Source organism: Eubacteriaceae bacterium ES3 (assembly GCA_030586155.1).
GTDB lineage: Bacteria > Bacillota > Clostridia > Eubacteriales > Eubacteriaceae > Acetobacterium.
In genome coordinates this window covers 1,439,882-1,497,552 of sequence record CP130741.1, presented here as the reverse complement: position 1 = coordinate 1,497,552, position 57,671 = coordinate 1,439,882, and the positions used below count along the sequence as shown (strand labels likewise).

The 57,671-nt window shown below is 42.0% G+C and carries 37 protein-coding genes and 1 riboswitch (2 of these 38 running past the window's edge); of the genes, 25 read left to right on the top strand and 12 right to left on the bottom strand.

Annotated features, from left to right (window positions below):
• Positions 1-335: the 5' portion of a uroporphyrinogen decarboxylase family protein gene (locus Q5O24_06745; protein WKY49010.1), read on the bottom strand. The gene continues 238 nt to the left of window position 1, outside the view; 335 of the gene's 573 nt are visible here — the first part of the coding sequence; it begins with the start codon at positions 333-335; the stop codon falls past the left edge of the window.
• A 90-nt stretch (positions 336-425) separates the two neighbouring features.
• The gene (locus Q5O24_06740; protein WKY49009.1) at positions 426-830 is read right to left on the bottom strand and encodes a hypothetical protein; all 405 of its coding nucleotides are present in this window, start codon (positions 828-830) and stop codon (positions 426-428) included.
• Between the two features lie 155 nt (positions 831-985).
• Between Q5O24_06740 and Q5O24_06735 the strand changes: the two genes are divergently transcribed.
• The 7 genes from Q5O24_06735 (at position 986) to Q5O24_06705 (ending at position 11,416) form a co-directional block, all read left to right on the top strand.
• Positions 986-2,530, top strand: coding sequence for a helix-turn-helix domain-containing protein (locus Q5O24_06735; GenBank protein WKY49008.1), 1,545 nt, complete (start codon positions 986-988; stop codon positions 2,528-2,530).
• 237 nt (positions 2,531-2,767) lie between these two features.
• Positions 2,768-4,243, top strand: coding sequence for a YdiU family protein (locus Q5O24_06730; protein ID WKY49007.1), 1,476 nt, complete (start codon positions 2,768-2,770; stop codon positions 4,241-4,243).
• Between the two features lie 282 nt (positions 4,244-4,525).
• The gene (locus Q5O24_06725) at positions 4,526-7,228 is read left to right on the top strand and encodes a calcium-translocating P-type ATPase, PMCA-type (protein ID WKY49006.1); all 2,703 of its coding nucleotides are present in this window, start codon (positions 4,526-4,528) and stop codon (positions 7,226-7,228) included.
• Positions 7,229-7,407: 179 nt separating this feature from the next.
• Positions 7,408-7,959: a DJ-1/PfpI family protein gene (locus tag Q5O24_06720; protein ID WKY49005.1), complete on the top strand. Its 552-nt coding sequence runs from the start codon at positions 7,408-7,410 to the stop codon at positions 7,957-7,959.
• Positions 7,960-8,067: 108 nt separating this feature from the next.
• On the top strand, positions 8,068-8,496 hold the full coding sequence (locus tag Q5O24_06715; GenBank protein WKY49004.1) for a SoxR reducing system RseC family protein: 429 nt from the start codon (positions 8,068-8,070) through the stop codon (positions 8,494-8,496).
• A 417-nt stretch (positions 8,497-8,913) separates the two neighbouring features.
• On the top strand, positions 8,914-10,578 hold the full coding sequence (locus tag Q5O24_06710; protein ID WKY49003.1) for a 2-oxoacid:acceptor oxidoreductase subunit alpha: 1,665 nt from the start codon (positions 8,914-8,916) through the stop codon (positions 10,576-10,578).
• Positions 10,571-11,416 carry a 2-oxoacid:ferredoxin oxidoreductase subunit beta gene (locus Q5O24_06705; protein ID WKY49002.1) on the top strand — a complete coding sequence of 282 codons (846 nt, stop codon included), beginning with the start codon at positions 10,571-10,573 and terminating at the stop codon, positions 11,414-11,416. Before Q5O24_06710 ends, Q5O24_06705 begins: the two co-directional genes overlap by 8 nt.
• A 71-nt stretch (positions 11,417-11,487) precedes the next feature.
• Here the strand turns inward: Q5O24_06705 and Q5O24_06700 are convergent, their stop codons facing one another.
• A complete protein-coding gene (locus tag Q5O24_06700) occupies positions 11,488-12,927 on the bottom strand; it encodes a hypothetical protein (GenBank protein ID WKY49001.1) in 1,440 nt (479 codons plus the stop codon).
• 549 nt (positions 12,928-13,476) lie between these two features.
• Here Q5O24_06700 and Q5O24_06695 point away from each other — a divergent pair.
• The 5 genes from Q5O24_06695 to Q5O24_06675 all read left to right on the top strand — a co-directional run bounded on the left by Q5O24_06695 (position 13,477) and on the right by Q5O24_06675 (position 24,239).
• Entirely contained in the window at positions 13,477-15,957 is a 2,481-nt protein-coding gene (locus Q5O24_06695) for a LuxR C-terminal-related transcriptional regulator (GenBank protein ID WKY49000.1), read from the top strand.
• A gap of 188 nt (positions 15,958-16,145) precedes the next feature.
• Positions 16,146-16,376: a DUF2442 domain-containing protein gene (locus Q5O24_06690; GenBank protein ID WKY48999.1), complete on the top strand. Its 231-nt coding sequence runs from the start codon at positions 16,146-16,148 to the stop codon at positions 16,374-16,376.
• Positions 16,376-19,531 carry a cadherin-like beta sandwich domain-containing protein gene (locus Q5O24_06685; GenBank protein ID WKY48998.1) on the top strand — a complete coding sequence of 1,052 codons (3,156 nt, stop codon included), beginning with the start codon at positions 16,376-16,378 and terminating at the stop codon, positions 19,529-19,531. Before Q5O24_06690 ends, Q5O24_06685 begins: the two co-directional genes overlap by 1 nt.
• 127 nt (positions 19,532-19,658) lie before the next feature.
• Positions 19,659-22,871: a cadherin-like beta sandwich domain-containing protein gene (locus tag Q5O24_06680; GenBank protein ID WKY48997.1), complete on the top strand. Its 3,213-nt coding sequence runs from the start codon at positions 19,659-19,661 to the stop codon at positions 22,869-22,871.
• A gap of 21 nt (positions 22,872-22,892) precedes the next feature.
• Positions 22,893-24,239, top strand: a complete 1,347-nt coding sequence (locus Q5O24_06675) for a hypothetical protein (GenBank protein WKY48996.1) — start codon at positions 22,893-22,895, stop codon at positions 24,237-24,239.
• Positions 24,240-24,342: 103 nt separating this feature from the next.
• On the opposite strand, the gene Q5O24_06670 is transcribed toward Q5O24_06675, so the two are convergent.
• Positions 24,343-24,519, bottom strand: a complete 177-nt coding sequence (locus Q5O24_06670) for a hypothetical protein (GenBank protein WKY48995.1) — start codon at positions 24,517-24,519, stop codon at positions 24,343-24,345.
• Positions 24,520-24,677: 158 nt separating this feature from the next.
• Here Q5O24_06670 and Q5O24_06665 point away from each other — a divergent pair, with 158 nt between their 5' ends.
• From Q5O24_06665 to Q5O24_06640, 6 genes are all read left to right on the top strand, one after another.
• Positions 24,678-24,908 (top strand): DUF2442 domain-containing protein, encoded by a 231-nt coding sequence (locus Q5O24_06665; protein ID WKY48994.1) that lies wholly within the window; start codon positions 24,678-24,680, stop codon positions 24,906-24,908.
• 15 nt (positions 24,909-24,923) lie between these two features.
• Positions 24,924-27,293 carry a cadherin-like beta sandwich domain-containing protein gene (locus Q5O24_06660; protein ID WKY48993.1) on the top strand — a complete coding sequence of 790 codons (2,370 nt, stop codon included), beginning with the start codon at positions 24,924-24,926 and terminating at the stop codon, positions 27,291-27,293.
• Entirely contained in the window at positions 27,278-27,769 is a 492-nt protein-coding gene (locus Q5O24_06655) for an Ig domain-containing protein (protein WKY48992.1), read from the top strand. The genes Q5O24_06660 and Q5O24_06655 overlap by 16 nt, the downstream gene beginning before the upstream one ends.
• 3 nt (positions 27,770-27,772) lie before the next feature.
• Positions 27,773-28,111: a hypothetical protein gene (locus tag Q5O24_06650; protein WKY48991.1), complete on the top strand. Its 339-nt coding sequence runs from the start codon at positions 27,773-27,775 to the stop codon at positions 28,109-28,111.
• Between the two features lie 209 nt (positions 28,112-28,320).
• On the top strand, positions 28,321-30,774 hold the full coding sequence (locus Q5O24_06645) for a pyruvate formate lyase family protein (GenBank protein ID WKY48990.1): 2,454 nt from the start codon (positions 28,321-28,323) through the stop codon (positions 30,772-30,774).
• A 536-nt stretch (positions 30,775-31,310) separates the two neighbouring features.
• On the top strand, positions 31,311-32,204 hold the full coding sequence (locus Q5O24_06640; GenBank protein ID WKY48989.1) for a diacylglycerol kinase family lipid kinase: 894 nt from the start codon (positions 31,311-31,313) through the stop codon (positions 32,202-32,204).
• A gap of 30 nt (positions 32,205-32,234) precedes the next feature.
• On the opposite strand, the gene Q5O24_06635 is transcribed toward Q5O24_06640, so the two are convergent.
• A complete protein-coding gene (locus Q5O24_06635) occupies positions 32,235-33,149 on the bottom strand; it encodes a carotenoid biosynthesis protein (protein ID WKY48988.1) in 915 nt (304 codons plus the stop codon).
• Positions 33,150-33,347: 198 nt separating this feature from the next.
• Here Q5O24_06635 and Q5O24_06630 point away from each other — a divergent pair, with 198 nt between their 5' ends.
• Positions 33,348-33,857: a TetR/AcrR family transcriptional regulator gene (locus Q5O24_06630; GenBank protein WKY48987.1), complete on the top strand. Its 510-nt coding sequence runs from the start codon at positions 33,348-33,350 to the stop codon at positions 33,855-33,857.
• 32 nt (positions 33,858-33,889) lie between these two features.
• Here Q5O24_06630 and Q5O24_06625 read toward each other — a convergent pair whose 3' ends face one another.
• From Q5O24_06625 to Q5O24_06605, 5 genes are all read right to left on the bottom strand, one after another.
• A complete protein-coding gene (locus Q5O24_06625) occupies positions 33,890-34,507 on the bottom strand; it encodes a DUF374 domain-containing protein (protein ID WKY48986.1) in 618 nt (205 codons plus the stop codon).
• Positions 34,494-36,680 (bottom strand): glycosyltransferase, encoded by a 2,187-nt coding sequence (locus Q5O24_06620; protein WKY48985.1) that lies wholly within the window; start codon positions 36,678-36,680, stop codon positions 34,494-34,496. The genes Q5O24_06625 and Q5O24_06620 overlap by 14 nt, the downstream gene beginning before the upstream one ends.
• 143 nt (positions 36,681-36,823) lie before the next feature.
• Positions 36,824-37,423 (bottom strand): VTT domain-containing protein, encoded by a 600-nt coding sequence (locus Q5O24_06615; GenBank protein ID WKY48984.1) that lies wholly within the window; start codon positions 37,421-37,423, stop codon positions 36,824-36,826.
• Between the two features lie 222 nt (positions 37,424-37,645).
• Positions 37,646-39,466: an ATP-dependent zinc metalloprotease FtsH gene (gene ftsH, locus Q5O24_06610; protein ID WKY48983.1), complete on the bottom strand. Its 1,821-nt coding sequence runs from the start codon at positions 39,464-39,466 to the stop codon at positions 37,646-37,648.
• 179 nt (positions 39,467-39,645) lie between these two features.
• Positions 39,646-40,857 (bottom strand): IS256 family transposase, encoded by a 1,212-nt coding sequence (locus tag Q5O24_06605; protein ID WKY48982.1) that lies wholly within the window; start codon positions 40,855-40,857, stop codon positions 39,646-39,648.
• A gap of 291 nt (positions 40,858-41,148) precedes the next feature.
• Between Q5O24_06605 and Q5O24_06600 the strand changes: the two genes are divergently transcribed.
• Positions 41,149-41,916 (top strand): sulfite exporter TauE/SafE family protein, encoded by a 768-nt coding sequence (locus tag Q5O24_06600; GenBank protein ID WKY48981.1) that lies wholly within the window; start codon positions 41,149-41,151, stop codon positions 41,914-41,916.
• Between the two features lie 53 nt (positions 41,917-41,969).
• Here the strand turns inward: Q5O24_06600 and Q5O24_06595 are convergent, their stop codons facing one another.
• Complete coding sequence (locus Q5O24_06595; protein WKY48980.1) at positions 41,970-43,418, bottom strand: sodium:alanine symporter family protein; 1,449 nt, start codon at positions 43,416-43,418, stop codon at positions 41,970-41,972.
• A 41-nt stretch (positions 43,419-43,459) separates the two neighbouring features.
• A riboswitch (glycine riboswitch) is annotated at positions 43,460-43,555 on the bottom strand.
• Between the two features lie 231 nt (positions 43,556-43,786).
• Between Q5O24_06595 and Q5O24_06590 the strand changes: the two genes are divergently transcribed.
• From Q5O24_06590 to Q5O24_06570, 5 genes are all read left to right on the top strand, one after another.
• Positions 43,787-46,636 carry a hypothetical protein gene (locus Q5O24_06590; GenBank protein WKY48979.1) on the top strand — a complete coding sequence of 950 codons (2,850 nt, stop codon included), beginning with the start codon at positions 43,787-43,789 and terminating at the stop codon, positions 46,634-46,636.
• 44 nt (positions 46,637-46,680) lie between these two features.
• Complete coding sequence (locus Q5O24_06585; protein ID WKY48978.1) at positions 46,681-47,691, top strand: NAD-dependent epimerase/dehydratase family protein; 1,011 nt, start codon at positions 46,681-46,683, stop codon at positions 47,689-47,691.
• Positions 47,692-47,841: 150 nt separating this feature from the next.
• Entirely contained in the window at positions 47,842-52,083 is a 4,242-nt protein-coding gene (locus Q5O24_06580) for an acyl-CoA dehydratase activase-related protein (protein ID WKY48977.1), read from the top strand.
• Positions 52,084-52,351: 268 nt separating this feature from the next.
• Entirely contained in the window at positions 52,352-54,382 is a 2,031-nt protein-coding gene (locus tag Q5O24_06575; protein WKY48976.1) for a methyl-accepting chemotaxis protein, read from the top strand.
• A gap of 307 nt (positions 54,383-54,689) precedes the next feature.
• Positions 54,690-56,720 carry a methyl-accepting chemotaxis protein gene (locus Q5O24_06570; GenBank protein ID WKY48975.1) on the top strand — a complete coding sequence of 677 codons (2,031 nt, stop codon included), beginning with the start codon at positions 54,690-54,692 and terminating at the stop codon, positions 56,718-56,720.
• A gap of 316 nt (positions 56,721-57,036) precedes the next feature.
• Here the strand turns inward: Q5O24_06570 and Q5O24_06565 are convergent, their stop codons facing one another.
• Positions 57,037-57,671: the 3' portion of a YwaF family protein gene (locus Q5O24_06565; protein ID WKY48974.1), read on the bottom strand. Its footprint extends 160 nt past the window's final position; only the last 635 of its 795 coding nucleotides appear in the window; its start codon lies beyond the right edge, outside the window; the stop codon is at positions 57,037-57,039.

The following is a 57,671-nucleotide window of genomic DNA, read 5'->3' as shown; positions in this document are numbered from 1 at the left end:
ATATCAACACCTGCCTCAAGCATAACAGTCACATTGGACTCATTAAATCCACAGCTGTGCAGATCGAATATAATACCACGGCTATGACAGGATTCGACGATACGTTTTATATAAGGTAGTAGCATTTCCCGGGTGGTATCTGGTGAGAAAAATGGTGCTCTCTGAGTTCCCCAATCATCATGCATCAGAATAATATCCGGGTTATAGTATGTTTTGTATTTATCAATTAGTTTGTCATAGAAAGTGCATAATGCATCAAACAAGCCCTTTACACATTCTTTTTCATCATCATCAATTAATGCCATCGCGGCATTCTCGACACCAACTAGAGACATTAGTCGTTCCCAGAATCCGCAAAGCATACGGATTTCAAGCAGACGGTTATTGCGATCAAACCACGCTTCATTTCCTTTTTTACTGCCTTCCTAATCAAGGGCATCCAGATCCGGGAAAACAAGCTCTTTCTCCCAATCGCAAATATCTTCAAGTCGTCGAATTCCCGGCTTTTCCATAGCACCACCAGCCGATTCAATATACTGCCATTCAATACCGAAAAATCCAGTACCGCTGTAGTCTTCAGAAACCATTGGTGTATCACCATCCATGACAATCCCGCATACCACATTATCAACAATCAGTCGCGGGCTGAAGAACTGTACATCTGTAGTAAATGGAAGCCAATAAGGCTGTTTTCCCGCTAACATCATTTCAAAATTTTCTTTTGGGGTCACCGGTGTCTTAAACTTGGGGGCGCGTAGTTGCTGAAAAGCGGCACCAGATAGGGAACCGATCACTTCTAATTCATTTTCATTAAATGGTATTTTTGACATTTTTTACTCCTTGTTTTTAGAGGATTCAACAGTTATGGCCATGTACTGTTTGATTTAGTTGGATTGTATCATCTAGAAGCAAGACTTGTATATCCGTCAGTTGTTGACTTTTTACGATTTTTATACTACAGTTTGCAGTAAAGAGAGGTGAGGCTATGAGTATAACAATGAGCATTATTAAGCGTCAATTAACGCATACTTCGTTATATCATTTGATGCCATTAAACGGGAATAGAGAAAATTTCGAAGAGGTGCCATTAAAGGGAACTCATATTTGGACTAGTGACTCAAAAGTTCTAAAAGATTATGCAATTATTATCGATAAAGCAGTCTTGGAAAGTTTAATTGATGTGCAATCTGATTATTTTGATGGTTGCACACTCTTATGCATTGGAAAAATAGAAACAGAATGGCAAAACAAAAATATAATTTATTTTGACGAACTGATCAGCCCAATCAAGTTGTCAAACCAGTTGCAGTTAATTTTCAGTCAGTTTGGCGAATGGGAAAGGATGCTGTCAGACTTCACTAGTACAACAAAAAATCTAGATTTTCTGATAAATGCCAGTCTCGAATTTATGAATATGGAACTGTTTATTGTTGACAGTGAGTATAATTATATAGCTTATACTAAAGGATTTCTAGCACATAATGAATCGTGGACAGGCCTCGGTACCAGACCTCCGTTGGATAGTGTAAATTCGCTTCTTTTTGACAATAACTTTGCGGCAACTTTTGAGGAAACTCAGGTCTTTGTATATCCATCCTTTATCAAAGATGAAGTCTTATTATGTTATAATATTTTTTATCAGGGGAAATATACTGCAAGGCTAATGGCACAATATATTGGTCTGAATCCTTCACAGGGAGACTTTACTCTTGTACAGAGATTAGGCCAGGCGATTACATCGGTTTACAAGCGATATTTTAATTCTTTGGAAGATTATTCAGATAATATTCAATTTCGCAACACTTTAAAAAAGTTGATAAGCGGATCCGTTTCAACTGTGGAAAGACCTAAAGAGCTACTGGTTTATCGTAACTGGAAACAAGGCCATAACTTCCAGATGATAAAATTTCAATTGAGTTTAAAAAATAATACCGGAATTTCCCTCGAATATTTCTGTTCACAAATTGAAAATTCGTTCTGTGAATGCTGTGCCGTTAAATTACCTGAGGGTATTTTTTGTATCAGAAATCTGACTTTGGGGGATAACACCTCAGTGTTCCTTGGAAAACTACCGTATTTCTTACGAGAAAATGTTTGCAAGGCTGGCATCAGCAATGAGTTTGCTAATTTTTTTGATCTGCGTGCCTACAGTCTTGAAGCAGACAAAGCATTAACCATTGGAGAAAATAGAGACAATATGCTTTGGTATTATCATTTTCAAGACTATTCCTTTAATTATATTAAAGAACAGTGCACTTTGGAATTACCACTTCATCAGATTTATCATCCGGCACTAAAACTACTCATGGAATATGATGAAAAGGAACAGTCAGAGCTTTATTTGACACTTAAAACTTTTTTTGAAGAGAAATATAATGGCTCGCACACTGCGGAAATGCTTTGTATTCACCGCACCACATTTTTTTATCGCTTAAAAAAAATTGTAGCCTTAACTGGAATCGACATGGATGATTTTGACCAAAGAGCCTATCTGATGTTGTCATTTGCGTTAATAGCATCAATAGAATAGATATGTTTCGAAATATCCGGATCATATGGTTTGAACAAACGAAAATAGCACCCTTTAGGCTAATCAAAGAAGCGGTCGCCCATAACTGATTGGGGTATACGGTTTAAAATGATAAAACCGGCATCGTGTTGAAAATTCTTAGATAGGTAAGAATTAAAAGACACATTACAACATCCCAATCAATGTAGCAAATAACCCTTGGAGAGGGGATTAAATAACTACTTAATAATATAAGGAATGATTATTATGATTGAAAAAAATAACATAGGTTGGAATCTGGAAAACACTTACACGGAATTGCCTCAGTTATTCTACAGCCCGATTAAATTAAATCCTGTCAGTGATCCAAAACTGATGATCCTGAATCAGACTTTAGCTAAATCTCTCGGCTTAAATGCTAACGCCCTAAAGTCTTTAGCCGGGACCAGAATCTTAGCCGGCAATACCCTACCGGACAAGTCTAAACCCATCTCCCAAGCTTATGCCGGTCATCAATTTGGCTATTTCACGATGCTGGGTGATGGTCGTGCAATGCTAATTGGTGAACAGATTACGCCAACAGGGGAGCGATTTGATATCCAGCTGAAAGGCTCAGGCCCAACCGCTTTTTCACGAAATGGCGATGGTCGGGCAGCTCTGGGACCGATGCTACGCGAATATATCATTAGTGAAGCAATGTATTATCTGGGAATTCCGACTTCACGCAGTTTGGCGGTCGTTTCAACTGGAGATCCGGTTTATCGGGAAAAACCGCTTAAGGGGGCGATTCTAACCCGCGTGGCCGCCAGTCATATTCGGGTAGGCACTTTTGAATATGCGGCTCAATGGGGAACGCTTGCCGATGTCAAAGCTTTGGCTGATTATGCCATTAACCGGCATTTTCCATCGATTAAGGCAGAAGCAAATGTTTATCTTGCCTTTTTGGATGCCGTAATTAAAGAGCAGGCTTCACTGATTGCCAAATGGCAGCTGGTAGGCTTTATACATGGCGTGATGAATACCGATAATGTAGCCATCAGCGGTGAAACCATCGATTACGGGCCTTGTGCCTTTATGGATGCCTATGATCCGCAAACAGTTTTCAGTTCCATTGATCAGCTGGGCCGGTACGCCTATCATAATCAACCCAATATAGGCATATGGAATATAGTTCAGTTGGCTGAAACCCTCATTCCCTTAATCGATGAAAATCAGGAGCATTCGATTGAACTAGTAGAAGCATCACTACGTAGTTATGCTGCCATTTATCAGAAGAACTGGCTCATGGGAATGCGAGCAAAACTGGGAATTTCCAATAAAGAACCGGCAGACGAGCAGTTGATCACCGATTTGTTGGGATTAATGAAACAGTATCAGGCAGATTATACAAATACATTTGTTGATTTAACGCTGAAACGTACCAAGTCATCTGAATTATATGAAAGTGAAGCATTTAAAACCTGGTTTAGTCGATGGCAATCCCGGCAGATAAAACAGGCGCAGACAAAACAAGACATCTATAATTTAATGAAACGATCGAATCCGATGGTCATACCGAGAAATCATCAGGTCGAAAAAGCTTTACAGGCAGCTGACGAGCAGGATGATTTAAAGCCCTTGCAGCAGTTAGTAAAAATCCTTCAAACACCATACGGTGAGCATTTGCCTGATAAAGAATATATGAAACCACCCGAACATTCAAACCATCCCTACAAGACATTTTGTGGGACGTGATTTAAGTTAACTATCTACCAAAAGCATATTTGAAAATAAACTGTACTACGAGAAGCCATAATTTAAAGTTGCTATTGCATACTACTTGCCTTATCAATATGACTTGTGTTATAATTCATTAGAAAACTTAAAAACTCACTTGAGGGAGTAGTTTGCGCGAATTTTTGTGTGGCAAGTCAACATACTGACCATCTGGTCTGGCTTGTCTTAAAGAACGAGACTCATGTATAGCTTATTTGCCGTGCATGGTCTTTTTATTTTGACTCATGTATGGTATAGACCATGCTTGAGTCTTTTTTGTTGGAATCAATACAAGGAGCTTGTAGAATGAACGAATTTATTGAAGAAAAAGAAACCCTACTGAAACATTTAAATTCCAATTCAGTATCAGGGCTGACAGAAGAACAGGTTCAGAAAAGCCGACTCGAGTTCGGCACGAATGTGCTAACAATGCAGAAACAAGAATCACTATTGCGGCGTATCTGGAACGCTGCAACAGAACCAATGATTATAATGTTAATTATGGCTGGGATCATTGCACTAACGGTGAACATCATCAGGGGCGTCACTGGCGGTGAAGCCGATTATTTGGAGGTTGTCGGTGTTTTTGCTGCTATCTCATTGTCTGTTATTATTACTGTTGTCATGGAAGGCAGAAGTGCAAAAGCCTTTGAGGCCCTCTCCCGCATCAGCGACAACACAATTGTCAAGGCCATCCGTAACGGAAACACCATAATGCTTGGTCAGGACGAGATTGTCGTTGGGGATATTCTTCTGCTTTCTACCGGCGACAAAATTCCGGCAGACGGCAGGCTGCTGGAAAGCACGGGTCTCACCGCTGATGAATCGGCGTTGACAGGGGAAAGTGTACCGGCGAAAAAGAATGCCGAATTTGAAATAGGGGACGAAAAAACGCCCCTTGCGGAGCGGTCCAATATGCTCTACTGCGGAAATTTCATCACCAATGGCTACTGCAAAATGCTTGTTACTGCTGTGGGAGATTCCACTGAGTTTGGGAAAATCGCGCATGAGCTAACTGAAACGCAGCAATCCAGCACTCCCTTGCAGGAAAAACTTGCCCGTCTAGGTAAGACCATCACAATTCTAGGGGTGATTGCAGCCTCTATCGTATTTATCTCCCAACTCATTTTCTTTGCCACCCATGAAGGCTTGATTTTGGAAGAGGTCATGGAAGCCTTCGTCACCAGTATTGTACTAATTGTAGCCGCTGTGCCGGAAGGACTGCCCACCATAGTTGCTGTTTCCTTGTCCATAAATATCATCAAACTTTCCAAACAAAACGCCCTAGTGAAAAAGATGATTGCGTCTGAGACTGTAGGCTGTATTAACGTTATTTGCTCTGATAAGACTGGAACACTAACGGAAAACAAGATGAAAGTAGGTGCATTTTACGATACAGTATGGCATGAAAATACTAGTGAACTATCCTCTCACTGGCTGATTCATAACATCTGTCTAAATACAACAGCTGATATTGGTGAGAATGGCACATTCATTGGTAACCCTACCGAGTGTGCACTACTCAACTTTTATGAGCAATCAGTCGAACGACAAAATACTGGAAAGTCCTACCGTGAAGAGCGCGAAGATCACGATATTCTACACGCATTCCCATTTTCATCTGAACTCAAACATATGACTACCATATCCAAAGTGGACGGGAAAATTATTTCTTATGTTAAAGGAAGCCCAGAAAGCATATTCACAATGTGCGCCTTATCTAACGATACAAAGATAGAAATTGAAAATCTCATCACTAAGGTCCAGGAAAAAGCCATGCGTGTAATTGCCTTTGCCCACAAAGAATTACACTCTATGCAAGATTATGAATGCGAGGCCGCACATCATGAGATAGAAAGCAACATGGTCTTCGATGGTTTTGTAGCTATCTCCGATCCATTGCGTGCAGATGTATATGCAGCAGTGAATTCCTGCCGTGAGGCAGGGGTTACTTTGAAAATCCTTACGGGCGATAATATAGTCACAGCCACAGCCATTGCCAATGAACTGAATCTTCTGGACAATGGATCGATTGCTGTTGAAGCCAATGATATTTCCGATTTGAGTGATGAGGAGTTGACCAAAAAACTTCCCTTAATCAGCGTTATAGCTCGAAGCACACCAACGATCAAGATGCGCGTTGTGAAGCTGCTAAAGGCAGAGGGCAACGTTGTGGCTGTTACCGGTGATGGTATTAATGACGCTCCTGCATTGAAAAATGCAGATGTGGGTATTGCAATGGGTATCTCTGGAACGGAGGTTTCCAAAGAAGCCAGTGACATTGTACTGCTGGATGACTCCTTTTCTACCATCGTCAAGGCAGTAGAATGGGGACGCAATATTTATGAGAACTTTAAACGGTTTATCACCTTTCAGTTGACTGTAAACATATCTTCGGTTATTGTTGTGTTCACCTCAATCCTATTGGGACTGAAAGCACCCTTCACCGCATTACAACTACTGTGGATCAATATTATTATGGACGGACCTCCAGCGCTGACCTTGGGACTTGAACCAAACTATGACGACTTGATGAATCGTCAACCCACAAAACGCGATGAAAATATTGTGTCAAAAGCCATGCTCACACGAATTGCCATCACTGGCGGTTATATCTCCATCGTCTTTCTCTGTCAATATGTGTTCAACTTCCTTGGCGCGACAGAGTCGCAGATGCCCACAGTATTATTCACACTATTTGCGTTGTTCCAGCTATTTAACTCCTTTAACTGTCGAGAATTAAATAGCACCAGTATCTTCGTCAACTTACTGAAGAACAAGCTAATGCTTTTAGTGGTAGGAAGTACATTTGCCCTCCAAGTCATCATCATCCAGTTTGCAGGGGCGTTCTTTGGAACAATTCCGCTAGATTTAGTCATGTGGTTCAAATTATTTGGTTTATCCTCTAGTGTGCTTGTGCTGTCCGAGATTATAAAGCTGTTCTGGAGAAGTGTAAAAAGGTAAATTCATTAAGTTAAGTGACACAGTATCAGGTATTAGTAAAGTGATTTTTTCTATAGTCGATTAGTAATAATTGGCTATTTTTTATTTACTACTGTCTAGAAAATTGAGAAGATTTTTGCCAGTTCACAAGAATTTCTGTTAGAATAAAGAAAGAATTGAAATAATTAAAGAGGTGACAAGTGATGAAAGTCTTAGTTTTTTTAGCACCAGGATTTGAAGAAGTGGAAGCCTTAACGGTGGTTGATTATTTAAGAAGAGTTAATTCGATACAAGTTGAGATGGTGAGCATAGCTGACAGCCTGCAGGTTTTAGGCAGTCATCAAATCGAAGTCAAAGCGGATAAAAATATCAGTGCGTTAAAAAATCTGGAGGATTACGACGCTGCCATTATCCCCGGAGGCATGCCTGGCGCAGCAAATCTCAGGGATGATCAGCGGGTAATCAAGATTGTCCAGGAAATGAATGTTTCAAAAAAATTAGTGGCTGCAATCTGTGCTGGGCCAATTGTTCTGGAAAAAGCAAAAATAATTGATGGAAAAAATGTGACCTCTTACCCCGGTTATGATAAAGATCTACCTAATTCAATTTGTCAGGAAACCGCTGTTGTTCGCGATGGTAATGTGATCACGTCCCGAGGACCAGCAAAGGCTGTAGATTTTGCTCTTGAACTGGTGTCGGCTTTAGCAGGCGATAGTGAGGCAGAAAACCTGCGCAAAAGCATTCTCTACTAAAAAAGTGTAATGGCCTCCTATGTATTATTACCACAACCTTTCTCATGAAGATAACGGTAAAATGGGGCAATTGCATGTAATTAAGTTGATAAGAAAGAAGTGAGCTCAATGACAAAATACGGAAAAATCGTAGCGGTGAAGAATGGAAGCGCCATCCTGCAAGTCCCTAGAAGTACGGCCTGTGGGGATAAATGTGCCTCTTGCAGTAGTCATTGCAATCAGGGGATGATTGAAATCGAAGTTAAAAATAATCTTGATGCGCAAATAGGAGATCATGTGGAAGTAGAATCAGCAACCCATATGGTTTTAGGAGCTGCTTTTCTGGTCTATTTGGTTCCGCTTGTAATGATGCTTTTAGGTATATTTTTGACAAATATAATTTCGAATAGCCTTGGCATCAGTCCAAATGAATTTTTATCAGCATTTGTAGGTTTTTGCTTCCTGGCCCTTACATTTGTAGCAATAAGATTTAATGACAATAGAAGACGTAAGAAAAAGGAAGAGATTTTTACGATGAAACGATTGATCAAACATTAGAGCTGAATTAAAAATAATATTTGAGAGTTCGGATGTATTAGAAAGAATATTCTTGAAAGAACTAGTAAAGTATGAAATATTATAAATATTTTATACTAGGATTCAACGCTTTATAATCGAATAGCAGAAATATGTCAATAATTAGCCCTTTTTTCTATATGTTGCACATAGAAACATCAGGTTATATCAAAACACTAAAACCGCCTTATTATGAGGTGGTTTTTTATTGATTAAAGTTTTTCCATGAAAAAGTTATGTTTAATTCTGTTATTAAGTGGTAGTTAATGCAATATAAACATGTCAGCATTAGCGACCAATCCTAATAATACATCTGTCTATTTTGCTAATGCTTTTTCACAAAATTCTTTACATTACTTTAAGACATGCCCTAATTCTACGTTTTAGAAAGGAGACATTATGTACAACATTCTAATTGGAGGTGCAGCCGGACAAGGCTTGGATACCATGTCGGATATCCTGGAAAAACTTTTGAAAAAATCCGGCTACAACGTATTCACATCCCGGGATTTTATGTCCAGGATCCGCGGCGGTCATAATTTCATGCTGATCCGTTTTGGAGCAAAAAAAGTATATTCTCACTCTTATGAACTGGATGGAATTATTGCCCTAAACGAAGAAACTATTGATATGCATCAGAGCAAACTGAAGGAAAAAGGTTTTATTCTCTGTGACAGTAAAATCATTACTGATGATAAACGAGCCATCAAAATTTCAATGGATGAGATTGCCAAAGGATTAGGAAACTCAAGGGTAGCAGGAACTATCGGAGTTGGCGCGATTATGAAAATATTTGACTGTAGTCTGGATAAAGCTGAACCAGTTTTAATTAGTTCATTAGATGCAAAATATCTGGACATTAATATGACAGCTATCAAAGAAGGACACAAATTAGTCGAGAGCCGGTATCCAAAACTTGAAGCGTCCTTTAGCGACTGGATGATCATCAAGGGTAGTCAGGCTGTGGGCTTAGGTGCCGTTGCCGCAGGATTAAATTTTTATACCGCTTATCCAATGTCACCATCAACCCCGATCATGGTCTATGTCGCAGAAAAGAGCGAAAAAATGGGCATCGTTCTAGAACAGGCAGAAGACGAGATTGCCGCCATCAATATGGCCCTTGGTGCATCTTACGCGGGAGCCAAAGCAATGACTGCTACCTCGGGCGGCGGCTTCGCACTGATGGTCGAGGCTTTTGGTCTGGCTGGCATCGCTGAAATCCCACAAGTGCTGGTCAACGTCCAGCGACCGGGACCAGCGACAGGATTTCCAACACGAACAGAACAGGGAGATTTAAAGTTTATGATCACCGCGGCACCAGGAGAATTTCCGCGACTGATAATCGCACCACGCAATCATGAAGATGCTTTTTACCAGACTATCCGGGCTTTTGATATCGCCGATCGCTATCAGATACCGGTCGTCCTGTTGATGGATCAGTTCCTGGGAGATGCTTCGGCCACCGTTGCACCATTTGATCTTTCCAATCTCCCAGTACATAAACCAGTCGCAGAACTTTCCGGGGACTATCTTCGTTATCAGGTTACAGATAACGGGATCTCACCACGTCTAATTCCTGGTCAAACTAAAAACTTAGTCGCAATCGATAGTGACGAGCATAATGAAGCAGGAAAAATTACTGAATCTGCAGAGATGCGAAATATCATGATGAAAAAGCGAATGGGAAAACTGGAATTATTAAAAGCAGAAATTCAGGAGCCAGAGTTGTTGGGAACCGAAAATCCGCAGATTCTCTTAATCGGATGGGGGTCTATGCACGGTTCAATTGTTGATGCTCTGGAGATTCTAAATAATCAAGAAGAGAAATATGGAGCGCTGGTCTTTAGCGATGTTTTTCCACTGCCGGAAAACAAATTGAGAAATATTTCCAGGCACGCCAAAGTCATTATCAATGTTGAACAAAATTATAACGGACAACTAGGTGAACTTATTCGTGAAAAAACCGGAATCAAATGCACAACCAGTGTCTTAAAATATGATGGTCGTCAGTTCACTGGTCAGGAGATTGCCAATCAAATATTGGGAGGTGGTAGAATTGACTAAGTATCAAACATATGAAACGGCCTGGTGCCCAGGATGCGGAAATTTCAGTATACTGGATTGTTTAAAAACAGCCCTGGAAGAACTGGAACTGGAACCACATAAGGTTTTAATGGTGGCCGGAATTGGCCAGGCTGCAAAAATTCCCCAGTATATCAATGCCAATGCTTTTTGCGGTTTGCACGGACGAGCCCTTCCTCCGGCCGTCGCGGCCAAGATGGTCAATGAGGAATTAACCGTTATTGTCAGTACCGGTGATGGCGATACATATGGTGAAGGCGGTAATCACTTTATTCATAATGTCCGTCGAAACGTTGACATTGCCCATTTTGTCCATGATAATCAGGTTTACGGCCTAACTAAAGGACAGTCTTCGCCTACCTCGGGGATTGGTTTTGTTACCGGCGTACAGCCTTCCGGAAATATCAATACACCCTTGAACCCGCTACTGATGGCATTAGCCGCGGGAGCCGGTTTTGTGGCTAGGGGATTTTCCGGACATAAGCAACATCTAGTTTCCCTTATGAAGCAGGCGATTGAATACAAAGGTTACGCCATAATCGATATCTTACAACCTTGCGTAAGTTTTAATAAAATTAATACCTATCAGTGGTACAATCAGAGAGTTTATGAGCTTGATAAAAATTATGATTCAAGCGATAAAATCGGCGCTATTCAGAAAACTATGGAATTTGGTGAAACGATCCCTCTGGGAGTACTCTATAAAGAAGAGATGCCTACATTCAATGAAAAAAATGAAGTCCTGAAAAACGGTCCTTTGCCTTTGAATAAAGATGTAGAAGCTGAAAAACTGGAAAATTTAATTAATGAGTTTATTTAAAAAAATTCACTATAGATTTAAACAGAAAACCCTTCGAAATTTAAGACTCGAAGGGTTTTTCATATTATTAATTACTGTGCAATCAACTGAATAATTGAATTCGCCCGGATAACCAGATATTCAGATGTTTCAAAATCAATCTTTTTGCCTGTTTGAGCATTAACCGAATTGATGAAAGCATGAAGCTGATTAGCTGCGTCCATGTACTTGCCATTATCAATTTTTGTCTGGATATTTTCAAGTTTGCTGATCAGACTCTTACTATAATTATCGGTAATATTTGATTCGATAGTATCAATCATTTCGGCAATTTCAGTCTCGGGTGTTGGCTCAATAACGACTTCCTCATTAACTGTGATAACGGCTATTTCACTTGCGGTTGTTGCACTTAATCCAGACGACTCAGTATTGGTGACCTGGCAGAAATAATAAACGGTTCCGGCAAGACTCGTATCTGGCGAATAATTCGGGTTAGTGGCCCCTTCGATGGCTGTCGCCGGTTCATAAACTTCACTGTCAGCGACAAACCACTGATAAGTGAGTGTACCTGAAGCTACTTCTTCTGCTACAACACTCAAGATAACGGACTCATCAAGATCAACTGTCTGGCTGACCGGCTGGGTAACAATAACTGGTGAAGGGGCAGCTAGGATCAGTTTTTTTATTGTTGTGAAGTCAGAGAAATACAAATTCCCGCTGGAATCTGTTTCAATTCCAAAGACATTGGGAAAGCCGCTGGCTAAAAGTTGTGTATCTCCAGATTCATTCATTTTCATGATAGCGTAAGAAGATGAACTGGATTCATAGGTGGAAAAGTAAATAAATCCTTCTGAATCAACCGCGATAATCATTGAATCATTGGGAATGGGCGCAATTTCTGCGATGTTTTCACCGTTTATATCCATTTGATAGATGGATCTGCCCGTTAAATCAGGATTAGCTGCGGTGAAATAAATTAAGTCTTCACTGTCAATTACGAGGCCACGGGCTGCGCTATAACCGGAAGCAATAAGAGTCACATTGTTGTCAGGGTCTATTTTTTTAATCTCAGCATCGTATGATGGAAAGGATTTTGCTTCGGTAAAATAGATATTTCCGTGACTGTCGGCATCAATGGCGTATATATACTTATCTGTATCGCAAGTGTATATTTCGGTTTTGCTGCCACCGTTTTCATCGAGTTTTATCAGACTGTGTGAATAAAATGCTGTCAGGTAAATATTTCCAGTTACATCAACAGCAATATCTCGAATATCAGAAAATCCTCCAGCCAAGACAATTTTATTTTGTCCATCTGCATCCATACGACTTAAATTATAACTGTGAAAACTAAGATCACGTTCAGCATAATAAATATGATCTAAAGAATCAACAGCAATTCCTTCACATACTTCAATATCATTTTCGACCAGGGTAATTACCGCATTTTCTGCAAAAACAAAATTTCCTGTAAATGAAATAACTAGCATTAAAGCAATCATTACTGAAATTAAAGTTTTTAGACGTTTCATTTTACTTTCTCCTTTTTAATATAAAAACGTTTCATTGATTGAATCGATTTCATCTGGAACACGACCAGTACCAAAATCTGCATTATTTATATATATTATATCTTTCCTCCTTATAAATAGAACTATATTCACCTTATATTATCACAATACCCGTTTGCAATCAATACAAACCTATATATTGTATGATTTAAGTAAATATATAGCATTGGACGCTTCTGATTATCAAACTCGTCAAAATATTAATAACCCTATTCCTATAATCAAAAGCAAGCAATTTATTTTTCTATCAAAGAAAAGCTCCTTCAAAACTTACCATCGTGTAGTATGTAAACAAAAACTCACCATTACCAGTAAATACTTTCAACTTCTCATTATTTTTTATCAAACCTCGGCTTGTAACCATGGGTTTTGGGAGGATATTCACTGTTTACAGAATTAATAGGACGCGATACAATAAAAGTATTCAGTTTTCACGAATAAAAAAATATTTAATACAGCCATCAGAAAAATACAAATATTGAACCAGATCATTTTTAAAGGAGGATTCTTTTGCTGAAGACTCAAAATCTGCACTTCACAACAAAACTGCTTAATAAACTTTCACCAATTCGGGAATATCCTCTCACGATAGTGGAAGCGCCCATGGGGTACGGAAAAACCACCGCAATCCGACACTTTCACAAAGCTACAGACGATCAGGTGCTCTGGCTGAAGATCTATGATGACTCAATCGACAGCTTCTGGGATTCTTTTGCCAGACTGTTGGGTGAACTGAAAGAAGAAATCTATTACGAGCTTTCCAGCCTCGGTTTTCCTGACGACTCTGTCTCTATGCGGGAAGTCCTCAGGCTTCTTAATAATCTTAAATTCTCAACTAAATACTTTTTAGTTCTGGACGACTACCACCTGCTTAAAAGTCCGGAAGTTGATCTCTTTCTGACTATGCTGATCGAAAATAAGATTGAGAATCTTCACATTGTTCTGATTACCCGTTACACCAGCTTTGAAAAAATGGAAGAATTATCACTTAAAGGACAGCTCTACCATCTAACCAGAGAAGCCTTTGAGCTACGCGAAAAAGACATTACTGAATACTACCAGGAATGCAGTGTAACAATTAGCCAAGAACAGGCCAGAATGCTTCATTCAATGACCGAAGGCTGGATCAGTGCCCTCTACCTGATGCTTCTGAACTTTATTGAAGATGGCATTTTAAAGCCCACGGACAGCATCTACAAGCTGATTGAAAAAACTGTTTATAAAGCGCTTACCAGTAAACAGCAGGACTTTATAACAAGGATGTCCGTTTTTAATCATTTTTCGCTCAGGCTGGCCGCGTTTATATGGGGAAAACCGGACACTGCGGCAATGCTGGATTCAATCGTCAGGCAAAATGCCTTTATCGCTTATGACCAACAATCGAAAACTTATCAGATTCACAGTCTGTTTAGAAACTATCTCCAGGAAAAGCTGGAAGAAGATGGTCAGCAGGAAATCCTGACTCAAAAGGCCGCTGCCTGGTACCTTGAACAAGGCGAATATACCATTGCCCGGCAGTTCCTGTACGCCTGCGGCGACTTTGAACAGATTTTAAACTCTATCGAGGAAGAAAAAGCTCGGCTCTTTACCCGTCAGAATATGGCAACCCTGCGTCATTATCTCGATGAATGTCCAGAAGAAATCAGAAGTCGTCATCATTACGCCTTGCTGATTCTGTGTGTTCATTTTCTTCTGCACAATGAATTTGCGGCTTTTACAAACACGTTTAAGGAAGTGGCCGCAAATATTGGTTCGGATCCTTCTTTAACCGACAAGCAGCGCAAGACCCTGTACGGAGAATTTGAACTTATCTACGGTGTTTCCTGCTTCAATAATCTGAACGAAATGGCCGCTCATTTTGAGAAATCCCGGCAGCTGCTGACCGGATCAACTTCAATTTACGATCTGAAATCCGACTGGACTCACGGTTCCCTCTCGGTTTTATACCTTTATCACCGGGAAAGCGGCAAACTTTTGGATAATATACATACTTTAAAAATCGGCCTGCCTTGTTATGAAAGTCTGACAAAAGGCAATGGCCGCGGAGGCAGTGAAATGATGGCGGCCGAATATCATTATAATCAGGGTGACTTTTTAAGTGCCGAAGTAGCCTTGAATAAAGCCCTTCATAAAGCGCAACCATCTGATCAGTGGGGCATTGTACTGGCAGCACGGTTTCTGCAGATGCGTATTGACTGGATGAAAGGGGATTTTCCTCATATCTTTCATCTACAATCGCTGATGCAGGAAGAGATGGCAAGCCGCATTGATTATCATTACCTGCATAATCTGGAGCTGTGTCAGATGTATTTTTACGCCCAATGTGATCAGAAGTATAAAATACCAGAAAGCCTGGCCCGTCCGGAACGCGGTGAAATCCGTCTGCTCCACGCTTCTTTTGCCATGTTCAATATCATCTACGGCCGGGTACTCCTGATCAATGAACACTATACCAAACTGATCGGCAGCGGGGATTATTTTCTAGAAACTGCCGGCTTTTATCCTAATATGCTGGGGGTAATCTACACTCATCTTTATCTGGCGGCAGGAAATGCTAAATTAGATCGTCCTGCCCAGGCCCTCGAAAGCCTGAAAAAAGCGCTGGACATTGCCATGCCAGACGGACTTTATATGCCCTTTGCCGAGAACAGTGACTATCTCAGACCAATTCTTAAAAAGTTGGCAGCTCAGGGGATTTATAAAACAGAACTCAGAAATATTCTTGCCCTTTCTAAAACCTATCAAAATGCCAGAGAAAAATTAAAAACGAAATACTTTCCTGAAGACAAACAAAGCCTCACCGACCGCGAAAAAGAAATTGCCCTTCTGGCAGCCCAGGGACTAACTAATAAAGCAATTGCCGACAAACTCTTTATTTCGGCCAATACGGTCAAATCAGCGCTTAAATCGGTCTATTCAAAACTGTCCATTAATAACAGGACCCTGTTAAAGCAGCACTTTGAAAAGATTAATATTACGAGCGAAGTATAAAAACTATCCGCTGTGCAATATCCAGTACTAAACAACTGTTATACAATCTTTATGGCAGTTTTTTTATACCTTAAAGTACAAAACCATAAAAAAACTCCCTCAAAACCACCCGGTGGGTAGTATACAGGCAGAAACCCCCTATTGTACAATAAATAATAACTAAGTCTGAATTGAAGGAGTAAACTTTTATGACTGAAATCAAAGCAGTAAAAGCAAAGGAAAATTATCAGCTGGAAGTTAACCTTACTAACGGCAGCATGATTACCCTGAATTTAAAACCTAAGCTAGAGACCATCCGCTTTGGCCTGCTGCGCGATGAAGCCTTTTTTCAGAGGGCTGAAACCGACGGCAGGGTCATCAGTTGGGGCAATAAGGTAGAACTGTCAACCAGCGAAGTTTTTGATATGATTAAAAAATAATGGGAGAAAGAGGAATTGAAAAATCAATTAGAAGAATACCGCAATGCTTATTGATTATCATTGGTTTGTTTATGATCATCGCGCTGCAGCCGCAGATAGCTCGGGCGGTAACGCACACCGTATCAGACGGCCAGTCATTTGATATTAGCAGCTGTACTGCCGGCGATACAGTTAATGTAGATGCAGGTGTAACCGCAACACTGACCGGAAGTCAAAATGTTCTTATCTCTTGTGGTGAGGGTGTCACACTAACGCTTGATTCGGTGACAAGCGATGTCAGTGAAACATATGATGCTTGTGCTCTTTGCTTTACAGGCAGCGGTAACACCCTGATTTTAAGTGGGGCAAGTATGCTTAAAAGCGGAGAAAATGAAGCGGGTGTCCTTGTGGAAGACGAGACTGAACTTGAAATACAGGGTGATGGAAGTCTTGATGGAACAGGCGGAGATAATGGTGCCGGCATCGGCGGTGGCAATAATGGAACTGGCGGTACGATTACCATAACGAGTGGTACAGTCACTGCAACCGGCGGAGCCTTCGCTGCCGGTATCGGCGGCGGTTTCGAAGGAGCTGGCGGTACGATTACGATATCGGGTGGTACGGTTACTGCAACTAGTGGAGGTTACAGCGCCGGTATCGGAGGCAGTATGTATGGAGATGGAGGCACGATCACAATATCGAGCGGTATCGTTAATGCAACCGGTGGATATTGTGGTGCTGGCATCGGCGGTGGCGCTTATGCAAATGGCGGTACGATTACCATAACGGGTGGTACGATCAATGCAATCGGAGGTTACGGAGGTGCTGCTATTGGAGGAGGTTTTAATGGCGGAATGTTTGCCGTTGATGGTATGGGAGATGGCGGTACGATCACGATATCAAGTGGTACAGTCACTGCAACCGGCGGAGACGGTAGTGCCGGTATCGGCGGTGGTGCAGCTGGAGGAGGAGGCACGATTTCTATATCCAGCGGTACTATATATGCAAAACATGGTGATAACGGTAATAACGATATTGGCCCAGGTACTAGTGCAAGTGATGGTTCACTTTCAATCAGCGGTGACGCCTTGGTGTTTTTAGCAAATGATACCTGTTTAACACCCGATACACAAACCCATATACACTATTTGGCATCATATTCTTTCTATGGACTACCGGACGGATGGACTGATGCGGGCATCTATGGTATACCCTGTTTGTTGGCATATGACGACAACGGAGGGACAGGTGATGGTGAACTAGAAAATTCACTCGTCGGCATTATTATAACAATTGCTGACGATAGCAGCTTTATGAATCCAGGATACACATTTAAAGAGTGGAATACCAGAGTGGACGGCAGTGGAACAAGTTATGAACCAGGTGAAAGTATTAGACTATCCGGTGATCTAACCCTGTATGCCATTTGGACACCTGAAGAAGCAGCAATGGTTGGGAATATCAGTCCAGCTGACAACGATGCGCCGATTGACGGAAATGTAGTCATCACCTTTAATAACGATATGGATACCTCAGTAACCGGAACGGTATCGATTAATGGCACTGCTCTCAGTGGCGGGGCCTGGTCTAACAGCGGTCGAACCTATACAATACCTTATTCTGGTTTAGACTACTTCCAAAGCTGTAGCATAGATATTTCCGGTTTTCAGGATTCCTATGGGACAACCATGACAGCCGATAGTGCCAGCTTCACCACTAAAGCACCGGCAGACCTTTCGAGCCTTGCCGTTAATACGGGCAGCCTAAGCCCGGGCTTTGACCCGGATACAGCCGCCTACAGCGTGGATGCCACCGGCATTAACAGCATCGGCATTACTGCCCAGTCCCTTGATTCCGGAGCAAGCATGACCATTAACGGGTCGGAAGCAACTTCCGGCACTAAAGTAAGTGTCAGCCTCGATAACGGCGCCAATATGATACCAATTGTTGTAACCGCCCAGGACAGCAGCCAGAAATCCTATATCATCTCCGTTAACGGTACGGTCAGCGTTGCCGACTTGGCCAGCCTGTCACTAAATACCGGCTCATTAAGTCCGGCCTTTGAGGCAGGGACTACCACTTACTACGCCAATGTGGGCAGCGATATAGATGAAATTACACTGACTGCCTCAGCTTCTGATGAAAAGGCCATCATGCTTTTAGACGGCGTCATTTTAAGCCAGGGAGCTTCAAAGACCATTCCGCTTTCAGTGGGGGATAATGAAGTAGAACTGATGGTCATTGCCCAGGATGCATCGACTCAAACCTATAGCCTGACCATCAACCGCGGTGACAGTGACGCAACCCTGTCCGATTTGAGCCTATCAGAGGGGACGCTTTCGCCGACCTTTGCACAAACGACCACTGCCTATACAGCAACCGTTGGAAATGCTGTTGACAGTCTGACGGTGACACCAACAGCGACCGACAGCGGAGCAGATATTATGGTCAATGGCAATGATGCCTCTGTGCCGGTCAATCTGACAGTAGGTACCAATACCATTACGATTGTGGTAACCGGCAGCGATGCCGTTACCACCCGAACCTATACCATAAATGTGACAAGGCAGAACCAGATTACAATCACCAACAGCTCAATGCCGGTTGGCATGGTTGGGGTCACCTACAATGAAAGCTTTGAAGCCTCCGGCGGGACTGATGTCTTTACCTGGTCAGCGACAGGTCTACCAGGCTCACTTAGTTTAGACAGTTCAGGACTGCTCTCCGGCACACCCGTTGAGAGTGAGGTTGGTAGCTACGCCGTTACCATTACCGCAAAAGATGGAAATGATGTAACTGGCTCTCGTAACTACACGCTTGTTATCCAAGCAGGTTGTGGTAACGGTGCCTACCTGATAGCTTCTGACGGAGATGCCGCTTACACTGGCAGCTATACCGATGACGGCATTCCGACTCTGACCGTTAATAAGGGTGTATCGGGCTTTACCTATTTTGGCGTAGACATTTCGCCGGTAACCGGACATGCCGGGGAAGAAGTCTGTTTATTTGTCCACAAAAGAGACGGTGTTCAGCTTGGTATGAATGCCGTTAAAGCGGATTTTGACACAGTAGGAAGCGCTTATGCAGCTTTTAATATTAAATCTGGAGATGTAATCGAAGTCTATATCGTCGATGATTTGACAAATAATACCTCGGATAATCCCACTGTTCTTTAGAAGATAGAAATAAGCTTGACTTTTAAGCCAGGTGAAAACTAATGGCTGGTAATTAGCTAGGCAATAAGGTGGAACTGTCAACCAGCGAATTTTTTGAAATGAAAAAAAATTAAAGGGAGAACGAGAAATGGAAAAATCAATTAGAATAATACCAAAATGTTTGTTGATCGTGATTGGCTTGTTGATGATTGTCGGACTTTCTCCGCAGACGGCCCTGGCAGCAACTCATACCGTTTCTGACAGCCAGACATTTGATATTAGTAGCTGTGCTGCCGGCGATATAGTTGAGGTAGATGCTGGCGCAACCGCAACGCTGACCGGAAGTCAAAATGTTCTTATCTCTTGTAGCGAGGGTGTCACACTAACGCTTGATTCGGTGACAAGCGATGTCAGTGCAACATCTAATGCCTGTGCCCTCAACTTTTCAGGCAGCGGTAACACCCTGATTCTAAGTGGAACAAACACATTTAAAAGCGGTTCTAATGAGCCTGGTATCCAAGTAGAAACAGACACAAAGCTAGAAATTAAAGGAGATGGCATTCTTGATGTAACTGGCGGAAAATATGGTGCCGGTATCGGCGGCGGCTTCTCTACCGATGGCGGTACGATTACAATATCTGGTGGTACTGTTACTGTAACCGGCGGAGATAAAGGTGCCGGTATCGGCGGCGGCTACTGCTGCTATGCAGATAGCGGTACGATTACAATATCAGGCGGCATAGTTACTGCAACCGGCGGTGAGGGAGGTGCCGGTATCGGCGGCGGCGATCATGGAGATGGCGGTACGATTGCAGTATCAGGCGGTACTGTCACTGTAACCGGCGGAGATAAAGGTGCCGGTATCGGCGGCGGTTCTTCTGGAGATGGCGGTACGATTACAGTATCAGGCGGTACTGTCACTGCAACCGGCGGCGATTCTGCTACCGGTATCGGCGGCGGCCGCAATTCGGATAACGGTACAATTACAATATCAGGCGGTACTGTCACTGCAACCGGCGGCTATGGTGGTGCCGGTATCGGCGGCGGTTCTTCTGTATATGGCAATACAATTACTACCATAACAGGGGGTACCGTTACTGCAACCGGAGGATATGGAGGTGCCGGTATCGGCGGCAGTTCTTCTTTAGGTGGCGGCACAATTTCAATAACAGGCGGTACTGTATTTGCCAAGCGTGGCTCATCGGGTAATAAAGATATTGGCCCTGGTAATTCTTCAAGTAGTGGTTCACTTTCGATCAGTGGAGATGCATTAATATTTTTAGCGAACGATGCATGCTTAACGCCCAATACAATAACCCATACACACTTTTCAAAATCAGGACCGCTCTATGGCTTTAGTCTGCCGGATGGATGGACGGATGCCGGAATCTATGCCAGAGCGTGTGTGATGACCTATGACGACAATGGTGGTACAGGCACTAAAAATGCGAATATGCCGGTAAATGGTACAATAACAGTCGATGATGACAGCGGGTTTGAAAATCCAGGGTACAACTTTAAAGAGTGGAATACTAAGGCGAACGGCAGCGGCACATCTTATGCACCAGGGGACAATATTACGGTGTCCAAAGATATAACCCTTTACGCCATTTGGACAGCAGATAAAACATCGATGATCGGGAGTATCAGTCCAGCTGACTATGATGCGCCGATTGACGGAAATGTAATCATCACCTTTAATAACGATATGGACACCTCCGTAACTGGAACGGTATCGATTAATGGCACTGCTCTCAGTGGCGGGGCCTGGTCAAACAGCGGTCGAACCTATACAATACCTTATTATGGTTTAGACTACTACCAAAGCTGTACCATAGATATTTCCGGTTTTCAGGATTCCTATGGGACTACCATGACAGATGATAGTGCCAGCTTTACCTCTGAATCTCCGGCAGACCTTTCAAGTCTCGCCGTTAATACAGGCAGCTTAAACGCTGTCTTTGATCCGGGTACAGCCGCCTACAGTGTGGATGCCTCCGGCATTGACAGCATCGGCATTACCGCCCAGACCCTTGACCCCGGAGCAAGCATGACCATTAACGGCAGCCTAACAACTTCTGGTACAGAAGCATCCGTTGACCTTGATAACGGCGCCAATATGATTCCGGTTGTCGTAACCGCCCAGGACGGCAGCCAGAAATCCTATATTATTTCTGTTAACGGAACGGTCAGCGATGCTAACTTGGCCAGCCTATCACTAAATACCGGCTCCTTAAGTCCAGCCTTTGATGCAGGGACCACCACTTACTACGCTAATGTGGGCAGCGATGTAGATGAAATTAAGCTGACCGCCTCAGCCTCTGACACAAAGGCCGTCATGCTTGTAGATGGCATCATTTTGAGCCAAGGATCTTCAAAGACGATTCCGCTTTCAGTGGGGGATAATGAAATTAAACTGATGGTCATTGCCCAGGACGCAAGCACTCAGACTTATAGCCTGACTATCAATCGTGGCGATAGTGACGCAACCCTGTCCAGTATAACCCTTTCGGAGGGGACGCTTTCGCCAGCCTTTGCACAAACGACTACTGCCTATACAGCAACCGTTGAAAATGCCGTTGACAGCCTGACGGTAACACCAACAGCGACCGACAGCGGAGCAAGTATTACTGTCAATGGCGATGATGCGTCTGTGCCTGTCGATCTAACAGGGGGTACCAATACCATTACGATTGTGGTAACCGGCAGCGATGGCGTTACCACCCGAACCTATAAAATTGAAGTGACAAGGCAGGACCAAATAACAATCACCAACAGCTCAGTGCCGATTGGAATGGTCGGAGTCAACTACAATGAAAGCTTTGAAGCCTCCGGCGGGACTGGTGCCTTTACCTGGTCTGCTGCGGGTCTGCCTAGCTCACTTACGTTAGACAGTGACGGACTTCTTACCGGTACACCTCTAGAGAGTGAAGTGAGAAGCTACGCCGTTACCATTACCGCAAAAGATGGAAATGATGTGATTGGCTCTCGTGACTACACGCTTGTTATTCAAACAGGTTGTGGTAACGGTGCCTACCTGATTGCCTCTGACGGAGATGCCGCTTACACCGGTAGCTATACCGATGATGGCATTCCGACCTTGACCGTTAATGAGGGTGTATCGGGCTTTACCTATTTTGGTGTGAATATTTCGCCGGTTGCCGGCCACAGTGGTAAAGAGACCTGTGTCTATGTGCTGATACGAAATGGCTCTCAAATTGCCTTTTGCTTTAACAGGGCGGATTACGATACGGTCAACTATGCGGGCGCCGGCTTTAACGTCAAGGCAGGCGACGTGATTGAAGTTTATATTGTGGACAATCTGTCAAATAATACGACAGAGAATCCAACAGTGCTTTAAGAAATGAAGGGAGGCGGATTGATGAAAAAAATAACATTAACCTTATTAAACAGTATCCTTTTTATGCTGCTTCTAACTAATACGGTTTTAGCGACGGAAGTAACCCTGGAACTGAGTAAACAAAGCGGAGTAGCGGGCGAAACTGTTACTCTGTCGGGAACCTATGATCCAGATACATGGATCACCGTAAAAGCGACGGATTCAGATGGTAATATTGTCTATATAAATCCGGTACTGACAGCTAATGACGGTTCTTATAGTACAGAATTTGTTGTACCGGAGATTGATCCGACAACTCTAACGATAGTTATTGGTGCCGGCTCTGAGGTAACCAGTGCGACCTTTACAGTATATGTTAAGACACCCTCATATCCAAGTCCGATAACGCCTGTAGAACCGGTAGATCCCGATATTGATGTCGATAAAGCTCTGGAAGAAATCAGTGAGGCAGGTGAGGGAAGTACAATCACGATTCCCGTTCAAAATAATGCCGCAATCCCTGCAAGTTTACTGGAAGCTGTGCAAGGAAAAGATGTTACCATCATTTTTGACTTTGGAGACTATAGCTGGGCGATAAATGGTATGAGCATCACTGATCTTCCTGAGGGAATAGAAAGCTTTGATTTAAGTATTACAGAAATCGAAGATGCTGAATTATCTAAACTGGCTGGTGATTCTGATTCTATGGAAATAGAAATCACCTATTCCGGGGAGCTTCCATTTACTACAATCTTAACTTACAAAATGGACGCTACTTTAAACGAAAAAACAGCTTACCTCTACTTTTACAATGAAGAAACAGGTGAGCTTGAATATCAGGAAGAAGCAAAAGTCAGTGATGGATGTGTTTGTTTCGAATTTAGCCATGCATCAAAATATGTTATTTCAACAACGCTGGAACCGGTAACTGAAGACATCATCTGCAGCTATCAGACCCATGTTGAGAACATCGGCTGGCAGGGTTTTGTATCGAATGGTGAAATGAGCGGAACCGAAGGACAGAGTTTAAGGCTTGAAGGCATTAAAATAGAACTTGAGGATCAGGAAAACATTGGTGTCGAATATTCAACTCATGTCCAAAATATTGGCTGGCAGGATTTTGTATCGGATGGTGCAATGAGCGGGACCGAAGGACAGGCACTGCGACTGGAAGCGATCAAGATTAATCTGACGGGTGATGATGCGGACAACTATGACATTTACTATCAGGTCCATGCCCAGAATTTTGGATGGTTGGATTGGGCTAAAAATGGGGAAGCAGCCGGAACTGCCGGGTTTGGCTACCGACTGGAGGCGATCAGGATTGTAGTTGTCGCTAAAGGGGAAGCAGTACCAGGTAACACGCAAGATCCATTTTTTGAAAGCTGATTTAAAGGAGAACTCTATCACAAGCTTTCAGTCTTGGTTGTACTGACGACTTAGTCACTTTACGGAAAGTCCTCAAGCTTCTTAATAATCTTCAATAGACTTTTTAGTTCTGGACGACTGCTATCTGCTCAAAAATCTGGAAGTTGACCTCTTTCTGACGATGCTGATCGAAAATGAGATTGAGAATATTCATATTGAACTGATTACCCGAAACACCTGCTTTGAAAAAATTAATATTACGAGCGAAGTATAAAACTACCCGCAGCACAAAATCCAGCACTTAACGACTGCTATACAATGAGTATGGCAGTTGTTTTTATACCTGAAATACAAAACCATAAAAACTCCCTCAAAACCACCCGGTGGGTAGTATACAGGCAGAAACCAGCTATTGTACAATAAATAATAAGAGAGTATGAATTGAAGGAGCGAACTTTTATGACTGAAATCAAAGCAGTAAAAGCAAAAGAAAATTATCAGCTGGAGGTAAATCTTACCAACGGCAGTATTATTACCCTGAATTTAAAACCTAAGCTTAAAACCATCCGCTTTGGCCTGCTGCGTGATGAAGCCTTTTTTCAGAGGGCTGAAACCGACGGCAGGGTCATCAGCTGGGGCAATAAGGTTGAACTGTCAACCAGCGAAGTTTTTGAAATGATAAAAAAATAAAAGGGAGAAAGAGCAATGGAAAAATCAATTAGAATAATACCAAAATGTTTGTTGATCGTGATTGGCTTGTTGATGATTGTCGGACTGTCTCCGCAGACGGCCCTGGCAGCAACTCATACCGTTTCTGACGGCCAGACATTTGATATCAGTAGCTGTGGAGCAGGTGATTTAGTTGTGGTTGAAGAAGACGCAACTGCAAGGCTGACCGGAAGTAAAAATGTTCTTATCTCTTGTAAGGAGAATGTCACATTAACGCTTGATTCGGTGACAATCAACAGTTATATTTATGCACTCATATTTACAGGCAGCAGTAACACCCTGATTCTAAGTGGGGAAAACAAACTCATAAGTAGTGACCAATATCCAGGTATTCGAGTTGAAGCCGGTACAGAACTTGAAATAAAGGGTGACGGAAGTCTTGATGTAACTGGCGGAAGGAAAGCTGCCGGTATCGGCGGTGGAGAATATGGAGATGCTGGTACGATTACCATAACAGGTGGTACGGTGATTGCAAGCGGTAGGGGTTTGGCTGCCGGTATCGACGGTGGAAGTAACGGAGATGGTGGTACGACTACCATAACAGGTGGCACAGTCAAAGCTACCGGCGCAATTTATGCTGCCGGTATTGGCGGTGGTGATCGCGGAGATGGAGGAACGATTAGCATAACAGGTGGTACGGTGTATGCCTTCCATTGGGTTGGAGAAAATTGTGATGTCGGTCCTGGATTGGGAAAAAGTGGTGGTTCTCTTTCAATAGGGGGTGACGCCTTAGTATTTTCAGCCAACGATTCCTTTTTAACACCCGTTAAAGGCCATACGCACTTTCCAATATCAGGGCCACTCTATGGCTTTAGCCTGCCTGACGATGAGGATTGGACAGATGCTGGCTTCTATGCTAGAGCATGTTCGATCAACTATGAAGACAATGGTGGAACAGGCGTTAAAAATTCGATTCTGCCTGTAGATGGTACAACAACAGTCGATGATTCCAGTGGTTTTACAAATCCAGGTTATACATTTATAGAGTGGAACTCAGAATCAGACGGCAGCGGCACATCTTATGCACCAGGGGACAGTATTACGGTGTCCGAAGATATAACCCTTTACGCCATTTGGACAGCAGATAAAACATCGATGATCGGCAACATAAGTCCAGCTGACAACGATTCCCCTATTGACGGAAATGTAGTCATCTCCTTTAATAACGATATGGATACTTCTGTAACCGGAACGGTATCGATTAATGGCACTGCTCTCAGTGGCGGGGCCTGGTCTAACAGCGGTCGAACCTATACAATACCCTATTCTGGTTTAAACTACTACCAAAGCTGTAGCATAGACATTTCCGGTTTTCAGGACAGCTATGGGACTACCATGACAGCCGATAGTGCCAGCTTCACCACCGAAGCACCGGCAGACCTTTCGAGCCTTGCCGTTAATACGGGTAGCTTAAACCCTGTCTTTGATCCGGATACCGCTGCCTACAGTGTAGATGCTACCGGCATCGACAGCATCGGCATTACTGCCCAGACCCTTGACCCCGGAGCAACTATGACCATTAACGGCAGCCTGGCAACTTCTGGTTCTGAAGCATCCGTTGACCTTGATAACGGCGCCAATATGATTGCGGTTGTCGTAACCGCTCAGGACGGCAGCCAGAAATCCTATATACTCTCTGTGAATGGAACAGTCAGTGATGCTAATTTAGCCAGCCTGTCGCTAAATACAGGCTCTTTAAGTCCCGCCTTTGATGCAGGGACTACAGCTTACTATGCCAATGTAGGCAGCGATGTGGATGAAATTACGCTGACCGCCTCAGCTTCTGATGAAAAGGCCATCATGCTCTTAGACGGTGTCATTTTAAGCCATGGAGCTTTAAAGACCATCCCGCTTTCAGTGGGGGATAATGAAATTAAACTGATGGTCATTGCCCAGGACGCGACGACTAAAACCTATACTTTAACCATTAATCGCGGGGACAGTGACGCAACCCTGTCCGGTTTGACCTTATCAGAGGGGACGCTTTCGCCAGCCTTTGCAAAAACGACTACTGCCTATACAGCAACGGTTGAAAATGCCGTTGACAGTCTGACGGTAACGCCAACATCCACCGATAGCGGGACAGATGTTACGGTCAATGGTAATGATGCCTCTGTGCCGGTCAATTTGTCTGTGGGCACCAACACTATTACCGTAGTGGTAACCGGCAGCGATGGTGTTACCACCCGAACCTATACAATTGAAGTGACAAGGCAGGATCAAATTACAATCACCAACAGCTCAATGCCGGTTGGCATGGTTGGAATCACCTATAATCTCAGCTTTGAATCCTCGGCGGGACTGGTGCCTTTACCTGGTCTGCGACTGGATTGCCAGGCTCACTGAGTATTGACAGTGACGGACTTCTTACCGGTACACCCGTTGAGAGTGAGGTGGGAAGCTACGCCGTTACCATTACCGCGACGGATGAAAATGGCGTAACCGGTTCTTGCGACTATACCCTTGTCGTCCAAAGAGGCTGCGGTAACGGGGCCTACCTGATTGCCTCTGATGGCGACGCCGCTTACACCGGCAGCTATACTGACGATGGTATTCCGACACTAACTATTAATGAGGGTGTATCGGGCTTTACCTATTTTCGGGTAAATATTTCCAAAGTATCTGGACATGACGGGGAAGAAGTCTGCTTGTTTGTACAAAAAAGAAACGATATGCAAATTGGAACGACCTTTATTATTGGCGATTTTGATACCTTAAGCGGGGCTGGTGCAGCCTTCAATGCACAGACAGGGGATGTAATAGAAGTCTATATTGTGGACAATCTGTCAAATAATGCGCTAGAGAATCCAACAGTGCTTTAAGAAATGAAGGACGGTACGTGTTATGACACCCTCTCAAGCCCGATAACGCCTGTAGAACCGGAAAATCCCGATATTGATGTCGATAAAGCTCTGGAAGAAATCAGTGAAGCAGGTGAGGGAAGTACAATCACGATTCTCGTTCAAAATAATGTCGCAATTCCTGCAAGTTTACCGGAACTGCGCAAGGAAAAGATGTTACCATCTTTTTGTCTAAATTTAAATACAAATTTCTCCGCAATGCCAATCAGATCATCTCCAATAATCTTGATTCAGACCAATTTTCAACAGCTGATAATTTTTTCAGCTGTTTTTTTACTTAGCAAAAATGTGTATATCAAATAGACAATGTGGAAACTAATTTAATTTATGTGTGTATAACTCAAATTAATTAATGCTCTTATAGATACATTATTATAATGGCTTTGTATTGGCGTATTTATTGAATTATAAGTGAATTTATTAAAGGTTTACAATAATTTAATTATAAATGATTTACATAGCGTATCTAATGTGATAACATAAATAAAAATGCAAACGAAAGGAGAAATTCTATGTATACGTTTAAACCGCACACGGAACGCATTGAAAGAATGCGTGACAAGGTTCGCAACAGAGTGATTGTTGCAGATGCAGAGAAAGCACGTTTAAAGCTGGAGGCATCGCAGAAATATCATGATTTTCCGCCAATGCTGGAAAAGCCTTATGAATCACTGTATGTCATTTCCAATATGCCTATTGATATCCGAGAAGACGAATATTTTGCCGGAGACCTGGGAAACAAAGGCTGGGGTGCTGCACTTGGCGAAATGTGGCTGATGGCGGATATAGAAAACACCTGGCCAATCGAAGCTGACGGTTTACATCATGCACCCGATGATGATCCGTTTTACTCTCATCAGAAACTGGCGATTTCACCGGCTGATCTTAAAGAGCTGCGTGATATTTTTGCCAAGCGGATGTCGGTTTATGGCAATAATTTTCCACCAGAAGAATGGCTGCCAGATGGAGCCCACGACTTTTTTAAGCTACAGGCTTCAGACTACGGAAAAATTGGTGGTTTCCCGACCATGTTACCGCCTGGCCATCTGACTCCTGGCTTCCAGAATATCCTTAAACGAGGCTATGCTGATATCCGTAAGGAAGCTCAGGATTGGCTGGATAAACATCAAGGTAACGTTCAAGGCGATAACATGGGCAAGTATATGTTCTATAAAGCAGCGACAGTTGCCTGTGATGGTGCTATTACCATGACAAGGCGTTATGCTGACTGCGCAAGAGTTAAAGCCAACACAGCACCAACGGCCGAACGTAAAGCAGAACTCGAAAAGATGGCTGAAGGCCTAGACTGGATCGCCGAAAAACCATCTCGCACCTTCTGGGAAGCCTGCCAGCAGGTAATGATGTACAATGTTTTTCTTAAGGTAGATAATGATCCCTTTGTAACAAGTATGGGTAGATTTGACTATTACACCTGGCCATACCTTGAAAAAGACCTTAAAAACGGTACCATCACAATGGACGAAGCTCAGGAACTAGTCGATGCCTTCTTCCTAAAAATAAACACTTTCTACGGCGGCGGCTTTGGCAAGATGCAGCAAACCGCTGGAATCGGCCATTTGGGACAGCATACCACTATTGGCGGCTTAGTCCCAGAAACTGGGGAAGACGCTACAAACCCCGTCTCCTATATGGTTCTGGAAGCTATGGCACGCCTGGATTTACACGAGCCAACTGTTTCATTGAGAACCAATAAAAATACGCCAAAAGAGATCTGGGATTGTGCAATGGCAACGTCCATGCGCGTAGGTGGTCTGCCTCTGCTTCAAAATGACGAAGTCATTGTGCCTGCAATTCAGCAGGAGTTGGGATTTACTTTGGAAGATGCCAGAAACTTTGCTTTTATCGGCTGCCAGGAAATTACTGGATCAGGTTGTGATTATCCGGCACCCAACGGTTCATCGATGTCTCACTCCGGTATCTATTGGGCAATCGCATTAGATATGGCACTTAACAATGGCATTAACCCCATCAACGGAGAACAGGTTCCTGAGAAATTACGTTCCGGATATCTTTCAGACATGAAATCTATGGATGAAGTGCGAGCCGCATTTGAAAAAATTACAACCTGGATGCTGACCTGGTCGGCAACACTTAATAATTACACTGAACATGAATACCCTCGATTATTTCCTTTCCCGAACCTTTCTATTTCTACCACTGGTTGTATGGAAAGCGGTAAAGACGTATCTGAAGGTGGAGCAAAATATAACTCTTACGGTGGGACTGCAACGGGATTGGCAACCACAGCCGACAGCCTGACAGCCCTTAAGTACATGGTATTTGATAATAAGTTAATTTCAGGAAAAGAATATCTTGATGCGCTCCTGGCTGATTGGGAAGGTTATGAGCCACTCCGTCAGAGAATTCTTAACGAAGTTCCGCATTTTGGCAACGCCGACCCTTATGCTGACTCTGAAATGAAATATGTTCTGGATCTGTATTATGATATTTCCAGAAACTTCTCAACCCATCGCTGTGAAGTCTATAAATGCGGTACCTTTGGTGCCTCTGACCACGTTGTACAGGGTGAGATAACCTGGGCAACCCCAGATGGGCGAAAAACCGGTACGCCAATCGCTGATGCTGCCAGTCCAGCCCAAGGAAGAGATATTAATGGTCCAACTTCAGTCTTTACTTCATCTGTCAGCTTTAATCATTCACATTTCATGGATGGGATGGCTCTAAACCTTAAAGTACGCCCAACCGTAATGAAAGGAAATGATGGCATAACCAAGTTGGAAGATGTAACTAAAGCCTATTTTAATCAGGGCGGAATGGAAGTACAGTATAATGTAGTTGATGCTGCAACCCTTAGAAAAGCCCAGGAAAAACCTGAAGACTATCAGAATCTTGTCGTCCGTATCGCTGGCTTTAGTGCCTATTTTGTCGATATGACGCCGGCTATGCAGGAAGATATAATCTCTCGAGCTGAGCATAGTTTTTAAGTAGTATACTGAAATATCATTAGATGAATTGTAAAAATATTTTCATTTCCCAGCTCTTTAATGTTGATTAACTCCTCTAGACAAAATGGAATAGGGAAACTACATTTTAAAAAGGACAGATACAAACATCAAGTTGTTTGTATCTGCCTTTTTTGATTGTCCAATTTTAAAATAAATTTTAATTTAAAGATTCTAAATAGTCTTAATAAAACCTTCTCGTCTTAAACCTGAACAGTGTCATCATAGTAGGCTTGAACGCTCATTATTCATCTTATGATGGCGATGAAATACCTGACTGGTTAGCATTAAATCATATCAGTGTGCATTAGTCTTCTCCTGAAATCATTAAAGTATTGTATTCCTGTAAATTGTTCGATATGATATAAAGAAAGTTTCTTATTAATATTAATGAACCAGGTTATAGTTTTTTAGAAATCTCATCATTTCTAAAGAATTCGGGTTATAATAAGATTATATTTATTTAAAACTAAAAACTCACACACAGGTTTTTCATTAACCAGTCGAAAGGAAAGGAAATGCAGAAACAAAATGTTCTATTGATCATAAACTCTGTTGCAGGAAGACAAAAAGCCTACAAGAAGATGTATCAGATTGTCAGTACGCTTAGCAAAAATAATTGCAAAACGACCATTTTCTCGACGACTAAAAGATATGAAGCGACAGATCTTGTCATTCAATATGGCAGCGACTACGATAAAATTATCTGTGCCGGTGGTGACGGAACATTGAATGAAGTAATTTCCGGACTCGCACATTTAAATAAAAAAATACCCCTAGGTTATATACCGACTGGTACCACCAATGATCTGGCAAACTCTCTAGGTCTGCCTACTAAATATGAACTGGCCATTAATACGGCGATGGGTGATAAAATCCAGCAACATGACATAGGAGCTTTTAATGAAGACCAATATTTTACTTATCTGGCTTCTTTTGGAGCATTTTCAAAGGTATCCTATTCCACACCGCAATGGTTAAAAAATTCTTTTGGCTATTTAGCCTATATTTTGCACGGAATCATTAGTCTTCCCAAAATTCACTCCTATAAGGTTACTGTAACAGCAGATGGAGAAGAAATTGCAGGCGATTTCCTCTTCGGATCAGTCTCCAATTCCAAAAGTATTGGCGGTGTTGTGAAGTTTTTAGATTCTGAAGTTACATTCGATGATGGCAAATTTGAAGTTCTTTTAATTAAAAATCCAACAAGATTAAAAGATCTGAGAGGAATTAACAAGGGCTTGTTTGAACATAAATATGACAACGTTAATATTGCTTTTCTAAAAGCTGATACTGTTACTTTTAATTTTGAAAACAGTGCATCATGGACCATTGATGGAGAATATGCTGGTAAGTTTTGTGATGTTAAGATTAAAAACTTGCCCAGCATGGTGCAGTTTATTACTTTATAAAAAAGTAGCCTTGACGGCTACTTTTTGAATTTATCGTTCAGCATTCTTAGTTTTTAGGTAAACAAATATCAAGTAGGCACTATGTAGCGCTGCGACAATAACAACCGGTAAAATAGCATAAGTAATCCCTAGAGTTATACAAGTAATGATCGCATAGATATGTAAGAAAATCGGTATCGCAAAAACAATTCTATCCTTTTTGACAATATAACTATCATATTTTACAAATCTGAATATCAATAAAGCTGAAATCGTGTATAATAAAAGCAGCATAATCAATTCGTTCGTTTTGGTGTTGATCTCTGCAAAGGGAACTGTATATAACAGAAACTGATTGATAGGACTTATTAGTAGGGTAACCGTAACAATTATTGAGGCAAATGGGTAGGTAATACCAATCCAACGTTTTTTATATTTTTCATAAAGAAATCTTCCAGTAAGCATACATACAGAAAAAAAGAAAATCATTGTAAACCATCCAGAAAAATTATAGAAGGGAATGTCTACATAACCCCCATCATAAAATTTTGTCCAATTCCATTGTCCTTCTAAAACCCCATTCACTAAATTTAAATCATAAATTGAACTCGGATCTAAAGTCATATCCTGAATCGATGCCAATAAACCGGCCCCAAACGGAATGATCCATTTTGGTGCTTTAAGTAGTGAGAAAAGCTGAAATGTGGTATAAAGAATGGCCCCTTCGATAAATAATATACTAAATGGGACATTTCCAAACATCATCAGACGTTGATGACTATAATAATATGCATTTGAAAATACACCGATATTTTCAAATATTCCAGCGGTAATCATGTAGGCAAACAGTTCGAAAAGTTTAATCGTCGAGTTTTCCTGCTTAACGATATGGGCGATACATATAAGCAGCAAAATAGATGCAATAATTTCATTAAGAAACCAACTAATGGGTGTTCCAAAAATCATAAGTCTTCTCCTTATATCAAATATTATTGACATGTGTCAATGTTTTGCATTATACTATTGTTAACTTTTAAATTCAATAAAAATTTTAAACTTAGACTAAAAGTATTTAACTGTAAAACTTAATAATTCTTATTAAATGCTGAAAGATTTAAAGGGAAGAATATGTATGATGGGAATAATCCAAAAGCACTATTATCGATGAATTTATTAATTGATGGATTGATAGATTTAATGAACGAAAGACCTTATGAAAAAATCTCCATTAAAGATATTTGCGAATATTCTGGTGTTTCCAGACAAACATTCTATAATTTAATTGAAACAAAAGAAGCGCTTTTAAGGTCTTGCATTAGAAACGTTTTTGATGAAATAATAAAGAAACAAACATATGAAATGGATGCTAACATGTCTATTTTGATCTTCGTTCAGGCATTTTATGAGAATCAGAAGCTGGTAGATTGTTTGATTCGTGATCATCAAGAAATGATTTTTGTTCAAGTTTTTATCGCATCGATTCGCGATTTAACTGCTTTGTTTGAGCACAAAGATAACCAGACTTCATATATTTATTATAAAATGGCATATTATGCAGGAGGGCTCTCTCAACTTCTTTTTTGGTGGATGAAAGACCCCAAAAGAGTTTCATCAGAGGTGCTGGTTGAAATCTTAAAAGGGCTAGATCTGCCATACTTTGATCTGACTGAATAAAAGTGAGCCTGTCAACTCAATAAAGCAAAATACTAACTGTATCTTTTAATAGCATCCATAACAGAAAAATATTTTTCATATTTGTCAGCCTGTTTAAGGCGAATAGGTTGATGAAAAACAAGTTCAATCTCATTACCGGGAAGAGGGATCTTAAAATCATCCCAACGATGTTTTATAACGACTTTTCTTTTTACATTAACGGTAATTGGCACAATCTTTCGCTTCAGCAGATGAGCCATAACAATTGGAAACTCTTTGGGAATATGGTAGGGACCAAGGGGGCCATCAAGAGCAATAGCCAGGTCGGTTTTAGAGTTGGAAAGCATTCTGACAATTGCCAGCAGGTCAAAATTCTCCTGATGTTCATCGGGTAAACGAACGGGCCTATATCCAAAACGCCGGCAAGCATCGGCAATAAAGTCACCTCTTCGGTTAATAGTTGTAATTACTGACAACTCATGGCCTGAAAAAGCAGGGTAGAGGCAGAAACTGTCACCATGCCAGAAAACGAACACCACTTTTTCGTCCTCATCCTCACGAATAGTGTCCAGACCATTCAGCCGGATCTGACTGCTGTGATAAACCAATCGGCTGTACGAATACATACTTTTTGAAATTATTCGAGATATTACATGATTAATCCATTTCATTTTGTTTGCTTCCTTTTTGAGCAATTAAGTCATAATAGAAGCCTTCCAGTTTCTTTGCAAGCGCTTCAATACTGTATTGTTCAGCAGTCGTCAAGGCGTTATCAGAAATCGTTCGGCGAAACTGGTCATCTTTTAGCATATCGACAACCCGGTTTGCCCACTCTTCAGTTTTTGCCAAAGTTTTAAAGCCATTAAAACCATTCAGAACAACATCATCTGTTCCGCTGGAGCGAATACAGACGACAGGACATTTTCCTGCCATAGCTTCCAGTAAAACCATTCCCTGGGTTTCTGATTGGGAAGAAAAAACAAACAGGTCTGCGGCCTGGTAATAAGCTGCCATTTTTTCGGGACTGATTTTACCTACGAGGACAACCGTCTCAGATAGATCAAGTTCATTAATTTTCTCGGTAATCTGTTCTCTTTCCGGGCCTTCGCCAATGATAATACACTTAAATTTAACAGTAGTGAGCTTTCTAACTACATCAATTCCTTCGATTAGAAATTCGGGGTTTTTTTCCTTTGATAATCTAAAAACAGAGCATAGTAGCAGAGTATCCTCATCAACATAGTTAGCTCGAATTTCAGCGATACGCTGAAGATCATTTTTATGATATGCAGTTAAATCAATCCCTGTTGGCATAATCAGTTTTGGGCGGCTGACACCAACATTCTCCAAATACTCTTTTGCCGATTGTGTGGGGGCAACAATGCCATCACATTGCTGTCCAAAAACTCGAATCATATGGTGGGAAACAAAGTTTTTAAACATCATCCGACCAAATGGCAGGTTTTGTGAATACTTTTCCAGCCTGGTATGATAAGTAAGAACCACCGGTAAATTAGCTTTTTGACCTAACCTTAAACCCTTTTTTCCCATCCAAAATGGATGATGGACATGGACCAGATCAAAATCTTTAAAAGCCTTTTCAATTTTTGGTGAGTATATATTGGCTATGGGAAAGGGGATTTGAGCCGATTTGTAATATTTCAGCAGAGGACAGCGAATCACATCACTTTCATCTTCTTGGCTATTCGGATAATTAGGTGCAAAAATCACTACCCTGTGGCCATTTTTTCTCAATTCCTCCGATAAACGGGAAATTGAAATGGGTACACCACCGATAAAAGGAAGGTAGTTATTGGTGAACATGGCAATCGATAGTTTACGATCATCATAATCCCCTCTATTTGCAACTGAAAAATCGCGATAGTAGTCAGTTTCCCGGCTAATTCGTCGGTAAGCCAGAATCCCGCTCAAAAGCAAGACTGACAGAACAATGATAATATTAAAAAACTGGACATAGATGAGGGTATGGAGTTTATACCAGAATCCGATATATGTCTGCATAAAAACATTATTATAAGCCGGCATGACTTGAACATAATCAGCCACCGGGCTATTCTCTGTTACAGAAATCTTCAGATAACCGTAATCCTCGCTGTCTGTAAAGCCGCCTGCATTGCCTGATGCGTAATAAACCACACCATCTACTGTCATCTGGTCATAGTCCTTGGCAGAATAAAAGACACCGGTAACACCATTTTCCGAAAACATTTGTCTCAGGCCGCCAGAATAATCAACCACATCGGTTGTAACATCAAGAGGACTTTGCTCCATAATGATAAACCGATGTCGATAATCCCGGGCCATTGCGAGTTCACTCAGCAGCCATTCTTCCTGAACTTCAAAAGTCGTGGCTTCCGTCGAATCGAGAAAAATAAAATAATCCTGATTATAGGTAAATGAAAAATATGTTGGTCCAAGGTGATTATAAAAACGGACATAACCGCCATCGGATACTTCGTTGCTGCCAACGCCGATAATGCTGGGAACATTCAGGTTATCAAGACTTTTATTCAGTAGCCTGTACTTTTCTTCAGCACCATCTAGAACTGCATTACCGGTAGAAATAAGAAAGGCGATATCAGCATCATTATTCATACTTTCTACAATTCGTTTGCTAAACACATCGTTTGAATTCTCGGCATTACCGACAACTGCAAAACTATAATCTGCTAGATTTTGATTGTCAGTCAGAGTTTTAATGGCCGAATAATTGTGATCCAGATAATCTCTCTCATTAACAATCAGATATATTTTATAGGCACTGACTATTGCCAGCAGACTAATCAGAGTAACAATAATGATTTTTAAAATTTTTCGATTCAAACGCCGCTCCTTTCTTTTTCCTTATACATCACACAGGGTCAAAGACCCATCAATACAAACCTTAATCGTGGTTTTACAAAAAGATGGTGGTCTGATTCAATCGCCTGGATCGTATTGGCGCATTGTCTACGAAAGATATATAGTTATCCGGTAAAAAGCGACAGCAGAAAATGAAACAGAGAGGTAATTCCTAAACTAAAAACCGCGATGGAAGGAATTTTTCCCAAGAGTATTATGATAAAATAGTGGGAGAACTTCATGGTTGAAAGACCAGCCAGATAACATAAATAATCATCGGGAGCGCCGGGCAGAAAAATGGCCCCGGCAAAAATTTTCTCAAACCGCTTTTGGTCACTGAGGACATTGAAATATTTATCAAGAGTCTTCTGGCTGACCATTTTTTTAACCAGTTCTACACCATATTTTCGAGAAAGAAAAAAATCTATCACTGATGCAGTACAAATGGCAATATAATTATAGACAAAACCCAGTATCGGACCGAAGAGGATGATACCAACAACAGTCCCAATCGATGAAGGCATAAAGGGAAAAATAACCATAATCATCTGGAAGCCAATAAAAACAAGGGCTTCCCAGGGACCAAAGCTTTTGATATAGTTTTCAAAGGACTGAGTTGATGCAAAAATACCTTTACTGTAAAGATCAATAATAAAAATTAAAAGGGTTGCAAGCATCAAAAAAATGATGATTTTTATCAGTTTATCGTAGGCTTTAATATTCATCGCAACCCCAATCCTCTCTTTAATCACTTTTAAAGCATTATTTAAATAAAAGTTTACTCCATTTTTATAAAAATTTCAAATTATTTGAAGTTGCATGAAATGAACTAGGTGCATACTAAAAAAAGATACCAGAACGCATATACTATCGCATATAATCGTTCTGATATCTTTCCTTTGAGCATGGAGGATAATCGTGTAAAATAGTTTTATCAGTAATAATTTTTAAGCAGACAAGATCGACATAAACTCATCGCCGCTGATTGTTTCTTTCTCAAGTAAATAGTCTGCAAGTTCATTGAGTTTATCCTTGTTTTCCTTAAGGATTTCCGTTGCTTTTTCATACTGGCCTGCTATAATGGTCATGACCTGCATGTCAATTTCCCGGGCTGTTTCCGGAGAACAATTGAGGCTGCTTTCACCACCAAGATACTGATTTTGCTGGGTCTCAAAAGACGTCATACCAAAAGTATCACTCATTCCCAGCTTGGAGACCATCATCCTGGCAATCTTAGTAGCCTGCTCGATATCGTTGGAGGCCCCCGATGTGATCGAATCAAAGATCAGTGCTTCAGCTGCTCGACCACCGGTATAGGTACAAATCTTTTGCAAGGCTTCTGTTTTGCTCATTAACACTTTTTCGCCTTCTTCTACCTGCATGGTATAGCCCAATGCACCAGATGTTCTGGGGACAATGGTAATTTTATGGACCGGAGCCGTACCGCTTTGTTTAGCGGCCACCAGAGCATGACCGATTTCGTGATAGGCGACAATTTTCTTTTCTTTTTCAGAAATCAGCGAATTTTTTCGCTGATATCCGGCGAGAATTACTTCTACGCTTTCTTCCAAATCCGATTGGGAGATCGCATTTCTCTCCATACGGACTGCTCTTAATGCCGCTTCGTTTACCATATTAGCCAATTCCGCGCCAGAAGCTCCTGACGTCGCCCGGGCAATCGCATTTAAATCAATGGCATCTTCCATTTTCACTTTTGTGGAATGAACCTTGAGAATAGCCTCGCGCCCTGCTAAATCAGGCAATTCAACAGGAATCCGTCGATCAAACCGTCCAGGACGCAGAAGTGCCGGGTCAAGACTCTCCGGTCGGTTAGTTGCAGCCAAAATCACCACACCTTTTTTGCCATCGAATCCATCCATCTCTGTCAACAGCTGATTAAGAGTTTGTTCCCGTTCATCATTTCCACCCATCCCGCTGTTTCGCTTTTTACCAATAGTATCAATTTCATCAATAAAAACAATACAGGGAGCTTTTTCATTGGCTTGTTTAAAGAGATCACGGACTTTGGCGGCTCCCATCCCAACAAACATCTCAACAAATTCAGAACCGGAAATAGAGAAAAAGGGAACTTCCGCTTCACCTGCCACAGCCTTAGCCAATAGCGTTTTACCGGTTCCCGGTGGGCCAACCAGTAGGGCTCCTTTAGGGAGGGTAGCTCCAATTTCAGTGTATTTTTGCGGATTATGCAGGAAATCAACAATTTCTCCCATAGCTTCTTTGGCTTCGTTTTGCCCTGCCACATCAGAAAAATTAACGCCTGTTTGGGCTTTAACATAAATTTTGGCGTTACTCTTACCAAAAGCCATAGCATTGCCGCCACCCATCCGTTTTTGCATCCGAGACATAAAAAATTGACCGATCGCGAACAATAAAATAAATGGCAGCAACCATGAAGTCAGGAATTTTGCCAATGGTGACATTTCCTGGGGAACAATTTTAGTATATGTTACTTCAGGATGTGCTTGCAAACGAGTCACAAAATCCGGATCATCCATGGCACCAGTCGAACGAACCACTTCCTGTCCGTCTGCATCAACTATACGGTAATAAATTTGCTGATCGTTTATTTCCATTTCAGTGACCGTTCCGGATTCAATATCAGCCAGCAACTGATTATAACCGACTGGCTCAATTGTTTGCTCAACCAGTAGGGGAGCGACCAGAGCGTTAAATACCAGGATGCCCAAAATAACGAGGCCATAATAATAGAGTATCCCTTTTTGCGGTTTCTTTGGTTCTTCTTCCATCATTGCAATCTCCTTTTGTTTAGTCTATTTTCAAGGCACTTGTAACATTTAACCTTAAAAATCTGATATCATTATTATATAGTGTTTTACTACAATTGTAAAAATTTACATCTTCTATATCTGTTACCAATATTAAAAGTCAAGTCCAAAATAGTGTGTAAAAACCTCGGTGGGTTTAACTAGGCTGCTGATGAAACAGCAGCCGTCTGTTCTTTTAAAAATTCATAGTAATCCTGCATATCCAGATATTTTCTGCCGGAAGACCATTTTTCATCCTGTTCCATAAGCAGCGCACCCAGTAAACGGATAACCGATTTTTCGTTGGGATAAATGCGGATCACGCGATCACGACGCCTGATTTCCTCGTTGAGTCGTTCGATACTGTTGGTTGTGCGCAGTCTTTTCCGGTATTTCTCAGGAAGACTCATTACAGCCATCACATCATCAAAACCTTCTTCGAGTATTTCAATCGCTTTTGGTGCTTTGGATTCAAAATGTCTCAGTGTGTCTTTCAGCAGGTTGCGGGCATCTTCAATATTTACTGCATTGTAGATGCGTTTCAGATAGGATTTCAATTCGGACTGCTGATTTTTGGGCGTTTTATCCAGTACATTTCTTGAGAAATGTGTCTGGCATCTCTGCCAGGTGGATCCCTGAAAATGTTTTTTAATCGCATTTACAAGTCCTTTGTGATTATCGGATACTATCAGATCAACGGCTGTCAGACCACGCTCTTTGAGATTTTGAAAAAAATCTCCCCAGCTTGATTCTGTTTCGGTATCATTCAGCTGAAAACCAATTACTTCACGATTGCCATTTTCGTTGACTGCGGTTGCTACCAATAGACCTTTTGACCGGACTCTGCTGTCTTCGCGAACTTTGAGATATAAAGCATCCACAATTATAAATGGATAATGCTTTTCAAGCGTTCGGTTACGAAAACCGTTTACTACCGGATCCAGATTTTCACACAGCTTTGAAACTGTTGATTTTGAAAAGCTCTGGCCACAAAGTTCTTCTGTAATGTTTTCGATTTTGCGGGTTGAAACCCCATTAATGACCATTTCGATCATTGCCAGCATCAGAGCCTGCTCGCTCCGCTGGTAGCGCTGAAACATCGTCGTGCTGAATTCGCCGTTACGATGACGAGGGATCCGCAGGGTGATACCACCGATTCGCGTTGTTAATTCACGATCCCTAAAACCGTTACGGTAAGCTGTCCGATCCTCGCATCGCTCATAGCGTTCAGCACCAAGTTGCTCAGCCGATTGCGCTACAAGCACCTGGTTAAGAATTGTTTCCAGAAGCTTTGAAAAAGCCTCATCCCGGGAATCTTTTGTAAAAAGTCCGTGCAAAAGTTCTGTGTCCAGTGTAATATTTAATTGAGCCATTTGTTCATCTCCTCGATTAGGTATTGGGTGGTACTTTTATTTTAACCGAGGTTTGAGCTCTTGGCTCATTTTCTTTTTACACCATTATACGGACTTTATCATATTAAAGCATTAGTTTTGTTGTGTTTTATAAAAGTGTCATAACACTAATGTATATTTCATCTTAATCATTAATTTAAACATAGACACTGTTTTTACAAAACAATAAAAATAAGTTATAATATCCTAATTGCGATTAAATTCAACAATTTAATTTTGTAAATTTATTTTATATGTATAGGAGTTCTTAACGTGTCATTATTATTAAGCTTTTTAATTTGTTTTATAGCCGGTGCTGGCGCCGGATTGGGAACCGGTTTTGCCGGCATGAGCGCGGCTGCGATCATTAGCCCGGTTTTGATTACTTTTCTGGGCGTTCCAGCCTATGAAGCGGTTGGTATTGCCCTTGCCAGCGATGTTCTAGCCAGCGGAGTCAGTTCAATTACCTACGCCAAACACAAAAATGTCGATATCAGAAATGGTTTGGTGATGATGATTGCTGTTTTAACCTTTACATTAGTGGGCAGTCTGGTCTCAAGTTTTCTTCCCAGTACTACAATGGGCAGTTTTTCAGTAATTATGACTATGGTCCTGGGGATCAAATTTCTGATTAAACCAGTTACAGGTTCTCCTGAAGCAATGAGTAACCTTGACCCTAAAGCCAGAATCATCCGCTCAGTCCTCTCAGGAACTCTAGTTGGTTTTATCTGCGGCTTTATCGGTGCGGGTGGGGGAATGATGATGCTCATCATTCTAACTGCAATCTTAGGCTATGAACTTAAGATGGCGGTTGGAACCAGTGTCTTTATTATGACCTTTACCGCATTAACAGGGGCGCTTAGCCATTTTGTAATTGGCGGGATTCCCAATCTTTTTTATCTGGCTGTTTGTGTTTTTTCGACCCTCATCTGGGCCAGAATTGCTGCCAAAATAGCCAATAAGGTTGACCATATCACTCTTAATCGAATCACCGGTTCGATTCTAGTGACATTCGGTTTAGCCGTATTGTTTTTGGGCTAATTAAAAAAAGCTTCACTTACCTAAACAGGCAAGTGAAGCTTTTATTATACTTTTTAAGCAGCCATTTCTTCTTCAACCTTTGTTTCCCCGGTTGACGGTTCTTCTTTCAAACGCTTTAAGTAAGCTTTTGTTTCTGATGCCACGACACCCGATAAGGCCAGAATAGCAATCAGGTTTGGCAACGCCATCAGGGCATTAAAAATATCAGCAATCATCCAGACGGCTGAAACCGTCATAAAAGGACCAATGAAAACTGCCAGAATATACAGCCAGCGATAAGTCATGACCGCTTTACGATTGCCGTTAGACAAATATTCCAGACATCGTTCACCGTAATAGTTCCATCCAAGAATAGTGGTAAAAGCAAAGAATACCAGGCAGGTCATAAGAATAAAAGAACTGATCTGCGGCGGAATCGGCAGTCCCATCTGGAAAGCATTAGTCGTAACTTCAACACCCTCCAGTCCTATATTCCATGATCCGGTTAAAACAATTGCCAGACCTGTCATTGTACAGACAACAATAGTATCAAGAAATGTTCCCGTCATCGAAACCAGACCCTGTCGGGCAGGCTCTTTAGTTTGGGCTGCTGCTGCCGCAATCGGGGCACTCCCCAGACCGGCTTCATTGGAAAAAATTCCTCTGGCAATTCCTTTTTGCATGGCCACAATAACTGCTCCTAAAGCACCACCAGCAACAGCCCGCAGTCCAAAAGCGCTGGCAAAAATCTCGACCAGAGCAGCAGGAATCTTTCCGGCGTTAAAGACCAGAATAACCAGGCAGCACAGCACATAAATGACAATCATAAAAGGAACAACAATTTGAGAAACACCGGCAATTCGTTTAATTCCACCAATGACAACCAATCCGACCAGAATTGTTAAAATAACACTGGTGATCAGAACACTAATCGAATAATCCATGCCCAGAATATTAACCGTCGTTAGGCTGTTAGGATCAAAAAAGTTTTTAACCGCTCCGGCAATCCCGTTTACCTGGGTAAAGGTCCCAATCCCAAGTAGACCTACACCGGCTCCAAAAAAGGCAAATACCTTGCCCAACCATGCCCATTTTTTGCCCATACCGTTTTCGATATAGTAAAAAGGACCGCCCAGGACATGACCATCAGATTCTATCACCCGGTATTTTACCGCCAATAAACCTTCCGCATACTTTGTTGCCATACCAAAAAAAGCGGCAATCCACATCCAGAAAAGAGCACCAGGACCACCAGCAACGATAGCCGTTGCAACCCCGACAATATTGCCGGTTCCTACGGTTGCTGAAAGAGCAGTACACAAAGCACCAAAACTACTGACTTCACCTGTTCCATCTGCTTCATTCTTGACCATAAACTTCAAGGCTTTGGGTAAATGTATGATCTGCAACCCACCCAAACGAATGGTTAAAATAATACCAACTGCCAGAATAAAAATGATCAGAGGCAGGCCCCAGACCAGGTCATCAAACCAGACCAGAAAACAGTTAATTTGTTGAAACATCTTTGTTTCCTCCTTCTTATTAATGAAGAGGAGAACAACTTTTACGTTGCTCTGTCCTTTTGCCTGAGAGATCACCTGCATTATCTACAGGCTACACCTTCGGCGCTCGTTTCGCGAGACTCTCCAGAGTGCTGATATTTTTCACAGCGATAAAAATTCTACCAAAAAACACCCTCCAATGCAATAATAAGTTTCACGAAAATATTGCCATTAATTAGTAGGAATAAAAATAAAGTATAATGTTTCCTTGCTTCATTGTTACTATCAACTGGTTTATTCATCCTATAGCCCAAACATTTGTATCTATCCTGCGCTTTGTTAAAGGCTTCCGACAAGGGGTATATTGATTGTAAAGGGAGGCGAGAACTATGGACCAAAAGAAAAAACAGTGGATCCGTATCTTCTTGGTTATTGCTGTTGGGATTTTGCTGCTGGTTCTTATGATGTTCATCTTCAGATCATGTGAAGCCAAGCGTATCCAGGAAGCCATCGAAAATTATGAGTCAGACACTTATTATCTTGATCCGGAAGTTGGCTATGCCGAAATTGTGGACCTCATAGAAGCCCCGTCCAGAGATATTAATACCGGTGAAATTGCTACTGAAGGATGTCAGCCCCAGATGCAGTTATACATTAAAGCGTTCACCCCGACAGAAGATGAAGAGGCTGATACAGTAAACTTTACTCTTACAACCAAACCTTATGTTTTACCTTCTGAATTAACAGTCAACCCGCCTTCCAATGGAATTCAGGTGCTGACACCGGTAGAAGACCAAAAGCTAACCGCAGGTTCAGATTTTTTACTTAAATGGTCAATTGACACTCGCCGGGAGGTTAGTGTGGATGTTTTATTCAGTAGTGACGGCGGGGCTACCTATATGGATCTGGCAACCGGAATCGCCAATCAGGATGAAACCACAGTCACGATACCGGATACAGAATCGCAAAACTGTCTTTTTCGAATAAACGTCTGGGTTGGAACAGCCCTATTAGGCTATAACCAGTCAGACATATTCAGCGTTGTTACACCGGCAACTGAATCCAGCGAAGAAAATAATGCGAATAACCAGACAGAAGCTACGACCGAAACTCAGCCTGAAGAAAATGTAGAACCTGAGCAGGATGCAAGCGCCAGCGAAAACCAAAACAATATAACTCCTGAGATTGACCCCAATCTCTATACCACTAATGATGGCGAAATGATCTCTTTAACCGGGGATACTGTCCGATCATTCTGGCTGGACCATGATTTTAACAACGTGGACCATATTGTCTGGCAGTTGTCCACAGTAAAATCTTCCTGTGATGAGGAGCAAATTAGTGATATCGGTCTGATCGCCACAGGCACACTGCCTGGCAAGGCGATTAGCTTCAATCTTGATTTTGCATCAATCCTTGGCAGTTACGGAAATAATCAGGAAGTTGAAAATCATGGAAGTGATTTCACCCTGGCTCCAGAGATATTTCTTCCGGTTCAGTCTCAGCGGGCAGTTTATCTGCGGGTCTTATTATATGATCAAGACAATCAGCTGATTGAGGCTTCCGGCTCAGGCTTCGAACTGATAGTCGGTCAACCTTCCATTGATTTGAATTCAGAAGTCCCCACAAGTGATCTGCCATCGCCCATATTATCGGCGAAAACAGAGCCCGGATTTGAGCCTGGAAGCTTTGAAGAATTTCCTGAAAACGGTCTATATCTTTTTAACGATGGCGCATTTGACCGCACTCTGATGCTTTCAGACATTCCTGGTGAATCCGTAGAGATTGATCTGCAAATCGCCAGCCAACCTTTTAATAACCAGACGATGACAGATTTCACCCAACCAGCCGGACTGGTCTACCGCGACCAAAAGACTGGAATCACTTATACAACTGTTACCAAGTTTTATGAACTCAGCTTTTCTGAAATTATCCCAAAACTAAACATCCTGGGTAACGGCACCATCCGCTATTATCTACGTGCAGTCTGTTATGTGCCAGGTGAAACACCTGGGACTATGGTTCCGCTGGCAACCAAAGAGTCTTCCATAGTCTTTACCGGAGATTACGCCATCTATTTAGCCGGCAGTTTTGATATTAACGACCAGCCCCCGGAAGAAGTGACAGTTCATTCTTATGTGCCTTCAACTGAATTCCTGCGCTATATTCCGACCCGATGGGCTATTGACAATGCCGATGAATATTTTGAAGTCACCCGACCAATTGAAGCCGAAGAAATCTGTTTTTACATCAAAAATAACAAGACCGGTGATTTTCTTTATCCTTATGAAATGCATATGTATTTATACCCCAACACAACGCGAGCGGAATATCAGGCCATTGTAGACCGAATGCTGCCCGTGGGGGCCTGGTTTCATCTATCCATTACACAAAGTGGATGGGATGCATTTTGGTCAGATTTCTTTGATCTTTTATCACAAATATACGAAGGCGTGTCCAAAGCCTATGCTGATCTCAAGGTGACGGTTGCCAATACCGTAGCCGACCGCTTTGCCTTCCTCGGTGAAGAAATGCAGTCCTATATCAAAACAGCGGTCACAGGGCTGATTGACTACGGTCTGGTTTCGGTGGGACTGCCGCCATCTTTACCTAATTTTGACGAACTGGCCGACCAGGGGCTGGATTATTGTGTCCGTGTCGCTTTAGAGGAGACAGCCCGATCAATGGATATACCAGTTGAGCAGATCCCTGCTGATGTCCGCAATGCCATCGCGGAAGAAGTCTCCAGCGAGCTTGATCGACTGACAGAGATGAAAACCGTTAATCCTTTTAATGTATCGTATCTCAAACCAGCAACCGAGGCCCAGTATCAACCAGCCTTTGTCGATGTCGAACTGCATAACCAACATGCTCAGCGCAGCCCATCGGGCACACTAATGATTTCATATTATCCACCAGGTAAACCACATTTTAAAATTTATGATACCATGACTTTATCAATCCCGTCACTGGGACCTGGAGAATCTACCTTTATTCGTGTTTATCTAAGTCCTGGCAACACCGAGCTGCCAATTTATAAAGAGTACTACAATGGCAACACTGGAGAATGTGAACTGGTGATTCGGGCACAATATGACGTAGTTGATCTGGAAACCGCCGCAGCCGAACAACAAGTCACTGGAACCAATTCACTGCATCCCGATGTCTACGTTTATGATATCGAACCGGTTTATGAGTACCGGGTTCTCAATACACCGGCGGATGAGCTATTTAAGTGATTTATCATTGACTTCAAATTCTAGTCCTTTTGTGAGGTGTTTTAATGAAAAAGCGAATTTTTTTACTGACAGGAGCCACCGGACTTCTAGGCGGAAATATTGTCAGAGCACTGGTTGAGAGTTGCGAAGAGGTTCACGCTCTGGTGATGCCAGGTGATCCTGCCGTTTCTAAAATGCCGGAAAACGTGGAAATAATCGAAGGCGACCTCTTAGATTCTGAATCCCTGGAACAATTTTTTTATAGCGAAAATGAAGCTGACCTGATTGTAATCCATGCCGCAGGGCTAGTCACCCTCGACCCTAAACCTAATGAAAACGTTAGAGCAGTTAATGTTGACGGCACAAAGAATATTGTTGAAAAATGTCTAAAGTATAAGGTTAAAAAACTGGTTTATATCAGCTCCACCAGCGTTATTCCTGAGTTGCCACATGGTCAGTTGATAAGCGAAGTCGATTCTTTTAATGAAGACCTGGTTATTGGCTACTACGCCAAAACAAAAACAATGGCCACAAAAATTGTGATGGAGGCTGTGCGTAATCATAATCTTGATGCGTCTATCGTTTTTCCCAGCGGAATTTTCGGACCAAATGATTACAGCTACGGCCTAATCACCAGCAGTGTAATTATGTTTGCTCAAGGTAAGATTAAAATTTCTATTGGCGGAACCTTTAATTCTGTAGATGCCAGAGATTTGGCTCACGGAGTCATTGCCTGTGCTCAAAAGGGACGTAAAGGGGAAGGATACATAATGGCTAACCGTTGTTACACTTTTAAGCAACTAATTGTCTCTATTTGTGATGCAGCGGGTATTAAACGGCCCCGCTTCAATATTCCACTTCTCCTGCTGCGACCCTATGCCGGGTTGGGGGGGCTTTATGGCAAACTAACCAGAACACCTTCATGGTTTTCCCACTTTACCATCTATAATCTGGAGCGCAATAATAATTACGATACTCAAAAAGCTGAAGCTGAGTTGGGTTTTATCTGCCGAACCTTGAATGAATCAATCATAGATACTGTTGTCTGGCTGAAAGATGTGGGAAAGTTGAAGTAAATTTCGCAAATATCTTATCGCTTGAAAGACATGCCAATAATTTGTATAATGTATTTTCAAGATACTCGAAGAAAAATCTTTAACAAGATAATCCACTAACAATGTATTCTCATTTTAAAACAGTTTAATTTAACCGCCCTAGGAGATCAGATGGAACAACTTCATAGACTGGGCATCGATATTGGTTCCACCACCCTTAAAATTGTGGTTCTCAATCGTGATGCTAACATAATATTTTCTGATTACAAAAGACATTTTGCTCAAATCCCCGAAACTCTAGCTACTATGCTCCAAGAAGCAATAAGCCAGGTCGGAGATCTTCCTGTTTTAGCCGCAATTACAGGTTCTGGCGGCATGACGCTTAACAAAGCGCTTGGAATTCCACATATTCATGAAGTTGCAGCTGTCACCACCGCTCTTAAACAATATGCACCTGCAACTGATGTAGCAATTGAGCTGGGTGGGGAGGATGCTAAAATCATCTACCTTACAAATGGCTTAGAGCAGCGGATGAATGGTATCTGTGCCGGTGGTACCGGCTCTTTTATCGACCAGATGGCCACACTGTTAAAAACGGATGCCAACGGCCTAAATATCCTTGCCAAAAATTCTACCACCATTTATCCCATCGCTGCCCGGTGTGGGGTCTTTGCCAAAACTGATCTTCAGCCCCTGATTAATGAAGGGGTCAGTCAGTCTGATCTTTCAGCCTCTATTTTTCAGGCTGTAGTCAATCAGACTATCAGTGGTCTAGCTTGTGGCCGACCAATTGTCGGAAATGTAGCTTTTTTAGGTGGGCCGCTATCTTTTCTGGATGGACTGAAAGAATCTTTTATCAGAACCCTGGCCTTAAAGAAAAATCATATCATCAGTCCCGACCACGCCCACCTTTTTGCCGCAATTGGTGCCGCATCAAATATCAGCGAGCAGATGCCTGATGATTTGAGCGCAATCTTGCATCAGGTCTTATTCGGGATTCAAATCCCCTTTGAAAATAATCGCCTTGAACCGCTTTTTAAAAATGACAATCAGGTTCAGGCTTTTAAAACAAGGCATTCCCAGACAACTCTTACTAAAAGAAAGCTAGGCAATTATACAGGTGACTGTTACCTGGGAATTGACGCTGGTTCTACCACGACAAAACTAGCTTTAATTGCCGATGATGGCAGCCTGCTCTACTCATTCTACGATAACAACCAGGGAAGTCCAGTTCAAACCACTAGTCAGGCCTTAAAAGAACTCTACCGTCAGCTGCCGCAAACTGCGGTCATCAGACAGTCGTGTGTTACCGGCTATGGCGAAAGCTTATTAAAAGCCGCCTTTAACCTGGATCTGGGGGAAGTAGAAACCCTTGCGCACTACAAGGCTGCGCAGTTTTTTGAACCATCAGTAGAAGCTATACTTGACATCGGCGGTCAGGATATGAAATTCATCCGAATTAAAGATCAGCAAATCGACAGCATATTATTAAATGAAGCCTGTTCCTCTGGCTGCGGGTCTTTTCTGGAAACCTTTGCTGCATCTCTAAATTTGTCGATTGAAGATTTTTCGCAGCTGGCCATGGCGGCTCAAAATCCTGTAGATCTGGGAAACCGATGCACCGTCTTTATGAATTCCCGGGTTAAACAGGCTCAGAAGGAAGAGGCAAATCTTTCGGATATTGCCGCCGGTTTAAGCTATGCGGTCATAAAAAACGCTCTCTTTAAGGTCATTAAACTAACCGATGCCCAGTACCTGGGTCAAAAGGTTGTCGTCCAGGGCGGCAGCTTTTTAAATGATGCCGTTCTCAGAAGTTTTGAAATGCTTACCGGACTTACAGCAATCCGGCCCCAACAAGCGGGAATTATGGGGGCTTTGGGCGCAGCTTTAATTGCTCGGGATAGTAAAGAGAAATCAACCCTTCTATCGGCCAGACAACTGGAGCAGCTGAAGATCTCAACCGTTACTGAACGCTGTAAGCGCTGTGCCAACGCCTGTCTGCTGACGATCAACTCTTTTTCGGATGACCGCAAGCATGTCTCTGGAAATCGGTGCGAACGCGGACAAACTCAGCATATCCCTAAATATCAGAAAAGTAATGAAACAGGAATACATCTTAAAACTGTCCCCAATCTTTATGATTATAAATTAAAACGGACTTTTTCCTATACATCCCTTCCAACCGACCAGGCCCAAAGGGGAAAGGTGGGTATTCCCAGAGTTTTAAATATGTACGAAAACTATCCCTTCTGGCATACTTTTTTCACCCAACTTTCCTATCAGGTAGTACTTTCGCCGCTATCCAGTCATAAAATATATGAGCTGGGAATGGAATCAATGCCCAGTGAAACAGCCTGTTACCCAGCGAAACTGGCCCACGGACATGTAAAATGGCTGATCAGTCAGGGCATCGATACGATATTTTACCCCTGTGTGGCTTACGAACGAAAAGAGTTTTGTGACGCCAATGATCATTACAATTGTCCTATGGTCACCTCTTATCCCGAAAATATTGCAAACAATATCGATAATCTGATTAACTTTGAAAAGCCTTTTCTGTCTTTTGAAAGCAAGCGTATCCTTAAAAAAAGATTACTGGAGCTTTTCTCCACCGAAAAAAACATCCCTGTACGCGAGGTTTCATCAGCTGTCGATGCCGGCTGGGCGGAACTCCTGCAAGCACGGGCCGATCTGTCACGTAAAGGGGAGGAAACTCTGGATTTTTTAGAAATAAACGGTAGCAGAGGGATAGTCCTCTCCGGCCGACCATATCATCTTGATCCGGCAATAAATCATGGCATTCCCGACCTGATCGCTTCGTATGGGGTCGCAGTTTTAACCGAGGATTCTATTTCTCATTTGGGGCGGGTGGATAGGCCAACCCTGGTCTTAGACCAATGGATGTATCATTCCCGGCTCTATGCCGCTGCTGCATATGTCGGTACCCAGGACAATCTGGAGCTGGTCCAGCTTAATTCTTTTGGCTGTGGTCTTGACGCAGTAGCTTGTGATCAGGTAGCTGAAATGCTGGAAAAATCCAATAAGACAAATACTGTTTTAAAAATCGATGAGATAAAAAATACTGCTGCAGTCAGAATCCGTATCCGATCACTGCTGGCTGTACTAGACCAAAATAGGCAAAGTCCGTCGCAAAGGATCAATACTGCTCATCAGCGGGTCATCTTTACAAAAGCAATGAAGCAGAACTATACCATTCTTGCTCCGCAAATGTCTCCGATTCATTTCGATTTTTTAACCCCAGTTTTTAAATCCTGTGGTTATAAATTCGAATTTCTGCAAGATTTTGGTCCGGAAGTCATCACTCTTGGCCTGCAATATGTCAATAACGACGCCTGCTTTCCTTCCATAATCGTCGTGGGCCAGATGATGTCTGCTCTTTTATCCGGTCAGTATGATCTGAGTCAAATAGCGGTAATGATGATGCAAACTGGTGGGGGATGCCGGGCATCCAATTATATCGGTTTTATTCGCCGTGCTCTGGATAAAGCAGGCTTTTCCCATATTCCTGTCATCTCCTTAAATCCTGTCGGCCTGGAAAAAAACCCCGGCTTTAGTGTCTCACCAAAGCTTTTATTTAACGGACTCCAGGGGCTAATCTATGGTGATGTCCTTAGCCATCTCCTTTTACGAACCAGACCATACGAACTGGAAGCCGGTTCAGCCAATAATCTTTATCAAAAATGGCGGGATCGATGTATAAAAACCCTTGAAAGCAAAACACCCTGGAAGGATTACAAGCAAAATATCAACGAAATGGTTGCCGATTTTGAAGTCCTCGCACTGAGGCAAACAGTCAGAAAACCACGGGTGGGAATTGTCGGCGAGATTTATGTCAAATATCTGCCAACTGCCAATAATCATCTGGTCAATTTACTGGAAGCAGACGGAGTTGAAGTAGAGGTTCCCGGAATTTTTAACTTCTTTTCTTACTGCTGTTACGACTATGTTTTTAACGCCCGATATTTGGGCAAAGAAAAGGTTCTGTCCCATTTAGGAAAAGCATCAATCAAAATCCTGGAATTCTTGCGAAAACCGGCAAGTGATGCGCTATTTTCCAGCCAGCGATTTATCCCGCCAACACCCATCTCAAAACTGATCGATTTTGCCGAACCGATTATCTCTGTAGGCAACCATACTGGAGAAGGCTGGTTTTTAAGCGGTGAAATCTGCGAACTCCTTGACCAGGGTGTCAATAATATTATCTGTGTTCAGCCTTTTGGCTGCCTTCCCAGTCATGTAGCCGGCAAAGGCGTATTAAAAGTAATCCGCCATCTTTATCCCCAGGCCAATATCGTGGCCGTAGACTATGATGCCGGAGCCAGTGAGGTTAATCAGATTAGCCGTATTAAGCTGATGCTGAGTCAGGCATCCAACAAATTTAAGCAGACTTAATTTAAGAATAGCAAAACATTTAAACACATAATATATAAAGGGTTTTAATTTTTAAATTTATTTTAATTTTAGCTTTAAATATCATTTAGAAAAAGGTATTATTATAACGTATTTAAACGATTAAAAATATTTTTGTCAAATCAAACTGTCTTTACTTTATAGATTGATTTGTATCAACATTTCTGAAGTTTTTTTCTGAGGATATTTATTTTAAAGTTAAAGCTTTTAATTAACTATAACTAATGTTTGAAATCAAAAGGAGAGCTAAATGGGTTTATTTAATAAACGAAACGATTATGATGTGATTGCTAAAAGAGAATTTGAAAATTTGAAAGACTCTTATATTGCTGCCGTTCAGGCGATTGCAGCTGGAGATATGTCTGTTCAGATACCTACCCAGAGTGAGAATGATGTATTTGCAGGCAGCTTAGGCCAAATAACTGATTCTCTAACACAACTGGACGCTGATTTAAAGAATATGGAAGCTGATCTAAACGCCGGGTCTTTCAACGCAGAAGATCATAAAAGCAGTCAGTCCGGTATCTATCAGACCATTGCCGATACCATGATCAGAATTATCGATGCCGAGAAGAAAAAAAGCGATTTTTATCTTGCCATCCTTGATGCCTTGCCTTATCGAATAACCGTTATGGATAATGATACCAACATGACTTTTATCAATAAGATTCTCGAAGATCTGATGATCACCGTCGGATCTGCTACAAAAAGAGAGGATATGTACAATCGCCCCTGTTCAGACAATCAACTTCAAATATGTAGTAACGAAGACTGTGGAATCCGACGATTAAATGAAAGAGGGTTAACCGAATTACCTTTTGAATATCGTGGACGCCATTACAGAATGGACACTCAGTATCTAAAAGATCAGGCAGGACAAAAAATTGGGTATGTTGAAGTATCCCATGACATTACACCAACTATGAGCGTAAACGTCTATACTAAAAATGAAGTGGCTCGCCTGGAGAACAATTTAAAACAACTGGCCCAGGGAAACCTTGACTTTGATCTGAATATTGAAGAAGCAACTGAATATACCTCAGAAATTTCAGAAAGCTTCTTGTCAATTAATCAGAGTTTATCTGATGTCAGCTCTAGTATTGGACAACTGGTGGAGGATGCCAGTGTCTTAACTGATTCTGCCTTGTCTGGAGAATTAGATGTGCGCCGGGACGAAAGCCTGTTTAATGGCTGCTGGCAAAATTTGATTAGTGGCATGAACCAGATTCTCGAAGAAGTCTCTAAACCGATCAATGAAGTGGCCGCAGTAATGGCTGATATTTCCGTCGGAAACTTAAATGTTACAATCAATGGAGACTATCATGGAGCGTTTGAAAACCTGAAATCTTCAGTTAACGAAACAACTACTGGTTTAAATAGTGTGATTTCCAGCATTACATTTTTGATTAGCGAAATCAGTAAGGGCAATTTAAATCTTGATCGCCAGGAGATCTTCAAAGGCGATTTCGAGGCTGTTTCCGTCTCCCTTAATGCCATCCTGGATTCACTAAATACCCTCCTAAAGGATATCCGAATTGCAGCTGAGCAGGTCAATTCCGGGGCTGATCAGGTATCTTCTGCCAGCCAGTCACTGGCCCAGGGCTCAACCGAACAGGCCAGTTCCATAGAAGAACTGACCGCATCAATTACAGAAGTGGCAGATCAGACTAAGAAGAATGCCGAAGATGCTAATCAGGCTAAAAACCTGACTGCTGAAGTAATGAAAAATGCTGAAATAGGGAACAGCCAGATGAACGAAATGCAGCTTTCAATGTCTGCCATCAATTCATCATCCAACGATATTTCAAAAATTATCAAAGTCATCGATGACATCGCCTTCCAGACCAATATTTTAGCCCTAAACGCTGCCGTTGAAGCCGCAAGAGCCGGTGAACACGGTAAAGGATTTGCCGTTGTTGCTGAGGAGGTCCGAACGCTGGCTGCCCGCAGTGCTGATGCCGCGCATCAGACAACCAGCCTAATTGAAGGGTCGATTGAAAAAGTTAAAGAGGGAACGAAAATTGCCGACGAAACAGCAAAAGCTCTGATTGATATTGTTACAGGTATTGAAAAAGTCAGCCACTTGACAGAAAACATCGCTAATGCAACCAATCTTCAGGCATCGGAAATTGCCCAGATAAATGTCGGTGTTGATCAGGTTTCACACGTTGTTCAGCAGAATTCTGCCACTGCTGAAGAAAGTGCCGCAGCCAGCCAGGAATTGTCAGGCCAGGCGACTCTGCTGCAGAATAATATTGACCAGTTTACATTAAGGCGATAAATTGCTTTAATATCAAGAGCTTATTTAAGGGCTCTTTTTTTTTGCATAGCAATAAATTTATAAATATACTTTAAAATTTATACTTTTTTATAATTTAAATCCATTTATTATTTAACTATTTGTACTAAATGTCGATATTTATAATGGGATTATATCATATTCATCTTTTATTTATGTATATTTTATATTTATCTATCATTTGATGACTGCCGTCATTATTTGTTGCATTTAATTAATTTACATTATTAGTTATCACATGAAATTTATTTACTAACAAACTACTGTCCAAAGTGAGAAGGAGAAAAGAATGGGTTTTTTTAACAAACGAAATGATGAAGATTTATTGGCTAAAAGAGAATTTGAGAATTTAAAAAATTCTTACATTGCAGCCGCTCTTGGGATTGCCGAAGGCAATCTGGCTGTGGAGATTCCAGATCAAAATGACAATGATTCCCTGGGAAGCTCTTTAGGCCAGATTACAGATTCACTATCTCAGCTTGATGCCGATTTAAAGAAAATTGAAGCTGATGTGAAAGCCGGGATCTTTAAAGCTGAAAATCATAAAAGCAGCCAGTCAGGCATTTATCAGTCGATTACCGATACCATGATCAGAATCATCGAAGCCCAGAAAGAAAAAAGTGATTTATATCTGGGTATTCTCGATGCTCTTCCTTATCGTATTACAGCGATGGATAATGATCTGAAAATTATTTTTGTCAATAAAATTCTTGAAGACCTGATGCTAAGCGTCGGTATGATCAAGACAAGAGAAGATATTTATCAGCATCCATGTAATGAAACTTCTCTGGAAATGTGTGGTACAGAGAATTGCGGCTTTAGACGGCTATCAGAAAGAGGCTTAACGGAATATCCCTTTGAATATGCAGGTCGCTATTACCGGATGGATTCGCAGTTTATTAAAGATCAGGCTGGTCAGCAAATTGGTTACGTTGAAATATCCCATGATACCACACCATCAATGAGCGTTAATGTCTACACCAAAAATGAAGTTGCCCGTCTGGAAAATAATTTAAAACAACTGGCTCAGGGAGATCTTAACTTCGATTTAAATATTGAAGCTGCTGGTGAATATACTGTAGAAATTTTTGATCAATTCGCATCAATCAACCATAGTTTAACAGATGTGTCTGAAAGCATTGGCCTTCTGGTCGAAGATGCAACCGCCCTGACCGAATCTGCTTTGACCGGCAATTTGGATGACCGCCGGGATGAAAGCAAGTTCAGTGGCTGCTGGCAAAACCTGATTGAAGGTATGAACCATATTCTCGAAGAAATATCAAAACCAATGAGTGAAGTTGCCGGCGTACTTAATGAAATTTCCCAGGGTAAACTGAATGTCTCTGTCACCGGGGAGTATCAGGGGGAATTTAACAACCTGAAAAACTCAGTTAATGAAACCACCATGGTTCTGAATGAAATTATCAGCAGTATCACTTATCTGCTTGGTCAAATCAGTACCGGTAATTTAGATCTTGAACGTCAGGAAATTTTCAGAGGTGACTTTGAAACTGTTTCCGTCTCCTTAAACACCATTATTGATTCACTCAACACCCTCTTAAAAGATATCCGAATTGCAGCTGAACAGGTTAATTCGGGTGCTGATCAGGTTTCTTCTGCCAGTCAGTCACTGGCCCAGGGCTCAACCGAACAGGCCAGCTCCATAGAAGAACTGACTGCCTCGATTACAGAAGTAGCCGATCAGACTAAAAAGAACGCTGAAGATGCCAATCAGGCTAAAAACCTGACCGATGAAGTAATGAAAAATGCCGAGATCGGAAACAGTCAGATGAATGAAATGCAGCTGTCGATGGCAGACATCAATTCATCATCAAACGATATTTCCAAAATTATTAAAGTCATCGATGATATTGCCTTCCAGACCAATATTCTGGCTCTTAATGCAGCAGTTGAAGCCGCCAGAGCCGGTGAACATGGAAAAGGATTCGCGGTAGTTGCTGAGGAAGTCAGAACGCTGGCTGCCCGCAGTGCTGATGCCGCTCATCAGACTACCAGCTTAATAGAAGGGTCGATTGACAAAGTTAAGGAAGGGACAAAAATCGCAGATGCAACGGCTAAAGCCCTGGTTGATATCGTTGTTGGGGTTGAAAAAGTCAGTAATCTAACAGAAAACATCGCCAATGCCACTAATCTGCAGGCATCGGAGATTGCCCAAATTAATGTTGGCGTTGATCAGGTGTCACACGTTGTCCAACAGAATTCCGCCACATCGGAAGAAAGTGCCGCCGCCAGCCAGGAATTATCCAGCCAGGCAACCCTGCTGCAGAATAATATTAATCAGTTTAAATTAAGAAGATAAAAACATGACGACGAAACGGCTCCTGGTCAAGATGTAAAATAAGCCCGACTACAAACAAATTCGTAGTCGGGCTTATTATTTGTCGAAATTACTATTATAGGTTAGAACAGGGTCTTCTTAGAGAACATTTTTTACCTACTCCATAAGCTTTTCAAACTAAATACTTCTTGGACTTCTCCTCGAATAGATCAGGCCTACTTTACATTTTCGCAGGTATCAGCCTTGCCGCTGGGATAGACTGGGACTGTCTTAAAAAGTTGTTTACTACATTTAAAAACATTTTCGGCCCTAAAAAAAGAGGCCTAAGCCTCTAAACTCACGCCTCTTCCTGACCGACCGCTCCTTCCACCACACTTTGTTCTTTGCCTTCCTGAAATCTTCTAATCATCAGGACAAAACCCACCAGCAGAAAATAATAGGTTAACAGCACCGGAATATACAAAAGCAGATAGACATAGGGAATCGGGATAAAGGACCAGAAGAGTTCTAAAAGGCCACTGCCCTCCGGGTCCAGGGTATAAAAGTAATTAACGCCCTCAAGACCGATCACAGCCGCGGCCAGATTAATCAGATGGGCGATAAAGGCCAGGAAGGTAACAAAGAAGGTGGTTAAAAGGCCTGTTTTCAACCTTGGTTGATAGAGCCCCAGAGTTACCAGGCTGATGCCATTAACGATGCAGAAAGCATGATCCAGATAAAAAGTGAAATAGGATGGATCATAAAAGGGGGTCACATCATAGGGGGTCGGCGGAAACATAATTGCCAGAGCAGCCGCGAGAGGGGTTGCCACAAAACAGAAAGCGTATAATATTTCTTTTTTTGTGACCAGGGCCAGGGGGATAAAAATCATTCCCAGGCCGCAGAGCTGAAAAGGAAGAGTCTCTCTGAGAATATAGCCTTTACCACCCCAAAGGGCAACCAGATCGGGATCGTTAAAAATCAGAATCCGGT

What these genes read in the sequence shown, in the direction of transcription:
- Q5O24_06740 (WKY49009.1), bottom strand. Translation starts at nt 830, where the DNA reads ATGTCAAAAATACCATTTAATGAAAATGAATTAGAAGTGATCGGTTCC.
- Q5O24_06735 (WKY49008.1), top strand. Translation starts at nt 986, where the DNA reads ATGAGTATAACAATGAGCATTATTAAGCGTCAATTAACGCATACTTCG.
- Q5O24_06730 (WKY49007.1), top strand. Translation starts at nt 2,768, where the DNA reads ATGATTATTATGATTGAAAAAAATAACATAGGTTGGAATCTGGAAAAC.
- Q5O24_06725 (WKY49006.1), top strand. Translation starts at nt 4,526, where the DNA reads ATGCTTGAGTCTTTTTTGTTGGAATCAATACAAGGAGCTTGTAGAATG.
- Q5O24_06715 (WKY49004.1), top strand. Translation starts at nt 8,068, where the DNA reads ATGACAAAATACGGAAAAATCGTAGCGGTGAAGAATGGAAGCGCCATC.
- Q5O24_06710 (WKY49003.1), top strand. Translation starts at nt 8,914, where the DNA reads ATGTACAACATTCTAATTGGAGGTGCAGCCGGACAAGGCTTGGATACC.
- Q5O24_06700 (WKY49001.1), bottom strand. Translation starts at nt 12,927, where the DNA reads ATGAAACGTCTAAAAACTTTAATTTCAGTAATGATTGCTTTAATGCTA.
- Q5O24_06690 (WKY48999.1), top strand. Translation starts at nt 16,146, where the DNA reads ATGACTGAAATCAAAGCAGTAAAAGCAAAGGAAAATTATCAGCTGGAA.
- Q5O24_06685 (WKY48998.1), top strand. Translation starts at nt 16,376, where the DNA reads ATGGGAGAAAGAGGAATTGAAAAATCAATTAGAAGAATACCGCAATGC.
- Q5O24_06680 (WKY48997.1), top strand. Translation starts at nt 19,659, where the DNA reads ATGGAAAAATCAATTAGAATAATACCAAAATGTTTGTTGATCGTGATT.
- Q5O24_06675 (WKY48996.1), top strand. Translation starts at nt 22,893, where the DNA reads ATGAAAAAAATAACATTAACCTTATTAAACAGTATCCTTTTTATGCTG.
- Q5O24_06665 (WKY48994.1), top strand. Translation starts at nt 24,678, where the DNA reads ATGACTGAAATCAAAGCAGTAAAAGCAAAAGAAAATTATCAGCTGGAG.
- Q5O24_06660 (WKY48993.1), top strand. Translation starts at nt 24,924, where the DNA reads ATGGAAAAATCAATTAGAATAATACCAAAATGTTTGTTGATCGTGATT.
- Q5O24_06650 (WKY48991.1), top strand. Translation starts at nt 27,773, where the DNA reads ATGAAGGACGGTACGTGTTATGACACCCTCTCAAGCCCGATAACGCCT.
- Q5O24_06645 (WKY48990.1), top strand. Translation starts at nt 28,321, where the DNA reads ATGTATACGTTTAAACCGCACACGGAACGCATTGAAAGAATGCGTGAC.
- Q5O24_06640 (WKY48989.1), top strand. Translation starts at nt 31,311, where the DNA reads ATGCAGAAACAAAATGTTCTATTGATCATAAACTCTGTTGCAGGAAGA.
- Q5O24_06635 (WKY48988.1), bottom strand. Translation starts at nt 33,149, where the DNA reads ATGATTTTTGGAACACCCATTAGTTGGTTTCTTAATGAAATTATTGCA.
- Q5O24_06630 (WKY48987.1), top strand. Translation starts at nt 33,348, where the DNA reads ATGAATTTATTAATTGATGGATTGATAGATTTAATGAACGAAAGACCT.
- Q5O24_06625 (WKY48986.1), bottom strand. Translation starts at nt 34,507, where the DNA reads ATGAAATGGATTAATCATGTAATATCTCGAATAATTTCAAAAAGTATG.
- Q5O24_06615 (WKY48984.1), bottom strand. Translation starts at nt 37,423, where the DNA reads ATGAATATTAAAGCCTACGATAAACTGATAAAAATCATCATTTTTTTG.
- ftsH (WKY48983.1), bottom strand. Translation starts at nt 39,466, where the DNA reads ATGGAAGAAGAACCAAAGAAACCGCAAAAAGGGATACTCTATTATTAT.
- Q5O24_06605 (WKY48982.1), bottom strand. Translation starts at nt 40,857, where the DNA reads ATGGCTCAATTAAATATTACACTGGACACAGAACTTTTGCACGGACTT.
- Q5O24_06595 (WKY48980.1), bottom strand. Translation starts at nt 43,418, where the DNA reads ATGTTTCAACAAATTAACTGTTTTCTGGTCTGGTTTGATGACCTGGTC.
- Q5O24_06590 (WKY48979.1), top strand. Translation starts at nt 43,787, where the DNA reads ATGGACCAAAAGAAAAAACAGTGGATCCGTATCTTCTTGGTTATTGCT.
- Q5O24_06585 (WKY48978.1), top strand. Translation starts at nt 46,681, where the DNA reads ATGAAAAAGCGAATTTTTTTACTGACAGGAGCCACCGGACTTCTAGGC.
- Q5O24_06580 (WKY48977.1), top strand. Translation starts at nt 47,842, where the DNA reads ATGGAACAACTTCATAGACTGGGCATCGATATTGGTTCCACCACCCTT.
- Q5O24_06575 (WKY48976.1), top strand. Translation starts at nt 52,352, where the DNA reads ATGGGTTTATTTAATAAACGAAACGATTATGATGTGATTGCTAAAAGA.
- Q5O24_06570 (WKY48975.1), top strand. Translation starts at nt 54,690, where the DNA reads ATGGGTTTTTTTAACAAACGAAATGATGAAGATTTATTGGCTAAAAGA.